Source organism: Virgisporangium aurantiacum (genome assembly GCF_016863635.1).
GTDB classification, from domain to species: domain Bacteria; phylum Actinomycetota; class Actinomycetes; order Mycobacteriales; family Micromonosporaceae; genus Virgisporangium; species Virgisporangium aurantiacum.
Genome location: NZ_BOPG01000023.1, coordinates 113,347 through 171,017, shown reverse-complemented (window position 1 = coordinate 171,017; position 57,671 = coordinate 113,347). Strand labels below are relative to the sequence as shown.

Genomic DNA, 57,671 nt, shown 5'->3' with positions numbered 1-57,671 from the left:
ACGACGAACGGCCAGAACGGGCTGTTGAACGCGACGCGCACCTCGGACTGTCGCTGAGCGTCGGCGACGTCGTTGGCCCGGCCGCCGTACCGGACGGCGAAGCGACCCGGCAGTTTGATCGGATTTTCTGGATCCAACGGATCGAAGGCCTCATGCTGCGCGGGGCGCATGGTGAGCGCGTCGTGGACCGTCGCGGCGACCTGGAGCAGGGTCTCGTCGGTGAGCGGCAGGTCGGACATCGAACTCTGGACGTTGTGGACGTGCTCGTCCATGACTGCCTGGAGGCCGCCGGCGGCGCAATAGCGGAGTACCGCCTGCCAGTATGGGATGTCCGGATAGAGCTGGTCGAGCAGGAGCATCGCCTTGTCACGGTTGAAGGTGCTGCGCAGGCCGCTCGCGATGACGGCGGCGGCCCGCCAGTGTCCCTCGGCGGTCACGGTGTTCGGCCCGCCGAGGATTCGCCCCAACGACCGCCAGGCGACGTTGCCCGGTCCATGGGCCGCGATCGTGACGACGTCGTTAAGCACCTCCTCGGGAACAACATGGTCCTGGCTGCCGTCGATCGCGTGCGCGACGTGCCGTTCGAGACCCGTAGCCGCTTCGCTCTCCTCCTTGGCGACTTTTCCGAGCGCTGAACCGGCCGAAGCGGTTGTGAGGCCGTCCGGGACAGCGCCCGGCCATCCGAACACCGACTCCCACGCCTGTGCCTCGCCACCGCGGTCACCGCGGGGAGCGCCGAGTCGGACCCGTTGAGCGAACGCCGCTTCCACCGCCGAGAGGTTGGGAACCTGGTCCGGCTGCCAGCGAGCGGCCTCCAACGGGTCGCACAGCTCAGCGAGCCCCGGGTGGGGCCAGAACAACGCGAGAGTGCTCATCGCCGCAGGCCGGTCGCCGTCGATCCGGTAGTCGAGACGGGCGCGTCGCCGGCGGTTCTCGACCGCGTCGGTGTGGGAAAGCTTCTTGCGAACGATTCGGCGGTCGGCCTCATAGCTCAGTAGTGCCGCCACGGCGGTCGGAGTGGCGTTCCACGACGAGAACAGAAGACGCTTCGTCATACCTACGCGGGCGACGGCCGCGAACGGCTCGCCGAGTTCGTAGTAGGGCATCGACGGCGGCATCCACAGTAGTTGCCACCATCCACGCTCGACGGTGTCGGCGGCGAGCTGCCGCAGCCGCCCGTTGCCGAGGTCGATCTCGGCGTCACGCTCGACGGCGCGCCGGCTGATGAGCTGCGTCGAGCGGACGAGTTCGAGCCGCTCGTCTGCGGAGAGGCCTTCCACCTCGGCGCGCACCTTCTCGCCGAGACGGTAGCCGTCGACGAAGTTCAGGAAGTAGGGCGCGGACTTCCAGTATTCGACGGTCATCGGCGCGTCGAGTCGCTTCGCGAGACGACGCAGCGCCGCGTAGCCGATCATGTCGCGCTCGCGGATCTCCGTGGCCTGCGGGGCGAACTCGCGCAGCATGTCGTTCTGTGCCGGCGCCGGCCGTTCGGTCCGGCACATGACCCGCAGAAGCAATTGGCGCAGGGTATCGCGGACGTCGCCGCACGGCCGACCGGCGATGAGCGCCTCCCGGTAAACGCGGAACGCAGTCGCTACCTTGTCATGCCAGTAGCTGTCCGGGGTGAGGAACCGGAGCATCCGTTGGAAGTCGGCGTAATGGTCCTCGCCGGCGGCGGACTCCTCGGCGAAGGTGAACGGCTTGTACGGAGTCGCCGAGAGGAGCAGCACCCGGGCGTCGGGGTACGAGAACAGCTGCTGCGCGAGCTCAGCTCCCTCGGTCGGCTGTTCAGGATCGAGTAGGTAGCGGAACCGCTGGAACTCGTCGAGGACGATGAGGCTGGGCCGCAACGCGTGGACACCGGCCAGGGCGAGCGCGGTACGCAGGTCCCCGATAAGTTCCCTCGCCTCAGGCTTGAGCTCCTCGGGCAAAGTTTGCCGTCGTCCGATGCCGTCGAGTAGGGCTTCGAACCGGGCCAGGAGGCCGTCCTTTCGGGCACGCTCGAGGAAATCGCTGCTGATGGACTCGTTGACCTGCTTTCCAAGCCGATTCCACAGATTCCAGCAGACCTCCGCGAACCGGTCCGGATCGCCGACGCCGCCTTGCAGCCCGCGGTGAGCGGCGCGTAGGCGCCACCCGTCCCATGAGTTGGCGCTGTCCAGCATGAGGAGGAGCATGGCCCGTTCCTCCGCCTTGCCGGTCCGCAGGCCCTTGTCGAAGGACGTTCCGGGGGTGAACGCCACGAGGTTGAGCGGCTTGCCCCCAGCAGGTTCGGCGGCGGTGAGCTTGTCGATGTCGGCGGCGAGCATGGTGAGGCGGCTCGTCAGAGGGATGACGTTCTCGCCGGACGTCACCAACAACCGTCGCGCGTTCTGCTTGGCGATGTCCTGGTTGGAGCACACGTAGACGACGTCGATCCGTTCCACCAGGTCGTCGTCCTGAAGACGCTCCAGCATCTGCGCGATCACCCCGCGCGCGACGACGCTCTTGCCCAGCCCGGTCTCGTCGGCGACAAGGAACCGGTTACCCGGGTCCGCCCCGAAGTACCGGTCCATGACGTGGGCGACGGTCGCACGCTGGAAGTCCTTCAGACCGGCCATGATCGGCGCCGAGTCATACCGTGTCATGCCAGCACCCTTCGCCGTGCCTCCTTGACGGTGGCCCACAGCTCAGGGAAGCCTGGCGGCATCAGGCTTCGGCCCTGTTCGGTGGCCTGGAGCCGTTCGATCAGCCGACCGAGGTCATCGATCTGCGCCGGCCGATCGGCGAGAGCGGTGAGAAGCAGTTCCAGAACACCTGATCCGGACCGGGCGAGCCACATTCCGGCACCACCGCCCTTCTCCGCACCCATTGCGGCGACCGGATCGTCGCCGAGGCCAAGCAGCAGCATGAGGAACCGCATGAACTTCTCGGGAGTGTCGATCTGATGGGCGAGGACGTGGTCGAGCCGATCGGCCGGATCGCCGATCATTCGGGCGAGGACCACCGTCTTCTGCCGATTGCCCTTCGCGTCGTCGGCGGTGATAACGACGAACGGCGTGACGTCGAGCAGCGGGAGTCCCCCGAACTGGGCGTCGACCGGCTGGCCGCCGGTCAGGGTCAATGCGACGCCGCGACGCGTGTACAACTGCGCGGTGACGCGTACACCGTCGAGTACCGGCATCGGATCGCTTGACGTGACGTGCTCCACGTAGGAACCGCTGACGGCGGCGGTCAGCGGTATCGCCGCGATGTCCCGCAGCAGGTCGGTCAGAGCCTGATCGGCGTCGTTGTCCAAGGGCTCCCGACGTTCGTACGGTTCGAGAAGCGTCTTGAACGGCGCCGCGTCACCGACCATCGTGTCGATTCCGAGCCGATTACGGGAACCGGCCAACTCGACCAGCAGCTCGACGTTGCCGCCATACGCTGCGTCAGTCGCATTGGCCGAGCCGACAAACACGCGGGCCTGCTGCGCGTAGTCGACGATGTAAAGCTTCGCGTGAAGACCGGTGAGCAGATCGCCCCCGTCCTCAGTGGACAGCCCGGCCAACTCGTCCATCACCATGACATCCATGCCGTCGAGCGCGCCATCGGGAAGCCGGTCAAGCTCCTCCTGGCGTCCGACCACAGTGGTCTTCTGGCCGGGAGCGCACTGCTTGAGCCCGCCTTCGGTACAGAATGGGGAGACCACCAGGTGCCGGGTACCGGAGAAGTCGGGAACCGTGGAGCGGGAGAGCCCCATCGCGTGGAAGGCCACGTCGGTGACGTCTTCGGGGTACTCCCACTCCGCGCGGTGGACGTCCTCGCACAGGGCGTCGATCGCCGCCCGGCGACTCGGGTCGATGGGGTTGGTGGCCAGGCCGGCGGCCTGCTGAATCAGGTCGAACAGCGGCCGGTTCGCGGCGATCGGCCTGCTGCCGATCACACCATCGAGACGCAGGCAGGTGTCCCAGCTACGGTCGGCGGTCAGGTTGCGGCTGAGTACGAGCAGGCGGAGCGACGCGGTGCCCGTCTCGGCGTCGTCGAACCGCAGCAGCCACAGCTTCGGGTGGAACAGCCGACCCGGACGGGGCCGGCCGACCGGGTGAACCATCCGCTCAACGAACGCGACGAGGCTGGACCGTATGGACGGGACGGTCATGTGGCCGGCCTGGCAGAAGACGTCGATCCGGTCGGCGCAGCGACGAACGCTGTCCAGCACAGCGATCGGATCCGCAGAGTCGCGGGCGGCGTGCGCGGCGAATGCGAGCGGCGCGATCAGCAGGCTCTCGAGGTCGAGCGTGAAAGTAGTCGCGACCGCTCGCGACAACGTCGAGCCCGCCGGCGGACGCAACGCCTCCAGCAACAGCGACCGGGCGTCAGGCGGCAACATCGGCCACCTCCAGTCCGGCCCGGATGTCGACGATCTCCCGCCGCACCTGCGGCCACCGGTAGATCAAGGGTGCGCTCCCCGACGCGCCATTCCATACCCGCAGCAGCTTCTCGTTGACCAGCCGCGACTGCCCACGCTTCACCAGCCGCTCCCGGTCGCCAACAAGCAACTGCAATCCTTGGTCGTCTGCCGTGACACCCGCCTGAACCGCGTCGAGCCACGCGTCAACGAACCGCCGCATCAGCGTGTTGCCGGTGATCCGAGGGCTCTGCTCGATCACTCGACTCCACATGTCGCCCCGATCCCACCGGGAGAGGTCCGGTTCGGTGGCGACGCCCGCCGCCCACTCGGCCAACCGGTCCTCGTACCGCGACACCGGCTCCTCGACCTCGCTGAGGCCCGCCTTCTCGTATCGCTGGGCGATAAGGAGGTTGTAGAGCAGCGCGGCACCGTGCATGCACCTGGAGAAGAGCCGCGCGTGACGCAGAACAGTCGCCGTCTGCTCGGGTGCTCCAGCAGCTGCGGCGTCCTCCCACGGAGCTCCGCTGTCCGGGCTCGGATCGTCGTCGGTGGTCAACAGGTGCGTCAGGAGCGTGCCGGGGGCCGCCGTCAGGATCCGTTCGCGGATCCAGGACGCTTCAGCCAGGGTCAACACGAATCCACCGTCGACGCTCGACGGAAAGCCGTCCGGAGCCTTCGGCAACGTCGGATGCCACGCCGACGCGGTGCGGTGTGTCAGCTCAGGGACGTCGAGGAGCTCGTCGGCGACCGTGCCGACACCGTCACCGGTGCGTACGCCGAAACGCGCGAGCGCCGTCCCGTAGATGACCGACGGCAGCGTCTTCACCGCCGGTCCTGCACGGCGGCCGATCAGCCCGTCGGCGTCAGCGGAGTTGCGCAACGCCTTGATGACCTTGCGCTCGTTGTCGGCGACCCGGGCGGTCAAGCGGTCTCCGCGCAGGCCGCGCCGCTCGCCGTCGACGTGGCACCAGGGAACGATCAGCAGGTACCGGGCCCGCGTGTGCAGCACAGACGTGCCAGGGAAGAGGAGATCGCTGAACGCGTCCCGGATCTGCCCGATGCCGAGCTCGTCTCGGCTCTCCTGCTCGCTGAACATCTTCAGCATCTCGCGCATGCGCTGCTGGTCCGCCCGAGAGCTGTCCAGCCATGCCAATCCCGATGCCATGTTCAGCTGACCTCGTCGTCTTCGCGCTGGCGACGCGTTCGCGAGGTGATCCGGCCGACCGCCGATCGGGCCTTCCTACCCGCCTGCCTGGCCGCGTCGACACCGACCTGCCCCGTCTCGACCGCCCGGTTCTTCACCTCCGCCGCCGCCTCTACCCACCGCCTCGCCTCCAACGAATGCCGATCGCGCTCGATCCCGAGCCGCCCGTGAAACTCGACCACGGCGACCGAGACCTGGTTGCTCGACTGCACCAGCGCCGGGGAGGCGGCCGGGTTCAGCAGCACCTTCGCGTTTGCCGTGCCGGCGGCGGCGTCCATGCGGGTCAGCAGACGACCTGTGGTCCGTGAGATGAGTTCCAGCCGCTTCTGCCGTGCGGCCCGGATCGAGAGGCGATGCTGGTCCAGCTCCTCGGGCGAAGCGTCGAGCACCCGGTCGAGCTCCAGAACGGCGATCGCGTCCTGCAACTGGAAGCAGCGAGCCAGCACGGCGAGCCACTCCTGAACGGTCGACCTGGCGTCCTCGGAGGTCTTGGCGAGTTCACCGATCTTGGACTTGCGCTCCATCTTCTCAGCGAGCCCGTCGAGTTGGCCCAACGCGTATGCCTGAGTGCGCGCGATCGTCGTCGGCATCGCCTGCACCTTCGACCAGGTGATCTCGGAGACCCGGCCGACGTGCTCTCGAGTGGTCATGGCCTCCTCGATCATGAGGCTGACTCCGATCATGTCCGCCAACACGGCGTCCGTCTGCGCGCGGAGCACGTCGTCGACCTTTTCGTCGATCACGGCGAGGTAGTCGGTGATCTCGTCCATGGTCTGCTGCATCGCGAGCTGCGCCATGAGACCGGCGGCACCGGCCAGCGCGGCTGGGTTGCCGAGAAGCGATCCGCGGGTCAGCTCCAAGAGTCCTTTGATCTTGCCATTCTCGGTCAGCACGGCTCGACTGAGACCCGCCTGCGAGCCCGTCATCAGCTTGTATTTCTTCATCGCTTGAGCGGACTTCTCCGTCAACTTCACCCAGCGACCCGAGTTGGCGGCAATCTCCGAAGCCGCCTGAGCGGCTGCGGACCCGGTGCTGAGAAGCCGTTTCAGCCCAAGATCCTTCGACAGCAGCCCCTCTGAAGCGAGGAACCGATCGACAACCACCGGATCTCCGATGACCGCCAGCCCATCGCCGTCACTGATCAGCTCGATCTCATCGTCCATCGTCAGCTCCTGAGGGGCGTTCCGCGGGACAGCGGATTGCGGCGGGCGTGATCGATCCGGTCGCGCGCCACTGCCAGCTCGTCTTCGGTGAACAACGAGCCGTACCTCGAATCGAGAACGAGGGCCTCGACTGTGAGATCGATGCGGTCCCGCTCCCAGAGGGCGGTGAAGCCCTCGGACACGTGGCCGGCGCGGAGAAGTTGGCGGGCGGTGCCGAGGCCGCCGTGTTCGGCCAGCATTCGCCGGAAGACGGTGGCGTTGTACCCGGCCTCATCCCGCGCGCGCTCGTAGACGCGCGTCATCGCCCGGTTGAACTGCGCGATCACGTCGGGGGCGGGAGTCTCTGCGCGCTGCGCGGGTGCTGACCGGCCCGCCGTGCACCGCAGCAAACGGGTGACGCTTCGGCCGCGCAAGGCGTACGGGCTCGCCGCCGGGAAGTACTGCACGAGCCCAGCCAGGGTGCCAGACCGATCGGCGACGGGAATGTCCCGTCTTAGTTGAGCGGCGCGGACGAGCGCCCGAGCTTCCGGTTGCCGTAGCCAACAGACGATCCGGGCGCCTCTGGGCCCGGCCCGTTCGATGACGACGTTCGCCCGGTAACGCTTCGCCTCCTCCGAGGCACTGTCCCGGTAGCGGGCCCAGCCGGTGATCTTCCCCTCGTGCCGGATCGGGGTGTCTTTCAGCGCCTCGTACGCGTCGAGGGCGGCGAGTGCCTCGTGCGGCCGGACCCAGCCGGCGCTTCGGTATCCGGCCGGGACCGAGGGCAGGCCATCGTCGGTGGTTGCGGTTTGTGGCTCGACGACCGGCTCAGTGGCCGACGCCTCAGGAACCGGCTCTTCGACCACCGGCTCCTCCGGAGCGGGCCGCACCGGCACAGCGTGCGGCTCAGCAACCACCGCCTCAGCGACAACAGGCTCAACAACAACCGGCTCGTCTTCGACAACATGCCAGACGCCTCTGGACGTGAACTTGATCTCTCTGCCGTCTGCGGCAGCCGCCAACAGCGCACGCTGGTCTGCCTCCGACACACTGTCCCAGTCGACATCGGCCGCGACGCGTGGCCAGCCGGTGTTCCTCACTCGCGGGGCCTGGCGCGGCCGCGCCGGCTCGGGAACAGCCAGAACGGGCTCGACGTAGGTACCGATCCGCAACTCGTCGATACGGGTCCACAGTGGAGCCAGCGCCGCCTCCGGGTCGCGGCTGAACGCGCTCCCACGAATACGGACGAACACGCAGTTGCCGACGCGTTCGAGCATCGCCTGCCGGCGCATGTCGCTCTCCCACTGGTCCGGCCCGTGGTACGCGTCGCCGTCGCATTCGATGGCCAGCCGGCGCCCGTCGGGGGCGGGCAGCATGAAGTCGATGCGGTACCGGCCGATCGCGAACTGTGGCAGCGGCCGGTACCCGCGAGCGAGAATCCGGCGCAGGACGTCGCGTTCGAAGTCGCTGTCGCAGCGTCGTTCCAGATCGCTGTACGTCTCCTCGGCGACGGTGACGTTCTGGCAGTACTCGATGAGCTTCGCGCGGGCGTCGTCGGCGACGAGGTCAGCGGTCTGGATGGAGTGGTAGAGCCAGAGCTGGTCGCGAGCGCGGGAGGCGGCGACGTTGATCCGTCGGTGGTAGTCGCGCTTCGTGAACGCGCCGGGCCGTCGTGGGTCGTTCGCGGAGACGACCATCGACAGCAGGACGATGTCACGTTCGTCGCCCTGGAATGTGTACGGGTCACCGACCCGCAGCCTGCGACGGTGCATCTCCTCCGCGCCGATCCGGTCGCGGATCCGGTCGAGCATGTACATGGCCTGGCCGCTGCTGCTGAGCAGGCTGACCACGCCGATGCTGCGCGCGGCGTGCGCCGGGTCGTCGACGATCAGCCCGACCCGTTCCACCAGCGCGTCGGCCTCGGCGACGTTGACCTCCCCGAAGGGAGGGACGTGCTGCCGCACACCCTCACCGACATGAACCGCGACGACCGGTGTGTCGACCCCGGCCGGCTTGTCCGCACGCAGTGGCTGGATCTTTCCGTCGTAGTAGGCGTGGCTGGAGAAGTCGATGATCGCGGGCACGCACCGGAAGTGTTCGGTGAGCAGGATGCGTTGCGATCGCCGGACCGCGTGGTCGTAGAGGCTGCCCTCGGCGTCGAAGTGTTCAGCCGACGGCAGATCGTTCAGGTGCGCGGCGATGAGCCCACTGACGTCACCGAGGAAGGGCAGTTGCGGGCCGATCTGCTGATCGTCGCCGACCACCACCGCCCGGTCGGCGAGACTCAGCACAGGAAGAGCGAACATGTCCGCCTGCGACGCCTCGTCGACGATGACCACGTCGAACCGGGCACCCTCGGTGAACTGTTCGATGGCGCGGTCGATCGACATCACCCAGACCGGAACGGCGTCGACGGCGGCGGTCATCGCCCGCTGCGCGTGCTGCTGCCAGTGGGCCGCGCTGCGGCCCGTCCCCTTGCCGATCTTGCGCAATGCCGTCGTCCAGTCGGCCAGGGCGGCGCGGCGCCGGTCGTCCAACGACCGCGCGACCTGCAGCCAGGCCGCGGCGGACACCAGCTCACCGGTCAGCCGGCGGATCCGCTCCCGCGCACGATCGACGCGCCGGCCGAGCTCCGCCGGGTCGGCACCCGCGATGGTCTGGTCGAACCAGGTCTGCGCGCGTCGCCATTCCCAACGCCGTTCGCAGTCCGCGCCGAGTCCGGACAGCACCCGCGCGGTCCCGGCGTCGATTTCGGCCGCCCAGCCCGGCGCGACGGCCGCCAGGCGGCCGTGCAAACTCCGGTAGGTATCGGCGTCGGCGCGGAGCGCCGCCAGCCGGGTCGCCTCGGCGCACAGCGCGTCCCACCGCGGCAGGTCGGCGTCCTGCCAACTCAGATCGAGGACCCGCCACAGCGGACTCGCATCAGGCCCGGATTGCCCGCTCCGCAACAGGTCGGTGATCTGTTGTTCGGCGTCGACGAGCGCGTCGAGTTCGAACACAACGTCGGCCCTCGTCAGGATGTCCTGGACTACGCCGAGGTTGGCTGCGGAGACCGGGGTCGGCGTGGGAACACCCAGCGGCCGAAGGACCTGGCACAGCGCGGGCCACCGCCGCCGGTCCCAGTCCAACGCCGTTGCGGCGTCGGAGAACAACCGACCGGCCCACAGCTCCGGCTCCCCCAGCGGTTCGGGCAGGGTCAGCCCCACCCTGGGCGCCCACTCCGCCCAGCGCCGGCCCAGCTCCTGCCGCAGCTGATACCGCCGGAGGAAGGCCAGAATCAGGTCGACGTCGGCGGCCGAGCGCAGCGGCTCACCGTCGACGAGACAACCCGCGGCGACCCTGGCCAGCGCCGATTGGAAGACCTTGCTCACGCCCTTACCCGCAGTGAACCGCTCCCGCAGCTCCGTCAGCATTCCCGACAGGCGACGCTGCTCGGCGGCGAGTTCCGGCGACACCCTGACGTCGTGTCCGGCCAAAGCGCGGGCCACGGCGGCCAGTTCCTGCATCGCCCGATCGCACGCCGCTGCATGGTCGTCCCACAGCTGCTGCCAGTGCCGGTCAGCTAGCAGGTCGCCGAGCCGACCCGTCCACCCGCCTTCGCGCCCACCGAGCACGCGCTGAGCGTCCCGAAGATCGCCGACCAGCGCACGCAGCGCGACCTGCCCGAGCCCGCGGATCTTGTTCAGGTCGACGCCGGCCGCGCTCAGGCGGTCGGCCTCCGTCGTGGCGGCGTGGCGTCGCCGGCGGCGGCTTGTCAGTTCGGACGCGCTGGGCAGGTCGTCTGTCGTCGGGAGGACGTGTAGTGCCTGGACCCGGTCGGCTGCCGGGACGCGGTTGGCAAGTTTCAGCAACACCGTGAACTCAGCCACCGACAGAGGCGCTGAGCGGTTGATCGCGTCGGGGATCTCAGCGAGGTCGCCCTGCCGTTCCCGCAGCCAGGTGCCGACCTCGCTGATCGACAGCGTGGCGCCGTCGATGTCGTAACAGGCGGATTCCTTCTCCGCGATGTTGCGCAGGTTGTTCAAGGCCCGGGCGAGGTCGCGCTCCGCGTCCTGGAGACCCTGGGAGAGCCGGTCGACCTCCGCCTGGCCGGCCCTGTGGTCCATCGTCGCGGCTCGGTCCGACAGCTCGCGGGCGGCGAGTTGAAGCTGGATGAGCTGGTCGGTCGACCGGCCCAGAACAGCGATGCACAGCGGCTGGATGTCGGCCGGCAGTCCGTCGCGGAGGACCGTCAGCGGGTCGTTCTTCTGCGCCAACACCAAAACCCGCTTTCCGTGCGCCATCAGATGGCAGATCAGGTTGCGGATGGTGTGGGTCTTGCCCGTCCCCGGCGGCCCCTGCACAGCCACCGTGCGGCTGCCGGCGAGACGGTAGGCGATCGACTCCTGCGCTTCATTCGTCGACAGCGGCATCAGGAGCCGCTCGCCGACCGGGGCCCAGGTGTCCGGTCGGTCGCCGGGCATACGCAGGGCGCTGGGTTCGTGGGCGAGGATGGCGGCGAGGCTGCCGATGCTGTCGAGGTCGCCGGCGAGCAGCCGGTCGCGCAATTTCTGCAGGAACCGGCGCAGCATCCGCTGCCGTGGACGGGCGAACAGAACCCCTGTGTCGTGAATGTGTTGGCCGGTGGGAGCCGGCGAGCTGGCTTCGCGGATCACCGGGTCGACACCGAGCCTGCGGAGCACTCCTTCGAACAGTTCCCTTCGCTCCACGTCGTCCCATAGATCGGTGGTGACCTGTCCACCGGCCCCGCAGAACTCGACCAGCTGTCGGAGCCTCCGCTCGTCGATTCCCGTGATCGGGTCGGTCTGGAGCCGCGTGAAGCCCTGCGGTGACACGAACACAGTGGGGCCATCGGGGTCGTACTCGATCGCGACCGGGGTCGCGAACAACGGGTAGGAGACTCGTGCTCCGTCTACCCGGAGTTCGCCGATACCGTGACCCCAGACCAGCTCCTCCGTGGCGGCGTTCATGTCGAGCCGGTACTTCAGGTCAAACAGCCGCAGGTGAAGCGATCGGACCGCCTCGGTCTCCGCGGCCCGCCGCGCCCACGGCCGCCACTCCCGATCCCGCCACGCCTCGAACGCAGCGAGCACGTCGGAGTCGACCTCCGGCAGCAACCGCGGCTCGCGATCATGGGTTACGCCGCTGAGCACGAGGTTGCGGAACTGAACCGGAACGACGATCGGCTTCTCCGCGACGGGCAGGCCCACTCGGAGCCAGGCGTCGCTACCGCTCGAAGGCCCAACCGCCAGTTCCGGGTGCCGGGGGAACCCGTTCTGCCAGAAGGCGTCGGCCGTCGAAACAGTCCGCACCGGCCGTTCCACCTGCGCCCGGACGGCGAGCAGGTAGTCGGTCAAGGCGACAGCGCGATCACGGATGACGAGTGGCGTTTCGGCCATGGACGGTGGAACCTCCCAATGTGCCCCTGGGCCGCCGGTCATGACCGGCTATGTGCATGCGTGTCTATCCTGCTGGGATTCACGTGCCAGCACGCGACCCGCCGTCCGTTCGGACGCCAAGTCCACCAATTCGTGTAGGCGGGCTGGCAATCCGGCGGCGGGTCGACGACGAGCAGGCGAGCGTTCTTCGCGAAGGGGCTGTTGACCGGACCCGTCACACCTTGTACTTGCGGATGAGGTTCAAGAAGTTCCGTAGCTTCTCCACGTCGTGCGGATTCACCGGGTCAGGATTGAAATGCATCACTGCATTTCGCACTTTACGAAGCTCATTCAGTCGTTCGACGAACAGCTTGCGGCTCAGTCTCCAGCCCAGCTTGGCCCAGCACGCCGGGTTGTCCAGCACGGCCTGATATTGACCGATCGTCAGTTCGTCCTTGGACCGGAACGACAGGCCGGCCTTCTTGCACGCGTCTCGCATCTCATCGACCGTGAACGCCGAGTGGATCACCTGACGCAGTTCTTGATCCACCTCACCGATCAGGAAGAACGGCGTGGCCGTCTCGTCGTACTTCCCGACGACGTCCGATCCGGTGATGATGCCTATGATCGTCCGGTCGTAGTCCCGTACGAAGAGGAAGCCGTCTTCCCGGAGGACTTTGAGGACGTCGAGCAGCCGCGTGTCGTAGTCGAACACCTGGGCCGTCCGGTCGATCGCATCGGCGAGTACTGCATCCGGGTCGAGGTGCTTCGCCTCGGCAATCGACTTCCACGAGACCGTGCCGTGTAGGGTCCGCGGATTGACCAGAACGGGAAGCTGAGAGAAGTCGTTCAGCTGCATCGCGGTGACAGCCTCTTCGAAAGACGCCCCGGGAGAGACGCTCACCAGCACTCGACGGGCGGGAAGCAGATTGCCCAGGGTGAGCCCGATCTCGGTCTCCACGTCCTGATCAGCGTCGACGACCGGGCGGGCCGGATCTTCGTGGGTGAAAAGCGACTCTGATGGATCACGTGGCGACTGCTCCAACGTGACCATGCGAACAACCCGGTCCAGGCTGACAGCACGAAAGTCCGGCTCCGTGGTCAAGCCGTGGTTGGCCAGGTCAGCGTCGATCTGTGTGGTGACTTCCCGGTCCCGGTCATCGGCACCCCACAGCCGGAGCATGTCCCTGACCGTCAACGACTTCGGCTGCCCGGCCTCAGCGCGTCGCCTCGCCTCGCTCAGCTCGGTGAACCGATCACGAGCGGCGGCCACACCGGTCTCGTTGTCTTTGACGGAAGACACGGCGGCGGTCTCTTTGGCGACGTCGGTGAGGAGCTGAACCCGAAGATCATGGAGCGTCGGTCCCCCACCGGCAAGTGACCAAGCGATCCATCCGGCGACCGCCGTGACCTCGGCGGCGGCAACGGCGGCAGCCGACGGCGTATCGAACTCCCGTCCATCGTCGAGTCTGAGCCGACCCCGGTTGGTGACGACCGATCGATGGGTGCGTCGAGCGGACTGCCGGTACAGCAGCTCCTGCCCCGGTTTCAGAAGACCGGCCTCGACCAAATCGGTCAGCCGAACGCGGCGACCATTGATGAGCAGCTCACGACGTGTCCGGACCTTGTCCTCGGACATATCAGAATGATCCCCTCGACGAAACCAGCTTGATCAATCACGCCGAGATGACCAGGTTCCGAAAGTGATCTTTCTTCGCTTTGCCCTCAGCCGAACAACGCTAGTGGTCGAGGAGGTAATAGACAAGCATTGGCGCCCCGCGTTCGATGCGCACTGGCGATCTTGGCTTACGCCTTGCTGCCCGACCGCCGGGGCCCGCTTCGCCAACGGAGTTGACCAGCTGGCCATCAGATCCATCAACATTCGATTGAGTGATACGGAGCCTGCCCACTTGTAGCGCCTCCCTGGATATAGTCCTATCGATTGATGAGGGATGTTAAGCGCGGCGGCGAAATCAGTGCCCTCTTGATCAGCATCTTCTTCGGGTTCGCCATCAATATCCTTACCGCCGAGACGGACGGCTGGTCAGGTCCGCTGAAGCCGGTGATGCGGTATCCGTACGTGTGGGTGCCAGCCGCTGTTGTCGGGTGGGTCGGCTGGCTGTTGTGGCGGCGCTGGCGGCACCGGATCACTTGGACCAGCGGCGAGAATCCTTATCCGGGCCTGGCCCCGTTCGCAGAGGACAGGTCCTCAGTCTTCTTCGGCCGGGACGACGAGATCAGGCAGACACTGACCCGGCTTGAGCGTTCAGGCCTCTCTCCTGCGCAGCGCGTCGTGTCTCTCGTTGGCCCATCGGGGGTAGGAAAGTCGTCCATCATCCAGGCGGGAGTCTTGCCTCGCCTGCATCGACGATGGAAGCTGCTTGGTCCACTACGCCCGGCCGCGAACCCCTTCCTCTCGCTCGCCCAGGCGCTCGGAGCCCCAGACGCAGACACCAACGACGTCGCGCGACGACTCCGCGATGAAGCGAGTCGCCTGCCCGATCCGGCATTGACGAGCGCAGTCGAAGCTGTCCCCGACGTGTTTATAGGTCTTCTTGCCGTTGGACAGCATCCGGTCCTGCTCGTTGTAGATCAATTGGAAGATCTCAGCACGCTTACCAGCGAGGAGGATCGGCGTTTGTTTCTGCGGCTGCTCGCCGCGGCGTTGGCAGCGCAGCCAGCATTGCGACTGCTGCTAGCGATGCGACCCGAGCTCCTGGCAACTGCTACCGAGGTGCAGCCGCGCCTCATCGCGCATCCGATCCCCATCGGACCGCTAGGGCCGAATCGCATTCGCGACGCCATCGTGCTGCCGGCCAACGCGGCGGGTGTCCGGTTCGAGAACGGCCTGCTCGAGGTGATGGTGGCCGAAGCCACGGTCGGTGACGCGCTGCCGCTGCTGGGCCTCCTCCTTGAACGGCTCTTCGAGGAAGCCGCTGACGGAGTCGTCACGAACGCTCAATACGACCGTGCCGGCCGAGTCGGTGGCGCGATCGCGTCGCATGCAGATGGCGTATATCGGGCGTTAATAGACGAACATCCGCAGGATGCCGTGGAGGGGACCTTACTTCGTTGCGTCGCTATCGAGGGTAACGAGCCTGTGCGGACCCCGGTGTTCCGCAGTTCATTGGACGAGATCAGCAGCCGAGTCATGGCCGAACTACGAGCCTCGCGTCTCGTGGTCGACGTCAACGACGGTGCGGCGTTCGAACTCGCTCATGATGCCCTGTTCCGACAGTGGACCACGTTGGCAGACCTCGTAACGCGCAACGCGCAGCGGCTGCGCCAGTTCACATTGCTGGAACACCGCGCGACTGCTTGGGCCGCGAATCCGGTCGCTGACGAACTACTACGCGGACAAGCGCTGGACCGGGCCGCGCAGGTGATTACCAACATGCTCCCGTCACCATCACTGGCCGCCTTCTTCGCCGCGTCTCGCTCAGCTGACAGCGCAGACCTATCACGACGCGCCGATCACGCCGCGTCGTGGGCGCAACAGGTACGAGAACGGGACCACGATTTGGCGGTGGCGATTGTCATGGCGGCGGTCCGGGAACTGACTGCGTCGCCCGCGGCGAAGCTGACACTTTGGGGCCTGACCGCCACCGGCGACACTTGGCGGTTGCCAGTCGGGCATACAGCCACCGTCACGAGCATAGTGTGGTTGCCAGCGTCGGGCGGGTTGCGCTCAGTCGACGGGTCCGGCGTGGTGTGTACCTGGCGCGAGGACGGCGAGCTGGAGCGCATCCACCGGATAGGCGGCGCGCGTATCGGCGGCGAAGCGCGATTGAATGACGACGGCACCTATGCACTCGTTGCCGAAGGGCACGACGCGGTTGGTTTGTGGCGCGTATCTGACGAGAGGTATCTCGGCAATCGCGGCGGCTTCGGGGTGTCGATCGACACGTTTTCGTGGTCCTCTGATGGTCGTTTCGCCGGGCAGTACGACTTTCGCGAGATCGATGTGTACTCGGTGCAGAGCACTCCGGTCCAACATATTTGCCGCATTCCGGTTGAACATGTGCGCGCGACGTCTTGGTCGCCGCAGGGCGACATGCTCGCCATCGCGACCGGAGACTCGCTCAAGGTCTTCACCACAGGCTCAGTGCAGCGATCCGTCTTGAGCGTTCAGACCGTATGGTCCACGCCGTCGATCGCATGGTCTCCCGACGGGTCTCGGCTCGCGGTGACAGCGCAGACAAAGTCAACCCAGTCCGAGGACAGCATCTTCTCAAGCAGGCGCCTGCTACGCATCTATCACGTCGGAACCAATCGGTTGGAAGGCGAATGGGAGCTTGTCGCGGGCAAAGCAATGGCATGGGCGCCGGAGGGGGAGGAGATCGCGTACGTGCCGAAACGCGGCCGACACTCTTATGTCGGCGTCCGCGATGTCTCCACCGGCGCCGTGCTTCGTCGACGACGTCGCCGTGACGAACCCAAAACGCTGAGCTGGTCGGTCAATGGCGCTCGGCTGGCTTTCGCAGACAGCTTTCACGGTGCCGAGATCTGGGACCTTGCCGCGAACACGCTGTGTCACCTTCCCTGTGGCAAGGTGGACGGCGTGTCGTGGTCGCCGGACGGTATGCGCGCCGTCGTCGGTAATTCCCGTATCCCGCCCCGAATCGTCGGATCAGACGCTTCATCCACAGCCCTGTTGCACGACGGGAGAGCCTGGCGATTCCGGTGGTCCCCGTGTGGAAGACTAATTGCCGGGGCCAATCGCACGATGGTCCACCTGTGGGATGCGGAGTCCGGCGTCAGGGTCGGCACGCTCGGCCCCGAGACGGCGGTGCGTCGACGACGGCAGCGACGATCAGACTCTGACCTTTCGATGGGCTCGTTCGAGTGGTCACCCGACGGCATCAGAATCACCGTGTCAATTTCTGACTTCTTCGGCCACGTTCCCACCACCGTCCGGGTCTGGGACGCGACGACCCGGCAGGTGCTGTCCACTATGACCGGCGACGGGCCACTCGGTGGGCCGCTCACCTGGTCGTCGGACGCCGAGTTGCTGGCTGGCTCAATCGGCGGTGGCGACATTGCCGTATGGCGGGCCGACACGGGCGTGTTAGAGCTCAGGTTGCGCACGGGTCACGACCGGGCGAATAGGCTCCGGTGGTCACCCGCGACGGAACGTCTCGCGGCGGTGTTCGCCGATCAGGTGGAGATCTGGAACCCCGTCGCTGGCCAACTCCTCGCCCGGTGTGTCGGACATGCGAGCAGCATCGACACGGTGTGCTGGTCGCCGGACGGGCACCGACTCGCAACCATCGCTGGTCATACGCTCTACCTCTGGCAGTCGGACGACGGCAAACCGCTGGCCACGCTAGACCTGCCCCGTCTGGCAACAGTGCGCGACCTACGCTGGACCGGTTCGCTGACCGCCACTTTCGACGACGGCATGGTCACAACCTGGGATGTGCCCAGCGAGTCTGAGCCGCCGGCTCTTCCAGCAAGCGACGGCGGCCGGTCACTCACGGAGGAGGAACGTCGCCGGTTCGGGCTGCCCACGACCGTTCCCTAATTGCTGGCGTCTGGCCGTAAGGCTCTCCCGGCGATAGCTCTCGCTGGCCGGCCAAGGTTGGCTCGTCGATCTCGATCGTAACGTCCAGCACCGCCCCGTCGGCCGTCCGGGCGATGCGAGGCTGTGCTACCGTCCGTCTACAACCGGGCGCGGAGGCTCGGACGGGCAGGAATCGGGAACCCGGAGTTCGAGTTTCTGCCGTAGAGGGTGTGGGGCACCTCTCCGCAGCGAACGGACGTATTGGACGCGTGACAGCAGGCTTGCCGGGAAGCGGGAGTAGTCACGTATGCCTAATTCTCGTCGCCGTCAGACGGCTGCAATCCGTTCCCAATTCACGGGTGAATCGAGTTTCTTCGCTGCACGCGGCATCCCGCGCGATCGGTCGATCGGGCTTGACCAGTGCACGCAAGTTCAACAACGACTCCGCGCTTATCTGGCTCTCTACCTGTTCAACAGCGGAAAGCGAGCCGCGCTGCCAGATACAGACTTGACGGCAGCGATCACCATGTACTCCCTCGTGGTATCGGCGCACCGCGACAAGCTGATTCTTATTACAAATGCCCCGGCAAACGTCGCCGCTCGAATCTGCTGCGAAGCTGACTCGATACATGATCGTGGCGTTCCAGGGATGCGATTGGCAGGCGTCGCCGGCGTCTTCGACTCGTACTATTTGCATCATCTTCCTACCGGCGGCACCCTCGTTGTCACTCAACCTCAAGGCCATCTCGATCCGCCCGTACCTGCGGATACTGCTGCCGCACGCCGCACGTCTAACTGGGCCCTGCTGGGCCAGCCGATGAGTCGTGCGGAGGAGAATCGACATGCGGCGTGGCCGGCGATGAGTCCGTCAATGACGCCGCTACTTGCCGGATTGGTCACTCGACTCAACCTGTCCGACCCTGGCGGGAGCTGGGCGACAGGCACGTGGTTCTGGGACCCGCTGCAACAGAGCCGAAGCCGGCCGGACATCTCGACCCTTGGGCTGTGTGCCCGTCGGCTCTGGGGAAGCGGCGACGACTGGGCGCTGTCTTGGGAGGGTTACCCTTTCGCTGCGGACTTGATCTGCGCGATGACCGATCCTGTAGCAGGGGTCGCTGGACTGACCGTACTGCGCCATGAACAGCGCACGGTCCTTTGCCTTGGTTCCGCGCGTTTGACAGTGATCCACACCCCAAAACGATCGCGCTCGACGGAAGGTAGAGTTGGCCGACGGGCCGCTGCTCTGAACGCCGAGGGCGGCGTCTGATGCGCCGCCTTTCAACGCCGGTCACGGCCATTGCCGGCACGGTATCGGCGGTCCTGGCAATTGGACGCGCCGGTGCGATTGTGATTTTGGCGGCCTTCTTGGCCTTCGCCATGATTGTCGGAGCACTTTGCTGGGTCGTCGCCGACGCCAAGCGCCCCGCCCGACTCGCGATGTTGGTCAGAACCTACAGAACGAGTGCCTTGCTGGGATCCGCAGATCCCGGCAAGTCGACCAGGTCGAAGTCACCGCGTCGTGGTGTGAACAGGGCACCTGTCGAGACCCCGACCAGGCAAAGACGCGGGCCCTGAGGCCGATATCAAGGAGCGATCAAGCTCATCGAGCGCGCAAAACGCAGACTCTGCCCTCAGTAGACCACAAGGATTCGAATGTAGGGCTTATCGATGACAAAGTGATCGGGGATCCAGTCGTCCGGCGAATTCGTTAAGTACGCCTTCACGGCCGGTAAGTGGTCACGGTTCCGACCCCAGACGCGGATCTGGTCGCAAAGCCGTTCGGCGAGTTGCTCACCGTCGTCGCCGTGACCGTTGGCGCCGAGCTCCCACTGCCGCTGGTCGCCAACGCCTTCGAGCTGGCGCAACGTGAAGTAGGCAAGCGACGCACCTTCGACGATGGCTGGGCTACGCGCGGGAGTGGCCGGCGTACAGAGACCGGAGTCGACAGCCGCTCGTTCAGCGGCGATACGGCAGGTTCCAGGCTCGGTCGCGGTAAGGCGAAGCCAAACGCCATCGAAGGGCTTGTTGGGGCCGAGCGTCACGCCTGACCAGACGTCATGCCTGGGCTGGTCGAGAACTCCGTGCAGCGTTGCAGGGTCGATCGGTTGATCGTCGTCCCAGTAGAGGGCGACCTGGCCCTCGGCGTCGATGGTGGCGGTATGTTCGCCGTCCTGGCCGATCATAGGAACAAAGCCGCACAGCTCGACCCAGGCGGAGACCCAGTGTGTTTCGGAACGGACGAACGCGACCGCGCGGGTCTGGCCGCGCCAGCGCAGCGGGACGACGAGCCGGCCGCCGGGTTTGAGCTGGTCGAACCAGGCAGTGGGGATGTCCCAGGCGCCGACGGTGACGATGATCCGGTCATACGGGGCGTGCTCGGCTGCGCCAAGGGCGCCATCTCGGGTAATGACGTCGACATCGCTGTAGCCGGTGGCGTCGAGGGCGTGGCGAGCGCCGGTGGTGACGTCGGAGTCGATATCGACAGTGGTGACGTAGCCGCCCGGTCCGGCGAGGTGGGCGAGGAGGGCGGCGTTGTAGCCGGTCCCAGCGCCGATTTCGAGGATGCGGTGACCGGGTTGGACGTCGAGGTTGTCAAGCATGACGGCGACGAGGCTGGGGACAGAGGCGCAGGACAGGTGAGTACCGTCGGCGGCGCTCTTGGTGATGACCGCGACGTCGTCGTACGCCTGCTCGACCGGCGCTGCAGGGACAAACTCGTGGCGCGGGATGGCGCGCATCGCGTCCTCGACCCGTGCCGAGGTGGCACGGGCGGTGACGATGGCGTCGACCATCCGGGCGCGCAGCTCGTCCGGTGAGGTACCGGTAGCGGTGCTCATCAATCGTCCTTTCGTAGAGTGCGCAGGTGGCGGCGTTAGGCCAGAAGTAGGCAGGCTTCCCATCGCGGCGCCACGGATCTGAACTCGACGGATTCCTTCACAAGGTGGACGCCAGCGGTGCCTTCCAGCAGTCCGTCGTGATCAGGAAGACCCCGTTGCAGAAGGACCTTCCGCGTTCTGCGTTCCAGGCTGGGAAGGAGATCGTAGAGCTGGCCGGTCATAGCTTCCGCCGCGACTCGGCGGGTGGCGTGAAGAAGCCCGGCCCAGCCGTGGCACAAGGATGCGTCGTTGAGAAGGTCGAGCTCGTTGGTGAGGCAGCCAGCCAGAGCACCTTCGGCCTCCTTCTGGCGGTCGGTGTCGCCGAGTGCGATGCCTGCCAGCTGCTGGGCGCGGGCCAGTCCGGGGGTGCCGTAGCACCAGGACGGTCGCTGCGGTAGGTGGTCGGTGATCTGACCGGTCCGTCTTACGATTCCGGGCCATCGCGGGTGCGGGTCGGTGAGGCGCCATCGGTCCAGCCAGGTGCAGATCCGGATGATGGCGTCGCGGTGGCCGAGGACGGTGATGCGGCGGTTCATCGCGGTCGACAGTAGTGCGAGCGGTCCGGCGATGCCGTGGGCCATGCCGAGGTTGGCGTGACCGCCCGGCCAATCGGGTGACGGTCGGTCGTCGGGGCCGTTGCTCGTCCACCAGCCCGGTAGGGTCTCGCCCTCGTGGTCGAGCGATTCGGTCAGCCGGACGAGGTAGGACAGCACCTCGCGAAGGAGTCCGTCGTCGGGGCGGTGCAGTAGGTATGTGCCGATACCCGTTAGTCCGCTGATCAAGTCGAACTCGCGTAGCGCCGGGAGTTGCCCGCTGGTGATCCGGTCGTGCGCCCGATCGAGACGGCGCCGGGTCAGGACGTCGATGTGGGCGTCGAGGGCGTCGATTGCGTCTGCGTAGGCGGGGTGGTCGGCGGTGCGCAGGGCGAAGGCGATGGCTGGGGCGCCGGCGTAAAGGCTGGCGTTCGCGTTGGCGTTGACGGCGTCCCGGGTCATGATGCGAGCCCACCTATGAGCCGTGGCCCATGGTCCCGCGCCGGCTTGGGCTCGGTGGATGTGCAGCAACGCGATCCCTGCAGCACCCCTTCCCAGCGACTGCCCCCAACCGGGAGACGATGGGCCAATGATCATGAGGCCCGGCTCGAGTCTTGGACGCGCCAGGCGAGCGCGGCCTGGCGGGCGAGCCGGCGACAGGTCGCCTCGCTTTCGGGGTCGATACCGAGGATTCGGTTGTGGTGCAGGTGCAGCAGCGACCCGAGGACGGTGTTGGTATCGGTGCTGGGAGCGAGGGCCTCGCGATAGGTGGCCAGCGCCGCGGCGCGGTCGCGCATCGCGTCGACAAGGGCGGTCGGCAACTCGGCTCGGCCGGGAAGGACGCTGTCGACTGCCCATCGGACGGCCTGTTCGGCGGTCGTCCGGTCCGGGCTGGTGGCGGTGATCGGACGGTTGACGAGCCAGCTGACGGCTTCGGCACGGTTGCCGAGGAAGCCGTGGACGATGTCGAGCATGCCGATGGCGGTCAGGGCAAGTCGGTCGATTGCCATCGTGGGAAGTTGCTGCAGCGCCGTCACTGCCGCGCGCGAGTCGGCGGCGAATACCGCCTCGGCGGAGTCCATAGCTGTTCCGGCTCCGTAGCGCCCGGTCTCCGGGAAATAGCTGTCGAGGACGACATCGGCGATCACGCTGTCGTCGCGGAGGTTCTGCGCCCAGTCACCGACGTTTCTCATACAGGCGCCATAACCTCGATCCGAGGTGGACAAGCGGAGCCGGAGATGATCCCTCTCGTGTGGGCCGCGGTAGCGGATGAACCAGTACGTCGGCTGGCCGTCGAGCGATGCAAGCAGCGTTGGCAGGTACCGAGCGATCAACTCGTCGAGACGCTCAGGGTGGGTGAAGAGTTTTGCGGAGAGCCACCTCCCAGAGCCGGGTAGGTGTCCGTGCCGGTTGGTGATCGTAGGAGCGGTGCGAACTTCCGGTGACGGTGCCGGAGATCCAGTTCGGACGAGCGGTATGGCGATCTCGTGGGCATGACCGCCGATCCAGCCGAAGTCATCTGAGGATGCGGCTTCCGTGAAAGCCGCTTCGCCGTCGCGATCGATCCGGGTGCGCAAGATCGTCAGATGTGCCTGCTCGGCGAGGTCCATCCGTAGGGTGCGGTCGGCTGCGCGCAGTTCGACGATGTCGGGGCAGCGCCAGCGTTGTCGCCAACGGTCGAGTGCCTGGTGCCACGCTTGGTTGCCGGCTGTAGCGGGCGGGAGGTCGTTGCTCGTGAGGCGCCACCGAGCCGGGGACAGGACGGTGCGGCCGTGGCGGATGCGGGGCAGGTAGGGCAGTCGGTGGAAGTGCGGTCCCCAGTCGAACTCGTGCCAGCTGGCGGAGAAGGCGCGGGACAGGTGAGCGAGGAAGCGGGCCAGCGGTGGCGGCTGCTTCTCCAGCGACAGTGCGTGGAACACCTGTGGTTCCACGAGCCGTCGCCGGGACAGCGAGACGAGGTATAGCCGGTTCAGGTCGGCGGAGATGGCGAGGTCGTCAAGGGTGATGACACCGTCGCCGGTGCTGCGGTGCTCGCCGAGCGTCATGACCTGGGGCAGGTAGGCGGGTATCCGGCAGACGTTCTCGGCATGCGGGAACTGCGGAGGAAACGACATCTGAACCGGCAGCGCGCCGTCGATGGCGAGTGGTACTGCTTTGTAGACCTCGTCCAGTCCAGTACCGGTCGCGGTGACTGTGAACCGGGACGTCAGTGTGCCGGCGGATCGGGCCGGGGCAACGGTCAGCGTGTAGTCGCCGTCGTTCAGCGCCGTGGTCGACGAGGCATGGATACGGGCGGCCAGTTCGACGTGCGGCGGGATATAACGGGGGTCGAAACCCTCTTCGGTGAGTGCCTGGGTGGTCGTCTCGGACAGCACGATCTCGTGACTGTCGTCGGCGATTGCCTGCCATGCGAGGGCGAGCAGCACCTCGTCCCGCTCCGACGCAGCGAGCGGTCGTCGGGTGTGAACGCTGCCGGGATAGCCGGCCGGGTAGCCGAGCCCGGCGTCCGCGTCGACGACGTCGGTGACAGGGACGAGCGTTCCCGTGCCGTATCGGGCGCAGAACTCCGCGTGGTAGTTGTGCCAGACCGGCTCGCCGGTGGCCCGACGAGTCAGCCGGAGAAGCACGCTGGCGGCCTGCTCCAATTCCTTGATGACGTGGCGCGGGATCTCGACCTCACAGTCCAGGCGTAGATCGACCGCGAGAGGTGTACGGCCCGCCGAGGACAGGCGCCGGATCGGCTGGGCGACCTGTGCCCGTATGGCGGCTCTGCCTCCGGCGACGCCTGGTTCATTGTGGCCGCGGAGTTGCCGGTACACCGTCGCCAGGTCCGCGATCAGCGGAGCCACGCTCGGTATCGCGGCGGCTTCCACGGCACGCAGTCGCTGCATCAGGTACGCGAGCGGGTCCACGACGGTCAGTGGCGCTCGGAGGCAGCTGATCAAGAAGCCTTGCCGGATCAGATCAGTCAGCATTCGCCGCGCGCTCGTCGCACCGGCGCCGGGGAATGCGTCCACGAGCTTGTCCGTCAAGACGGTGAATCTGACCGGCGATCCTGCCGCGGCGTGAGCCTCGGCGACGGCACGGGTGTAGCGCACGTTGGCCCGATGCGGACCACGTGGTACTTCCCATCGGGCGCCACGGTGCACCGCGAGGTCGTTGCACACGACGTCCAGGCGCTCCAGCAGTTCCGGCACCGCTTCCAGCCGGTCGATGACGTCGGTCAGCCACTGCGTGTCCACGCGGGCGACCGCCCGATGGCGAGAACCCCACCGCACGAGGGCGGATGGCCCGACGGACACCGGCGCTACCCCAGCGAACAGGCCGAACGGGGTCGGCCGTCCGACGGCCCGCAGCAGGTACCGCAAGGTCGCGGCGGCGGCGCGAAGCACCACCTTCGGCTCGAAGGTGCCGCCAGCGTTGATCGCTTCAACCCGGCTGCTCAGGGCCGGACTGGCTTGCCCAACTGCGTCGGCGAAGTCCCACACCGCCCACACTCGTTTCAGCCAGGTCCGGCAGGATGCGACGTTGTTGAGGTCAGGCCACTCGTCCGGGGTCGCGTTCAGCGATACGGCTGCAGCCCGCAGCAGTGCGCCGCCGCCATGCCGGTACAGCGGTTCGTTTTCGGATGCGCTCATCACACGTCCCTTCGACGGAGCGCTGCGTGGAGATGCGCGGTGAGGTCAAGACGGCCTTGACCCCACCGCATTCATTGGGCTCTGATTACGAGTTGCTCACGCAGGACGAGGCGCACGTGGCGGCGCAGCCGTCGCTGGTGTCGCAGCCGCGTCCGGTGTCGCCGACGTTGGCGTCGGTGACGATCCGGACGTCGAGGGTGAAGATGTCTTCGGTGTCGGTCATGTCGAGCGTTGTTGGCATGGGCTTGCCTCCATCTCGGATTGGTTGTTGGAACCTCGGGACCTCGTCATGCCGGCAGTGTCCGAGGGATCCCCGACCCGCCGCCGCGCCTCGATGGCAGCGACGGCGGGTGGCGCAGTCGACAAGCGGTTCGGTGGCCGCCTCGCCGGATGAGTGTGCATGTCACCCTCCGCTCGGCCCCGATCGATGCGCTTGCTTGTCGCACGTCCACCATCGCGGACAGTCCAGGCGGCGGGAACGCCGACTACCGGGGCGACTGGTGGGGAGACATACCGGGAGACTTGACCGGCGTTCTTGCCCCTGAGCTGGGACTACTCGCCAACCAGCATCGTCGGCCGTGTTCCATGGATGCGGCTTCGTCGCTACTCTCGCCGACACAACGGTCCATGAGGGTGGACCGACCACCGCCGACTACCGAGGTGCGTCCCGTGATCAGCCCGTACGTCCGCCGACGAAGGTTGGCGGCCGAGCTCATCCGGCTGCGGGAGGAGCACGGATACTCGGCCGACCGGCTGGCTAAAGCGATCGGCGTTGCGCGGCAGCGGATCAGCCGGGTCGAGAACGGCCACGTGCGCCCCGACCTCGACGAGGTCATGCGCATCCTCGACGTGCTCGGCGTCGGTGAGAAGCGGTGGGCCCAGATCATGACGATCGCCCGCGAAGCGCAGGAACGCGGCTGGTGGGAGAAGTTCGCTGACGAGATGGGACCGCGCCAGGCTCTGTACGCGAACCTGGAAGCTGGCGCTGCACGCATCTGCGAGTACCAGATGACGCTGTTGCCCGGTCTGCTCCAGGTGCCCGATTACACCGCCGAGCGCATCCGTATCGACAAGGCCGACTGGTCAGAGCAGTTCGACCCGGCCCGCGCATTGGAAGCCCGGGCAGGCCGCCAGCGCCTACTCGTACGACCTGGTGGCCCCTGCTACGAGGTCATCATCGACGAACTGGCCGTGCGTCGCCCGGCCGCGCCGCCGTCCGTCGTCGGCGCGCAACTTCGACACCTCGTCGACGTCGGTGGGCAACGGGCGAAGACGACCATCCGCGTGCTGCCGTTGACCGCTTCGATCTCCGGGCATGCGGTTCCGAAATCGGCGTTCTACATCTACCGCTACCCCGACCCGGGCGATCCCGTCGTCGTCGCGGTCGACACCGTCACGTCCGACCTGGTCCTCACCGAACCGGCCGACGTTACCCACTACCTCAACCTGTACGAACGCCTGCAGGACGCCGCACTCAGCGCGACCGACAGCCTCACCTTCCTCGCCACGGTGGCGAAGGAACTTCTCACCGAGACGGGACAACAGATTTGAACCTGTTCACCAACTGGCGCAAGTCCAGCCGCAGCAGCGGAGGCGGCAACTGTGTCGAAGTCGCGACCGCATCGGACGGCACGATCGGCGTGCGCGACTCCAAGAACCCTGAGGGAGGGGTTCTCGCCTTCCACCCCATCGTGTGGAGCGCGTTCACCGGCGCCGTCTGCGACGGCGAAATCCTGCCGGCCGGTTGCGGCTTGAACGTGACGTGACCACGCTGGCATGCTCACCGTAAATGCACCTGCTCTACCCAGCCTCGCGCTACTGCGTGGCTCGGCAACTACAAGGTTCGTCTTCGGAGGTTTGGCGGTCGTGAGCCGACGTCACAAGCTCCCGCCGAACAAGCTCCTGCGCGACGCACGACTGCGCATCACGTCCCCGTCCGGATCTGGCCGGCCCATGTCGCGTCAGGAACTCGCGGACGCCGTCAACACAGAGCTTTCGCGCACCGACCCGCGAGAAGCGAACCTCGACGCCAACCACATCGGCAAACTCGAACGCGGCGCACACCGGTGGCCCAACGATCTCCGCCGCACCGCGTTCAGACGCGTCCTGCAGGTAGCGAGCGATCGTGACCTGGGCTTTTACATCATCCGTGGCCTCTCGACCGGGCCGGCCGATAAAGTCGGCTCATGGCCGTCACCTGCGGTAGGAGGTGTGGTGGACCGGCGAGCGCTGCTCATTAAATCTGCTGCGCTCGGCGTGGGTGCCGGACTGACCGCGCAGGCGATGATCCGCCAGGCCGCCCACGACTCCACCGCGATCAGCACCGCTGCGGCAGACGTGATCGCCCCGGCGACTGTTGACGAGATACGGAACGATCTCCGGCGGCTGACGACTGACTACATCACCACCTCCGACCTGCCGAAGATCCTTCCGGACGCGTTGAGCCTGCGGGGACGGCTGGCTACCCTCCTCGACGACTTGAAGACCCGTCCCAAGGACAACGAAGAACTGCATCTCATGATGGGAGCGACCTGCCTGCTGCTGGCGTCGATCTCGCACGACGCCGGCGAATCCCAGGCCGGAATGGCTCAGGCCGAGGCCGCCGAGACGTTCGCTGAACTCGCCCAGCACGCTGGCCTGCTCGGTTGGGTGCTGTGCGCGAAGGCGATGATCGACCTGTGGCGCCACCGGCCCACGGCCGTCCTGGAACACGCCGAACGAGGCGCGGCCGTGGCAACCTCGACCAGCGCTTCTCTTCGCTTGCAAGGCCTGCACGCGCGGGCACTCGCCCAGCTCGGCCGCACCCGCGAGGCCACAGCGATCCTCAACCGGACAGAGAGCATGAAGTCGGCAAGCGGTGCGGATCCGATTGCCGAGTACGGGTCGCTGTTCTCGTTCCCAGAGAGCCGCCAGCGGTACTACACGGCCGTCACTAGCGCCCACCTCGGCAACTGCGCCGCCGTCGAACGTGCGGTGGCCGAACTCGGTCACGGCGACCAGCCACCCTCGACCGGCGCGTGGCCCGTGAGTTGGGCGCTGAGCCGCAGCTATCTCGCCCTCGCCCGGCTCGACAATCGCGGCTCAGGTGGAGGACCCGAAGCAGCGACCGCCGCGCTCGCACCGGTACTGACCGTTCCCCCGTTCCAGCGGATCAACCAGCTCGACCAGGTCATCTCCACCGTTAGCAGCCGACTCACCGCACCTGCGTACCACGACGACCGCGCTGCGCGGGCGCTCGCAGATGCGATCCGCGACTTCCGTCGTTCTCCCCGATCGTTGGTGGTGCCATCGTGAGCTTCCAACCCGGCCCGGTGGCAAAGGCGCATCGGCTACTCGCTCCACGGATCGCTTACCTGATCGGAACGCGGTCTCCCGAGGGCGAGCCGAACCTGATCCCTATCTCGAACATCACCTCGGTATCGACCGATCCGCAGCTGGTGCTGCTCGCGGTCCTCAAGAAGTGGCAGACCTGCCACAACCTGATTCACGGCAACGGATTCACCCTCTCCGTACCGACAGTCGGCCATCTCGACGGCGTCTGGAAGCTTGGCGCCCGCTACTCCCGCTACACCTATTCCGACCGCCGCGCCAAGCTCCGAGACTGCGGACTGCACACCACCGACAGCCCTGAGCTACCTGGGCCGATTCTCGAGAACGGGGTCGGCTGGCTGTCATGCGAGATTGTGAACCGACCCGACGTCAATGGCGACCACGGACTCTTCATCGGTGAAGTTGCTGGCGTCCAGTTCAATCCGGAGTTGTTGACGGCCGACGGAACACCGGTTGGAACCGTCCGACCGCTTATGCAGATCACCGGCAATCTGTTCACCACCGCGGGAGACGCCACGAGCGTCCCCTACGGTCCGGACTGATCACCGTCCACTCGCGGAAAATCCAGGAACACCCTCGCCGGCTCGGCCTGAAGGTCATCTTCGTTCGCAACTGTTGTCGCCAACGCATCGATGTCTGAGATGGACCGAACGACTTCGACGACGCGTAGGGCGAGATCCGCAGCTGCCCGTTGATCTGTCAGCCACGTGTACAGGTTGATGACGAAGAACGACGGCTCCTCCCGTGTCAGAAATCCAATGGTTGGCAACGTTTCACGCTCGGCTGTAGTCAAGTGCCCTCGCTCGTCGTTCTCGCTGACATGTTACGTGCGCCCCAGGTAGAGGCGCAGCACGTGCGGGCTCAGCTCGGCGATCTGGCCGACGGCGAACTGATCCAACGTTGATCAGCATCGGCGTATAGATGGGTCGGCGCAAAGGTTCATTTTGAAAAGTCGCATTGGTGGTCTGTTTCATTCAGGCTTTCTTGCGAAATCACTACGCCCAACCCGGAGGACAAGGATGCCACTGCAAGGTTCGACTGTCGTACGCCGCCAACTGGGGCGGCGGCTGCGGCGACTCCGCAATGCGGTGGGCAAAACCGAGGTGGACGTCGAGGAGGCATGCCTCGCATCGCGAACGAAGTTGTGGCGCATCGAGACCGGCAAGGGTCCCGTCAAAGTCAGCGATGTCCGCGGTCTGTGCTGGCTCTACGGCGTAGATGCCAAAACCACCAACGCGCTGGCAGCGCTGGCACTGGCGACGAAAGAACAGGGTTGGTGGGAAGACTACGAGGCGGACTTCCCCAGCTGGTTCAGTTTCTACATCGGCTTAGAGTCAGCCGCAGACGAGATCCGAATCTACGACCCTGAGTTGGTACACGGGCTACTGCAGACACCGGACTACGTCCGGGCACTGCGCCAATCGGTCAACCCGCACGACTCCGAGGAAGGCGTCCAGGGGCAGATCAACTTACGAATGGAACGACAGCGGACTCTTCATGACCGGACGCTACCCCTACGGCTCGTCGCGATCCTCGGCGCGGGCGTCCTCGCGCGTCCCGTCGGCGGGCCGGACGTGATGGCCGACCAGGTCGCTCGGCTGCATGAACTCAACCGCCGCGAGCACGTCGACATTCGAGTCCTGCCATGGGAGGTCGGAGCCCACCCGGCCATGCACGTCGGGGCCTTCACCATCCTGGACTTTCATAACGACGACGATCCCGCCGTGGTGTACCTGGAGTCCCAGACCGGCGCGCGCTACTTGGAGAAGCCCGAAGAGCTGAACGAGTACCGCCGCATGTTCGACCGGATCTACGACAAGACCATCTCCATTGAGGTCCATGATCGCTGATCTCAACCGACCGCGACGCTCGACGGGGCCGCCGCGCCCGCTCCTCCGCGATGCAGGATGAAAGGTAGTAACCGACCGACGCCAGGCCGCCGCGGTGACCCGCCGAGGACGCCTAGCGCTGGTCCAGGCCGACCCGCGTCGAGGAGCAGCAGCATGGTCACAACGCCTTGGATCAAGGCCAGCAAATCCGGCGGCAACGGCGGGCAGTGCGTCGAGGTCCGCCGGCACGACGACATGATTGAGATCCGGGACTCTAAGGACGGGGGCGTCGGACCCGTTCTACGTTTCACGCGTGCCGAATTCGACGCGTTCCTCGACGGCGCCCAGCGCGAGGAGTTCCACTATCTGGTCGACTGAGGTGCGCCGAGTCTGAGCCCGGTCGTCCTCAGTTCGCCTCGTCCGACACAGGTTCTGGCCGAGCCAGTATGCAGTCCTGGGCCGACGTGGTGACGATGACGCCGGCCTCTCGCAACTCCGTCAAGGCTTGACGGGCAGTTCCGCGAGACACGCCATAGTCGCTCTGGATCTCGCTCTCCGTCGGAAGCGGCATTCTCGGATCTCGGCCCGGGGCGATCGCGCGGCGAACGATCTCAGCCGCGATCTGGCTGTGAACGGGCAGGGGTCCAGCGTTGTCGGTCACGGCGGAGATCGTAAGCGTCACGTCTTGTCTTGTCTATATACGTCTGGCCGGACGTGCGCGCTCCCTCAACGCCGACGATGCGAGCCGCGGCGATGATCAGCCCCAACAGCCTCGGGATGACCGAGTCGGGTGTTCCGGTTCTGCCCGGCCCGACCGATGCGACTGTCCTCAGCGATGAAAAGCGATACCGAAGCGCGTAGCCGTCTGGCCGCCTCGCGGGCCACACGGGCTTGGTTGAGGCGGGCCTGCGCCTGGCGAAGTTCGGCGAGCGCATCGGCGAGCCCAGCGAGCGCACGGATGAGGTGCAGCATCATCACGGTGTCCCGGTCGCGGGACAACCGGCCCATGACAGCGATCAGACGGGACATGGCACCCAGCCCTCCCGCTGCCGGAACCGGCCGCGCCGGAACATGGGCGCGAGCTTCGTATGCCGCCCGATCGAAGTGATCAGCGGCGTCGGTGAGAGGTCCGCCGCCTCGTCCTTCCCAGGCACGGGCCGCGGTGAACAGCAGGTCCGCGGCGGCGCCGGCGATCGTCGCCGCCGCGGCGAAGTCGCGGGTGGACCGCATCGCGGTGACGGCGTCCCGGACCACCGAGGCCATTCGCTCGGCCAGATCTACCGGGATTGTCCCCTGGGCCGCGATCTGCGCCGCCGTCAGACGTGCACGCGGCGTGTCCTGACCGCTGGTCCCGGTCCACCGCGACCGGAGACGCGGCAGCGTGAGATCAGGCGCGAGGCGGCCGCCGCCGTACCAGACTGTGCCACCAGCCGCCGTCGTATGCCCCGGCAACCCGACCGAGTAGCCGGTCACCGCAGACGGGTCGACCGTGCTGTGCCGTAGCCGCACCAGAACCCCATCCCGGCCGAGCCGCTCAAAGAAGTCCGTCTCATCGAACGCCGCGACGGCGGCCGCCCGGACCGCGCGGCGCAACTGGTCCCGCGGTGTTGTTCGGCTCGCTCGGCCGGCGGCCGCCAGCCTTGCCGTCTTGTTCAACTCGGCGGGCCCCGGCCAACGGCGGGAGCCGTGCCCGGCCGGCGCCACCCGGTAGAGGCCGAGTTCTTCCTCCAACCGGCGGCATGCCGCCTGGGCCTTACGTTTGTCGTACGACGTCCACGCGGTGCGCCGGTCCTGCCGAACCCGCGTCGCCACCAGATGGATGTGATCCTCGGCGTGCCGCACGGCGACCCACCGCACCGCCCGGGTGTCGCCGTGCGGCGCCAGGCCGACAGCGGCCATGACCTCGGTGGCGATGTGCGCCCACTGGGCGTCAGTCAGCACGGGGTCGGTGGGATGGGTCCGGATCGAGCAGTGCCACACGGGCCGGCTCGGCGGCTTCCACCCGACCTTGACCGGCTGCTCCAGCAACTCGGCCAACCGGCGCACATCGCGGCTGCCGTCAGGAGCAACCGGCGGCTCCAACGCCGCCAGATCGCCGGCGCTCCCCCACGCAGCGACCAGATGCGCATCGACGTGCTCCTCCCGACGGCCGGGGCCAAACAGGTACCGCAGCAGGCGACCGACGTTGACGCCGCGCGGGTGCACCGCCGGGATCACGGCAGTCGCCGGTGCACGCTCGAGATCAGCTCGTCCGCTGCGGCGAGGGTTCGGGTGCACATCGCCACGACGGTGCGCAGCCACGTGGGCGGTTCACCCGTGCTGTGGAAGGCGGTCACCGCCTGGTTCAGATTGGTCCCGACGCGGTTGACGGCCGACCGCAGATCGAACAACTCGACCTGCACCTGCGCGAGCGACTCCTCCTGGACCGACTGCGGGCTTCCAATCGTCATTTCGCCGCGGGCGGCGGCGAGGGCCGCGACGGCGCAGAACCCGGTCGGCGTCAGTCCCACCCGACGCGCTGCCGCGGCCAGTTCCTCCCGCTCAGCCACCGTGAAGGACGGGTTGATCCGCGCGGTGCGCGCCGTCGACTCCCGGCGCCGTACCCGACCCGAACGTGGAGCCGAGAGCCGTCCGTCCACCGTCGCCTCCTACCGACCGCGAGCTTGGCGGTCGGCCGAAGCGTGACCGACGGGGGTTGACGGAACCGTTAGCGGCGGCGCTACCGCGCGGATGCTGGCCGCGTTAGCGGCCCTGGTAACACGTGTGCTGACCGCGCCCGGTCGGCACACGTGTTACATAACAAGGCAACTTGCTCCCCGCCCAGCCGCGGTGGGCGGGGACGGTGGCGTGCAGCCAGGCGGCCACGTCGGCCGCGCCGTGGGCCGGTGACCGGGACAGCGCCGCCCCGACGGCGTACAGCTGTGGGGACGGCAACAGGACCCGTTCCCCCGTGGTGAGCGGCAGCCGCACCGTCCGGTCCGCGCCGTTGATCACCAACTCGGGCATCGTCCGGTCGGCCAGGCGGCCCATATGCCGACCGGTCGCGGGCCAGTCAGCGCATGGCGGGTCGGGCGCAGGGTCGTCATCTACGGCCGCGAGCAGGTCCAGTCCGAGCTGGCCTGCTCGGCCGACCACTGGTCCACGTCGACCCGGACGGCATCGGCACCATCACCTTCGACCGCACCCCGATCCTGAGCAACGCACGATGGGACCGAGGTCGCGGCGGGCCCCGCTTGGCCGGCGCGCCCTACCTGTACCGGATCGCGGAACCGGAAAGGCGGCCAATCTGATCTTCGCAGCCCAGGAGAAGATCCCCGCTGACTCGGACCGCGGGTCAGCTCTCCGCCGGAGCCCACTCGACGCACGTTGGTCGCTTGCCGGTGGCCGCGTACTCGAGGAACGCCGCGCGCGCGGTGGCAGCACTGACCCGGGCTCGCGTGCCGGTAACGACGAGCGCCGCCGCGTCGACCGATTCGATGACCGTGAGCGACGGGCCTGGCTCCAGCTCAATCGCAACGCTGCCGTCCGGCTGCCAGGTCAACGCGGCCCGGTCGAGATCGACGTCGATGTCGATGCGCAGGTCCATCTTGGCCAGGTTCAGGCCGTAGCGGCTCGGATCGTCGGCGGCACCGGCGGGACCGACCCACAGCGACTGTCCCGACCCGCCGTGTCTGAGAATCGCCGTGACGGTGTCATCGAAGAGCACCGCGGCGTCGGCGGCGTCGAGCAACGGCTCCTGCGAGGCCATATAGTCGATCAACACGTAGGTCATCGTCGGATCAGCGTACCGGTGCCGATGATGGTCTTGCGATGGAACGTCCGGCCGCCGTCGACGGTGACCCACACGGTCATGCGCGAGTTGACCGGCATCGCCCCCGGTAGGTAATTCTCGCAGGTCAAGGCGTCGTCCCGGTCGAAGCCTCGGCTGCCGCACATGGTGTTGTCGACGACGATCTCCGCATCGGTAAGGTTCCTCTTCCGCATTGTCGCGGCCACCCGCATCTCGGGATGGACGACGAAATGGTCCGGCACGTGCGGGTACGGGCGTCCATCGGGGCGAAGGATCCGCCCGGAGTCAAGGTCATCGGCCATAGTCTGGTACTGGCGCCGGCCGCCGGAGACGTGCTTGTCTCCGTCGTAGATGACCACGGTCTCGCGGGGGTCCTTGTCGAACCGGGGCTTGAAGTCCGCGGCCGCATCCCGAACGTGAGACGGCGTGTCCTTCGCGTCGACCCTGGTCCAGCCCTCGGTCACCGGCAGCATCGGCCGGATGCGGGTCTGTTCGTCGGCGGTGAGGTCGGCCGTCGCCCTTCCTGCTGCGAAGCCGCCGCCCGGGTCACCGAGGCTGGTGGCTTGCGCTACGGCGGCGGTCACGTCCTGCCTGGTCCGGTTCACGATGCCGACCGTGGTGGTCAGTGTCGCCCTGACGGCGTCGAGGGCGGCCAGCATCGGGCCTGGTCGGCCGCCCCGGAGGACGGTGATCGCCGCTTGGCGGGCCTTGGATAGCTCGCCCAGAATCGCACCCAGGTTGCCATGGAGCGCGGCAAGTGAGGCGTCCAGTGCCGACAGGGCGGCGACCGTCTGCGGCGGTGTCGTTTTCGACGGCACGCCGGCCGCGGACGTTACGACATTGCTCGCTTCATCAGTGGCCGCATTGATGTCAGCGCGGACCTGCTCGGTCACCTGGTACACGTGGGCCATGTTCTGAGCTATTCCGGCGAGGCCCGCATGGGCCGCGCGGGTGGCTATCGACCGGGCGGTCTCGTCGGCCCTGCCGGCTTCCTGAAGCGCCTTCGTCAGCCCGGTGATGATCCTCGCCATGTCAGCGCCGATCGACTCCAACGTCGGCAGACAACACCTCCAGCGAAGGATCTCTATCCGCGACACATCGACACTCGCCGACGTGAGGCTTCGATCCTATGCGCCCCCGGGCGTTGCGGGCGGGCAGTCCGAACTCCAGGAAAGATGATCGCGGAGTCCTCGGGTTGGCAGAAGCCGTCGTCGACCGCTTCGACGGGGTGGTCGATCTTGTCGAATCCGATCACGACTCCGTCGCCCGGTCGGTGGATGGCGTTGGAGAGTCGCAGGTTCGGGTTCGACGCCGATTCCGCCTTCGTGGCCGAGCCAATGAATAGAAGAGCGTTCGGGGGTGCCCGACGCCAGTTGTCGCGGCCCCACAATCAGTAACAGCGCGGCGCTACGGTAGCGCCTCGGCGCCGCGCAGCAACGCATCCGTCAACGGGTCGGTGCTATATGCGAATGCCGGATACGTCGCGGAATGCTATGCGTTGTCGGGCGCCCACTCGACACTGGCTGGTTTCGCTCCTGTGGTGATGTACTCGGTAACGGCGCCGTGGGCGGTGTCAGCACTTACGCGGGCGAGCTCCGCGGGGATCGTCACAACGTCGTAGTCCGACGATTCCATCACCACGATCGGCCCCACCTGGTCGAACTCCTCGGCATGTGTCCCGTCAGGAAGCCACCGCAGGGCCGCACGTCCGTTGTCGTAGTCGATGTCTAGGCGAAGGACGTCGTCGGCGCCGACCGGCGCGAACCAGTAGGCGTTGGCCCGTCCACCGTGGGGTGCGAACGCCTCGCGCCGCTGGTCGAAGAACTCCCGTACCGCGTCGCCGTCCGGCAGTTCTCCCTTGCACATGTCGAAGTGAACGCGGAAGGTCATGGTCTGATTCTCTCACCGTACCCACGCAGGTCTTCGCCCCTTCCACCTCGACGTCAGCGTGATGGCGCAGTAGACCATGATTGCTGAGCATGGGAGCGGAACCGCGTCGTGCGAGCGAGTGGACCATCCACGGCGAGCGGATCATCGATGACAGCCGCCGCACTGTTCTCAGCGTGGCTGACGTCGAACTACCGGACGGCGTGCGGTTCGAGCAGTACGTCCTTCGCGTTCCCGCAGCAGCGATGGTGGTCGTCCTCGACGACAGGGACCGAGTCCTGATGATGTGGCGGCATCGGTTCATCATCGACCGGTGGGTGTGGGAGCTGCCCGGTGGCTACCTCGACCCCGGCGAGGAACCGGCCGCGTGCGCCGCGCGGGAGGTCGAAGAGGAGACGGGCTGGCGGCCCGGCCCTATGACGCGGCTACTCGCGTTCCAGCCGATGGTAGGCACCATCGACCAGCCGAACGTCGTCTACCTCGCCCGCGGAGCGGAGCGAACCGGACTTGCCCCAGACGTGAATGAGGCCGAGCGGATCGGTTGGATCCCGCTCGGTGAGGTGCAGCAGCACATCCTCAACGGCGAGATCGTGGGCGCCGGATCGGTTGCCGGTCTGCTCGCAGTGCTACTGGCCCGGACGGCGGGCCAGTTGTAGCGGCCGAGGATGCCACAACAGCGGCGGCGACGCCCCGGAGCGGAGCCGCTACGGTAGCGGCTCTGCACCGCGCAGCAACGCTTCCGTCAACGGGTGTGTGGTATACGCGTACCCGAGCGCAAACGGAGACGTACGAACGTGCCAACTTTCATCGAACGATGTGTTCATCCGTACCGTGTAGTGCCGGCTGGTGCTGAATGCTTTGCACCGCAACGGTTCCGCCCACGGTCCGTCAACCCTGGCGAGTCATGCTGTCGGGATGGGGAACCGTCGTGTGCCGACGTCGGACGAGATCCGGGCGTGGCCAGTAACCGTTGATGTTCCGACCGCGGGCCGTGCCTTCGGCCTTGGGCGGGACGAGTCGTACCGCCTCGCCCGGGCAGAGATGTTCCCAGTACCCGTGCTGCGTCTCGGGCGCTTCCTCCGAGTCACCCGTGGTGCATTGCTGAAAGCACTGGAAATAGGAGACGAAGCCCAGCCATACTCCACTGTGGACCCATCAACGAAGGGAGATCCGTGAACCGAAGATCCGCCAAGTACGGCAAAGGCATCTACCAACGATGCGACGCAACCTGTCCGCCGCAGGGCAAGACGTGCCGGGTGCACATGTGGTCGTACTACGTCGAGCTTCCCAACGGGCCGAACGGGCAACGGCGGCAGTGGACGAAGAGTGGCTTCGTCACCGCGAAGGAGGTCGCAGACGCACGAAACCACACGATCGTGTCAGACCAGTCCGGCCTGCTTCCCAGCAACGGCAAGCAGACCGTCGAAGACTGGCTCACCGGGTGGCTCGAGGGCAAGACCGGCTCCGAGTCGATCCGGTCGACGACGGCGTTCGCGTACCGGATGCACGTCGACAAGTACCTCATCCCGTACCTCGGTCACATGCGGCTGATCGATCTGAGGCCACGTCACGTCACCGACATGCTCATTGCCATCAGGAAGGAGCATGAGGAGAAACGCAGCAAAGCGTTGACAGCTAACGCAATCTTTGACACCGAAGCCGAAGAGCTCAATCGAGCAACACCGAGGAGGAGGAAGAACCAGGCCAGAATCAAGGCCAAGCACATTCCCGTACCGAGACCGTTCGGCCCGGCAACGGCCCACAGGCTCAGGGCAACGCTCCGAAGCGCCCTCAACGCGGCAGTCAGAGCAGGCGAGGTCCCGCGCAACGTCGCCTCCCTCGCGGACGTCGCGAAGGCGAGCAGAGCCAAGGTGAAAGTCTGGGAACCCGAGCAGCTGGGCGAGTTCCTCGACGCCATCGCGGAAGAAAGCGACCGTCTCCACCCGCTCTTCCACCTCGCGGCGTTCGCAGGGCTGAGGAGAGGCGAACTCTGCGGACTCAGATGGCAGGACGTAGACCTCGAAAAGCGAATCATCGACGTCACCTGGCAGCGGACCACCGCCGGACACCGGGTCGTCGAGTCCACCCCGAAGACGGACTGCGCCGAGTCCAGAGTGGACATCGACGAACGAACCACGAAGCTGCTGCAGAGGCACCGGAAGAACCAGATCGAGGAGCGGCTGAGATGGGGACCGGCCTGGCACGACACCGGCCTCGTCTTCACTCGGGAGAACGGCGCAGGGCTCCACCCGGACTTCGTCAGCTACCGCTTCGAGAAGCTCGTCGAGCGCCACGGCCTACCGCGAATCACGCTCCACAAGCTCAGGCACCTCGCCGCCAGCCTTCAGATCGCGGCCGGCGTCGACATCGCCATCGTCAGCAAGCGCCTACGGCACAGCTCGATCAAGATCACGAACGACACCTACGGCCACATGATCGGAACGATCGGCCGCCAAGCGGCCGAAGCGGCAGCCGCGTTGGTGCCGCTGAAGAACACCGGGGAAGCGTCGGGCAAGAAGCCCGCCTAACATGATCCCTAGCAAACCCCTAGCAACGAGGCTCCAAGATCATCTAGGGCGATCATCAACCGAGTAAAACCGCAGGTCAACTGCCGTGGGGCGGGCGGGGTTCGAACCCGCGACCGAGGGATTATGAGTCCCCTGCTCTAACCGGCTGAGCTACCGCCCCGGCACGCCCGATCTCCGTCCGGAGCCGGGCACGCGGCCTATTCTGCCTCAGCGGACCGGTCTCACCCACCCCTTACTCGCGGAACGTCGCAAACGGGGACGAAACTGACAATCCTAATGGTCGTCGTGGAGTTCGTGGCGGCGGATTTCGGTGAAGGCCGTGGTCAGGTAGCGGTCGATCGGGCGGGGGCCGAGCAGCGACGCGGTGAGCAGCGCGCCGTGGCGGGCCAGTTCCCGCGGTGAGGGGTCGGGAACCTCGGCGTTGTCGGGGTCGTGGACGCCCAGGGCGCTGGCCAGCAGCACGAGCACCGCGTGCGGGTCGACGTCGGCGGCCCAGGTGCTCGCCTGGGTGACGCAGTCGACGAGGGCGGCTCTGACCTCGTCGGCGCCCAGGCCGTCGGAGTTGTCCTCCTCGAGCAGGAGGCGGACGACCGATCCCAGGACCAGACCGGAGCCCTCGGTGGCGGCGAGAGTGGCCGCCGCGGCTTCCAAGGCATCGGCATCGCGGCGGACGGCGGCGTCGACGGCGGTTGCCGCCGCACCGGCGATCGCCCGTGCGGTTGTCGGTAGATCCCTGAGCCCGGTCACGGCTGCACGCTACCCGCCGGCACCGACAACCTCACGGTCCGCGCGCCGCAACCGCGCGCCGGGCAGGAACCGCGCCCCGGGCAAAAGAAGCGCCGCGACCATGCCCACCACCGCGACCCCCGCCGCACCCACAAGGCCCACCCGAAAACCCACCCCGGAACCCACCGACGACCCGGCCGCGAGGACGGCCAGGCCCAGCGCGGTACCGATCTGCGCCGACGCGGTGAGCACCCCCGAACCGACCCCACGATGCTCCGGACGGGCGGCCTCGGTGCCGGCCCTGGTCGAGGCGACCGACGCCGCACCGAGGCCGGCACCGACCACGGCGAACGCCACCGCGATCGCAAACCCGGCCGCCGCACCGAGTCCGGGCGCCGCCGCGCCGGGGCCAGGCGAAGGAGGAGGCGCGGCCCCGGAGAACAGCGCCAGAAGCGCAGCGCCGAACGCGATCAGCGCGAATCCGGCCACGGCTGTCCGCCGGTGCCCGGTGCGGCGTACCGCCCGCGGGCCGACCAGGGATCCGGCGACCACGCCGACGTTGAAGACCGGGAACAGCAAAACCACCTGGAGGTGGAGCATCGCCAGGTACATCGCCGGGGTGGTGGAGGCGGTCAGCAGAGCGGCGGTCAGGTTGGCCCCGGCCACCGTGGGCGAGCGCAGCAGGCGCGGCGGGATCAGCGGGTCCGCGTCCCGCCGGAGGTGCCACGCGAACAGCGCGATGAGCGCGGCCGCAGCCACGAGCGAAGCCCACGACAGCTGGACCAGGAGGCCCAGGGCGATGGTGATCGTCACGGCGCCGAAGACGTCGATGCGGCGGCGGCGAGCGGGAACCCGGGGCAGCACCCGCAGGGCGGACGCGATCGCGACCAGGCCGATCGGCACGTTGATCCAGAAGATGACCGGCCAGCCGAGGTGGTCGGTGACCAGGCCGCCGACGACCCAGCCGCTGCCACCGCCCACGGCCCCGGCCGCCGTCCACAGCCCGACGGCACGCCCACGGTGAGACACGAGGCCCAGCAACGCCAACGCCGCCGGAGCCGACAGCGCCGCCCCCAACCCCTGCACCGCGCGGGCGGCGATCAGCGCCGCCGGGGTCCAGGCCGCCGCGCAGGCCGCCGACGCCGCCGCGAACACGCCGAGACCGGTGACCAGCGCCCGCCTCGGCCCGAGCAGGTCGGCGACCCGGCCGGCGGGCACGAGCAGCGCGCCGAACACGAGCGTGTACGCGGTGACCACCCACGTGAGGCCGGCGTCGCTGAACCCGAGCGACGACCGGATGGCCGGCAGGGCTGTCGTGACGATCGTCGCGTCGAGCACCACCACGAACTGCACCGCACACAACACAAAAAGTGAGGTGTTTCCAGTGAAACGGCTCATGCTGGTAACAACACCATCTTCCCAAACGCGCCGCAACCGGTAAAGTGACCTACGGTGGAAACATTCGAGAAGGTCGTCGCCGCGGAACGGCCGGCCCACATCCGGGAGCTGCCCATCGTCACGGGGCATCTCGCGCTCGACTTCGCCAACACCGTCGACGATCCCGACGGCCCCAACCGCTACGACCACATCGGCAGCTACGCGGGGCTGCTGCACTGGGCCGTGCGGGTCGACATCCTGCCCACGGCACGGGCGCAGGACCTGTACGAGACCGGTCCGCCGTCGCTGCGGGCGGCGCACGCACTGCGTCACGTATTGACGGAGACGTTCGGCGGCATCGCGGCCGGCCAGCCGCAGGCCGACGAGCACTGGGCCGGGCTGCGGCCGTTCGTCACCGACTCCTACCGCCACGCCGACCTGGTCGCCCAGAAGAACAACTACGTGATGACCTGGCCCGACGACCGGCCCGACGCCGTCCTGTGGCCGGTGGCCCGCGCCGCCGCCGACCTGCTCACGGCCCCCGTGCTCGGCCGGCTCAAGCGGTGCGCCGGCTGCCCGTGGGTGTTCCTCGACCGGTCGCGGAACGGCAGCCGCCGCTGGTGCTCGATGGAGGACTGCGGCACCCACGCCAAGATCCAGCGCTACGTCACCAAACGAAAAGCTAACCGGCCTCGTTGACGAGCAGCGCCACCTGCGTCCGGTTCGTCACGCCGAGCTTCAGCATCACCTGCGTCACGTGGCCCTTCACCGTCGGCACGCCCATGAACAGCTCGGCCGCGATCTCGGCGTTGGTCTGCCCGCGCGCGACGGCCAGCGCCACGTCGCGCTCCCGCTCGGTCAGCGTGTCGAGCGCCGCCCGGGCCTTCTCCCGCGCGCCGGCGCCCGCGCTGACCCGGTCGATCAGGCGGCGGGTGATGCCCGGCGACAGCATCGGGTCACCGCCGGCGACCCGCTGCACCGCCTCGACGATCGACGCCGGCGGGCTGTCCTTGAGCAGGAACCCGCTCGCGCCGAGCCGCAGGGCGCGCAGCACGTTCTCGTCGGAGTCGAACGTGGTCAGCACGATCACCTCCGGCGGCCGCGGCCGGCCGCGCAGCCGCGACAGCGCGGTGAGCCCGTCGACGCGCGGCATCCGCAGGTCCAACAGGACCACGTCGGGCGCGTGCGCCGCGATCGCGTCGGGCACCTGGTCGCCGTCGGCGGCCTCGCCGACCACGACGATCCCGGCCGCGCCGTCGAGCATCATCGACAGCCCGGCCCGCACCAGCTCATCGTCGTCGACGATCAGCAGCCGTATCACTCCGGCCACGGTAGCCGCGCCCGCAGGTGGAACGTTCCCCCGGTCGTCTCGTGCTCGAACCGGCCACCGGCCAGGCCGACCCGCTCCGAGAGGCCGATCAAACCCGCGCCGGGCGGCCTGGTCGCGTCGGTTTCGGCCACTTCATTGTCAATGTGGACGCACACCTCAGCGCCCGATCGACCGCTGAGCCGGACGGTGACCGGCTTCCCCGCGGCATGCCGACGGGCGTTCGACAGGCCCTCCTGCACCAGCCGGTACACGGTGCGCCCGACCGCGTCGGGCGGGGTTCCCTCGATCGTGTCGGTGACGGCGACCTGCTGCCCCACCTCGCGCGCCTCCTCGACCAGCCGCGGCACGTCGGCGAACACCGGTGTCGGACGCGGCTCGTCGGCGCCGGTGCGCAGCACCCCGATCACGTCGCGCAGTTCCTCCAGCGCCTGGTGCACCCCGGCCCGCACCACGCCGGCGGCCTTGGCCACCTGGTCGGCCGGCGCGTCGGGCCGGTACTCCAGCGCGCCGGCGTAGGTGGCCACCAGGGTCAGCCGGTGCGCCAGCACGTCGTGCATCTCGTGGGCGATGCGGGTCCGCTCGGCCGCCCGCGCCTCGGCGACCCGCCGGTCGCGCTCCTCCTCGGCCCGGCGGGCCCGGTCGCGCAGCGAGCCGAGCAACGCCCACCGGGCCTGGTTGAGCGCGCCCCAGGCCACCAGGGCGGTGTAGGCGCAGGCGGCGAGCACCGCCCACCACCCGAACGACAGCCCACCGGCCGGCCGCACAAGCCCCTGGGCGAGATGCGCCACCAGCCCGACCACACCCACACCGACCGCGACCGGCAACCGCCGCCGCTGCGCCACCACCAGCGCACTGGCCGTGGCGGCCGGGGTCGCGGCCGGTGACAGCACCACGAGCACGCTCAACGCCAGCGTGCCGTGCACCGGCCACCGTGCCACCACCGGGATGAGGGCGACCGCCGCCACCCCGACGGCAAGGTCGAGCGGCAGATTCCGGTCACCCATCCCACCCACAACGGTGGCGGCGGTCAGCACGGCGACCCCCGTCACCATCGCGATCACCGTGCCACGCCCCGGCTGTTGATCGTCCACACCCAAAGGTTAGAAACCCGGTGGCCCGCGCGGAACCGACCAAGGTATGCGCCCGGATCGGCATTCGTAGCGTGGCGTTATGGTCATCGACATGGCAGGCGCATCGGCACCGGGCCAGGCTTCACGGGTTCTTCGGCAACACCGGGCCGACCCTGTACTTCGTCCCGCTCACCCAGCTCGCCACCGTTCTGGTCTGGGTGCTGTGGGCCTGAACGCCGCGGCGTGGCAGTGGAACGTGCTGAACGTCTTCCGCATGGCCCTCACGGCAACCACGGCGTGGTTCCTGTTCAGCGCCTTCCGGAAGCTTGACCGGAAAAATGGGTGACCAGAGGCGGGAGCAGTTCGTCGCGCGATTCAATGCCGCTTCGTCCCAGGGGGCGGCGGTTCGGGCCGGTGGGTGTTGGCGGACGGTGGCCGGGTTCGCGGTGGCCTCGGCCGTGCTGCCGGTGGTCCGGAGGTCCATTGTGGAGGGACAACCGGGGCGGCCACCGGAGCAGTAAGGTCTGCCGACGTGGCATGCTTGGCCGGTGGGGCAGGTGGTTCGGTTCGCCGCCACGCCGGTCGGGCGGGTGGCATTTTCGGTGACGGGCACCGGGCCGCCGCTGGTGTGCTCGCTCGGCTGGGTGTCGCATCTCGGTCAGCTGTGGGAGAACCCGGAGTACCGGCGGTTCGTCGAGGCGCTGTCGCGGGAGCACACCGTCATCCGGTACGACAAGGTCGGCTGCGGGCTGTCCGATCGGGACCGGGTCGACTTCACGATGGCCGCCGAGCTCGCCGTGCTGCGGGCGCTGGTCGAGCACCTGGGTCTCACGCGGTTCGCACTGCTCGGCTCGTGCGACGGCGGCCAGATCGCGGCGGCGTACGCGCACGCGCATCCCGGCGTCCTCTCGTCGCTGATCCTGTACGGAACCTGCGCCCGTGGTACCGACCTCGCGCCCGACGACGTCCGGCGCTCGGTGCTGGCGCTCGTGCGGTCGCACTGGGGACTGGGTTCGCGGGTGCTCAGCGACATCTGGTTCCCCGACGCCCCGGCCGGGCTGACCGCGACGTTCGCCCGGGTGCAACGGGCGTCGGCCAGCGCCGACACGGCCGCCGCGCTGCTGGAGATGTTCTACCGGTTCGACGTCGCCGAGCTGCTGCCGGCGGTGCGGGTCCCCACGCTCGTGGCGCACCGGCGGGGGAGCCGCGCGGTCGGGTTCGAGCTGGGCCGGGAGCTGGCCGCGCTGATCCCCGGCGCGCAACTCGCCACGCTCGACGGCCGGATGCAACCGATCTACGCCGAGGGCGGCGAGGTCGCGGCCGCGACGGTGCTGTCGTTCCTGCGGGGCGGGAACGGCAACGGCGCGAAGGGATCGCTGACCGCGCGGGAGCTTCAGGTCGCCGACCTGATCGCCGACGGGCTCACCAACGCGAGCATCGCCGAGGCGCTCGGCGTATCGGTCCGCACCGTCGACTCGCACGTCGAACACCTGCGCACCAAGCTCGGCGTCCGGGCCCGGGCGCAGATCGCGGTGTGGGCCCGGCTGACCCCGACTCGGTAGTTTCCCCGGCGGATACGGCGGGAAGCCGACAGCCTCTCGGTATTTCAACGGATTCGGCCGGTGGCCCCGCGTCGCTAGCGTTCTGGTGTGCCAGAACGGGAAATGAGGCGTGGGATCGCGGTCACGCCGATGGAGGTTCGCCGCGACGTCATCCTGCGGGCGGCCAGGCTCGCCGACGCCCTCGGGTACGAGGTCTTCTCGGTCGCCGAAGGGTGGGGCCTGGACTCGTCCGCGCTGCTGGCCGAGCTCGCCGGCGCGACGCGGCGCATCGTGCTCGCCGCCGGGGTGCTGTCGATCTGGGGACGCACGGCGGCGACCATCGCGATGACCGCCGCGACCCTGCACCGGATCTCGGGCGGCCGGTTCATCCTCGGGCTCGGTGCGAGCACCCGCCAGCTCGTGGAGGGCTGGCACGACCTCGGGTACGACCGGCCGGCGGCCCGCCTGCGCGCCGTCACCACGGAGGTCCGCGCGCTGCTCAACGGCGAGCGGGCGGCGCTGTCGGCGGTGCCGGGGGCGCGGGCGCTGCGGCTGGGCCAGCCGCCCGTGCCGGAGCTGCCGATCTGGCTCGCCGCGTCGGGCGAGCGCACGATCCGGGTCACCGCGGAGCTGGCCGACGGCTGGTATCCGTTGTATCTGCGTCGCGACCGGCTCGTCGAGCTCCGCGCCGGCATGCCCGGGCGGGTCACGGTCGCGGCCGGTCCGTTCACGGTCGTCGACGACGACGTGGTGGCGGCGCGGGATGCCGCGGCGGCCTGCACGGCGGCGTACCTGGGGGCGATGGGCGACATCTATCCCCGCGTGGTGGCCGGTCAGGGGCTGGCGGCCGAGGTCGAGCTGGTCCGGTCCGCGAAGACCATCCCCGACGACGCGCAGATCCTGCTCGACGAGTTCACCGCCTACGGCACCGCCGCGACGGTGCGGGACCGGCTCGAACGGTGGGACAAGGTCGCCGACGTCACCATGGTCGGTCTGCCGCCCGGCCTTCCGTGGCCCCGGATCGAGGCCACGATCCGGGCCGCCGCCCCGACCGCGGCGCACACGTGGCCGAGCGGATGATCGCCGACCGCGAACTGCTCCTGGCCCGGCTGCGACGGCTGGCGGCGTCGATCGATTCCCGATCATCGCTCGGCCGTCGGGTCCGGGCCCGGCTGGCGAGCGAACAGGGCGACCACGCGGCGATCCTCGCGGTGGTGCGGGAGGCGACGGCCGCCGGCGATTCCGGGACCCGGGCCGCGGCGCTCCGGCTCGCACACCACCACCTGCTGGGTCCCGGCTGTCCGCGCCGGGCCCAACTGCGCCGAGGACTGTCGACGGAACTGGTCGCCGAGAGCGCCCGGACCGGCCGGGACACGGACCTGTTGCGGGGACTGCTGTGCCAGGCCGTCGACCTGTTCGTCGACGGTGACCACCGGGCCGAGCGCGGTCTCGCCGAACTCCGGACCGTTCTCGACCGGCGGCCGGACCCGGAGATCTCCGGCGCGGTGCGGGCGATCGAGGTCATGCTGTCGATCCGGGCCGGACGGCTCGACCGGGCCGAGGCCGACGCCGGGGACCGGTACGCGCGGGCGACCGCCCTCGGACACGACGACGCCGCGTCGGTCTACTGGGCGCAGGTCGCCGCCGTCCGCTGGTACCAGGGCCGCGTCGCGGAACTGCTGCCGCCGCTCGCCGGGAGCGTGCACGACCCGAGCCTGACGACGGCCGGCATCGGCCCGTACGCGATGCTCGCGCTGGCCGCGGCCGCCGCCGGCGACCGGCTCGCCGCGGAGAGCGCGCTCGCGTCACTGACGAGCCGGGACACACCGCGATCGGGCTGGTGGCTCGCGTCGATGTTCGTCGTCGCCGAGGCCGCGTTCCGGTTGGGGGACGCGGAGACGTGCGCACGCGTCCACGAAATCCTTGCGCCGTACGCGGATCAGCCCGCCCTGGCCGGGCCGGCCGTGGTGTGTTTCGGTTCGACGCGGCACGCGTCGGGTCTCGCCGCGCTGGGTTCGGGAGACGTGGACGGTGCCGCGACCCACCTGCGCCTCGCCGTTCAGGACAACCTCGCGCTGCGGCACTGGCCCGCCCTGATCCGTTCGCGCACGCGGTATGCGCAGGCGTTGGCCCGCCGGTGCCATCCGGACGACGATGCCCTCGCGCAGCGGCAGTTGCTCGCCGCGCGCGAGGAGGCCGCGGTGCTGGCCCTGCCGCTCGATCTCCGCGCCGAGATACCGGCGGGCGACGGGTTTCCGGTCACGTGCCGCCGCGAGGGCCAGCGGTGGCTGTTCCGGTTCGGTGGGCGCGACGTGCGCGTCCCGTCGAGTGCCGGCATGCCGCACCTGGCCGTGCTGCTGGCCGATCCCGCCCGCGACATCGCCGCCGCCGACCTGGCGGCCGGCGTGGACGCCCTGCGCACCGCCGACCGGGACGGCCTCGAACCCGGCGCGCGGGAGCGGGTGCGGCACGCTGTCAGCAAAGCGATCCGGCGCGCCATCGCCTCCATCGCCCGCGTCGACGCGGAGCTCGGCCGGCACCTGACCGCGACGGTGCGAACCGGAACCCACTGCTCGTACCGACCCTGATCACCGGTCGGCAAATCGACAGCGCCAGCGCCGGAAGCCCGACACCCACGGGTGAACCGCCACGTGCGACGCCGGGCCGGGGACCAGCACGGCCGCCGATTCTCCCGACCTCGCCCGACATTGCACCGAATCGCAGGCTAGCCGCACCGCGCAAGCCTTGGCACGCACCGTGTCCCGACGTGTCACCGGATGGAACACCTCCATTCGTGTGAGCGACAGGGAGGGGTGTGGATGCGGTTCTCGGTGCTTGGCCTCGTGAGCCTCAGCGACGGTACGGAGACGGTGATTCTGCCGTCGTCGAAACCGACGTCGTTGCTCGCGGCGCTGCTGTTGCGGCCCAACCAGACCGTGCGGGCGGAATATCTGCAGAACGTGGTGTGGGAGGGTTCGCCGCCCTCGACCGCCAAAGCGACGTTGCAGACCTATGTGCTCCGCCTGCGCCGGCTTTTCCGCAATTTCGGATTCGCGGACAACGTCATTGAAACGGTGCCCGGCGGTTACCGGCTTCCGGCCACCGCGGCCACGCTCGACCTCGTCGAGTTCCGGGAGCTGGTCTCCCGGGCGTCGCTGAGCGGTGACCCGTGGGCCGAACTCGACCTGCTGCGCCGCGCCCTCGCGCTGTGGCAGGGCACGCCGCTGGCGAACATCCGGTCCGGCCTGTTGCAGCGGGACGACCTCCCCGGCCTGACCGAGGAGTGGTTGCGGGCGGCGGAACGCCGGTTCGATCTGGAGCTCGACGTCGGGCCGCACCGCGAGGTGATCGCCGAACTCCGGTCGGCGGTTCGGCAACACCCCGGGTACGAGCGGTTCTGGGAGCAGCTCATCGAGTCGCTGTACCGGTTCGGCCGGCAGGCCGACGCGTTGGCCGAGTACGGCAACGTCAAGCGGCACCTGCGCGACGAGCTCGGAATCGACCCGGGCAGCGGACTGCAACGGCTGGAACTCGCGATCCTGCGCGGCGAGAAGGTCGGTTCCTCAAGCTCTTTAGGAGACAACAGATGAGCGGCAGCTATCAGGCAGTGGTGGAGAGCCGGCCCCGGATCCGGCAGGACGTGCTCTACTCCCAGACACCCGACGGTGTCCTGATCCGGAACGCCGACACCGGCTTCCATCTCAAGTCGAAGTCGGCGTACCGGTTGACGTGCCTTCTCGCGCCGTACCTCAACGGGCGGCACACGGTCGCCCAACTGTGCACGGGGCTCAACGACGGCCAGCGCGGCATGGTCGGCGACATCGTCTCGAAGATGCTCGAACGGGGATTCGCCCGCGACGCGAGCGGCGACACACCACCGGAGACCCCGCTGGCGCCGGAGGTGTCCGCGCGGTTCGCGGCCCAGCTGAACTACATCGACCACTTCACCGACAGCCCCGAGCGCCGGTTCGCGACGCTGCGCGCGGCGCGGATCGCGGTGCTCGGCGACGACCTGGTCGCGCGCTGGTGTGTGGCCGGTCTGGTGCGCAACGGCGCGGCGCACGTCGGCGTCGAGGCGTCGCTGGACCGGCCCGACACCGGGTTCGCCGACGTCGTCGAGGAGGTCGCCGGGCTCGTCCGGAACGGCTGCGACGTCGAGGTGACCCACCTGGCGTCGCCGGATTGGGTCGGCCTCGACGGGTACGACGCCGTGCTGGTGACCGACGCGGGCGCCGCGCCGGGTCTCATCACCGGCCTGCTCGCGGACGGCATCCCCGACGGCGTGGTGCTGCTCTCCGCGACGACCGTCGGCGACAGGGTTCTGGTCGGCCCGGTCATGACGGCCGACCGGGCCGGGTGCTGGGTCTGCGCGACGCTGCGGTTCGGCGCCAACGACGAATCCGGTGCCACGGCAGGTGTGTGGACCCGGGCGGTCGTCCCCGCGGTCGAATCCGCGTCGACGCTCAGCGCCCCGCACGCGGCGATGATCGGGAACCTGCTCGCGTACGAGGTCTTCCGGGTGCTCACCGGCACGATGCCGGACGAGGCCCGCGACGCCGTGATCGTCCAGCGGCTGGACTCGCTCGACGCGGTGGCCGAACGGCTGCTGCCGCACCCGGCGTGCCCGCACTGCGGTGACACGCCCGGCGACCCGCTCACGGACCCGTCGCCGGCCTCGCCGGCCATGACCGCGGCCCGCGACGCGGAGGACACCGACGACGCGCAGCTCCTGCTGCACGAGCTCACGAGCCGGCTCGTGCAGCCGAACCTCGGCGTGTTCGCCGAGTTCGACGACGAGCGGTTCACCCAGATCCCGCTCAAGGTGGCCCGCCTGCGCTTCTCGACCGGTCACCGCGCGCACCGGGAGGTGACGACGTTCGACGTCCACCACCTCGTCGGCGCGCGGTCGTCGGCGCTGCTCGCCGCGGCGGGGGCGTACGTCGACGAGGTGGCGCCGCTGCCCGGCGTCGTCCGCGGGACCGGCGGTCGCCCGGCGGTCGGGCCCGACAGGCTGGACATCGGGCGCGGTACGCGGGCCGCCGCCGGCCGCGTGGCGCAAGGAACGGCGCACGGGACGGCGCACGGGGTGGCGCACTGGGTGCCGGCGACGTCGCTGCTGTCCGGCGCGGAGGTCGTCGTACCGGCGGCGGCGGTCCGCCCGCTCGGCGCGTACAACCGGGCCGGGCTCTGCGTCGCGACCTCGGCCGGAGCGGGCGCCGGCTCGACGGTGGCCGAGGCCCTCGGTGCCGGTCTGGCGTCGGCGCTCGCGTTCCACGCGCTCGACCGGGCCGTCCGCGGCAACGCGGTCGTCGCGCTGGACCGGTCGGCGTTCGCCGCCGATCCGGAACTGGACTTCCTGAACCGGTCGGCGGCGAACCTCGGCCTGGAGTTCGAGGTGCTCGACCTCGGCGGGGACCGGGTGTCCGGCATGCACACGATGCTCGCCCGGGCCCGGGTGGGCGACGAGGCTCCACTGTGGACGATCGGGGCGGACCTCGACCGCCGGCGGGCGGTGGTGCGCGCGCTGCGCGATCTCGTCGGCGTCGTGCAGGTCGCGACCGAGTTCCCGGAGGAGCGGATCAGCACCGGGGACGGGTTCCTGCGCGCGTTCGACCCGTACACGCTGCGGGCCGGCGGCGTCACCGACGAGGTCGCGATCGACCCGGTCGGGTCGTGGTCGGGGGTGCTGGGCCGGCTCCGGGTCGCCGACCGCGACGCGTTCGCCGTGTCGACGACACCCGCGGACCTGCGGGCGGCGGGGATCCACACGGTCCGGGTCCTGCTGGCGGACGGCGCCTGAGCATGCACAGCGACCAACTTCCCTGGGTCGACGCCTGTGCGGCACTGGCCCGGGCGATCGAACGGGAGCTGCCCACCGACGTTCCCGTGGTGGTCACCCCGCTGGGCGTGCGCGACGAACTCGCGGTGACCCGGCCGCCGGACGGCTTCGGCACGCCGGCGGTGCCGGTGCTGCTGACCGGACGGAACGCGGTCGTCGGGCCGTTCCCGTCGAAGGGACGCGCGGGGTGCCAGCGGTGCCTCGCCCGGCGCTGGCAACTGCTGCGTCCCGAGTTCCTCCGCGACGCGCTGGAGTGCGGCGGGCCCGCCATCGCGGCGGCGGGACAGCCGCCCTTGCTGACCGCGTTCACGGTCACGAGGCTGGCCGCGCTCATCGCGTCCGCCCTCGCGGGGGACCCCGACGGCGCGTACCCGTTCGTGTTCGCGGTGGATCTCGCGTCCGGCGCGATGAGCCGGACCCGGCTCGTTCCGGACCCGGACTGCCCGGCCTGCGGTGCTCCGCGCGCCGACACCGCCGAGGCGGCGGCCGTCGACCTCGTTCCGTCGCCGAGGTCGCCCGGTGGCGGGTTCCGGCAGCGCACCCTGGCGGAGCTGAACCTTCCGGTGGACGCGCTGGCCAACCCGGTGTGCGGGCTGGTGGGTGACGGCGCGCTCCCGCTCCTCGCGTTGCCGACCACGGCGTCGGTCAACGGCCGCTTCGCCCTGCGCTCCGGCGCCGCGAACCTCTACGAGGTGCACTGGGGCGGCCACACGAACAGCTACGCGGCGAGTCGCCTGGTGGGCGTCCTGGAAGGGCTGGAGCGCCACGCCGGCGTCCACCCGCGCGGGTTGCGGGCGCCGGTGCGGGCGAGCCTGGACGAGCTGGGCGCGCGGGCGCTCGACCCGCGCGACTGCGGCGTGTACTCCGACGCGTTCTACGCCGCGGAGCCGCTGGTGCGCCGGTTCACCCCGGACCGGCCGATCGACTGGGTGTGGGGCTGGTCGCTGCGCGACGAGAAGCCGATCCTGGTGCCGCTCGTGCTCACGTACTACCACCACGCGCCGAAGTCCGAGCGGTTCGTGCAGGAGTGCTCCAACGGGTGCGCCTCGGGGTCGTCGCTGGTCGAGGCCGTCTACTGTGGACTGTCCGAAGTGGTCGAACGGGACGCGTTCCTGCTGAGCTGGTACGGCCGGATCGCGCTGCCGGAGATCGATCCGGCGACGAGCACCCGGGCCGAGACGCGGATGATGGTCGACCGGCTCCGGATGTACGGCTACCGGCCCCGGTTCTTCGACGCCCGCACCGCGACGACACCGATGCCGGTGGTGGTGGGGGTGGCGGAACGGGTCGACCGGGGGATCGGCGCGCTCTGCTTCGGCGCGGGTGCCGGCCTGGATCCGGAGGACGCGCTCGCGAGCGCCCTCGACGAGATCGCCACCGACTCGCTGCTCCTGCGCGGCCGCACCGAACGGGACCTGCCGCGGCTGCGCGAGTTGGCGGCGGACTTCGACCTCGTGCGGGCGCTGCACGACCACCCGATGCTCTACGGCGTACCGGAGATGCGCCGGCACGCCGAGTTCCTGCTCCACCGGCGGAGCCGGCTCGTGCCGGTGGCCGCCGTGCGACCGCGGATCGCGCCGGGCGCGGACCTCGCCGAGGACGTGCGCCGGTGCGTCACCGCCCTGGCGGGCGAGGGGTTCGACGTGATCGTGGTCGACCAGACCTCCCCCGAGCAGCGGGAAATGGGGCTGCACACGGTGAGCGTGCTCGTGCCCGGGCTGGTGCCGATCGACTTCGGCTGGCGGCGGCAGCGCGTGCTGACCATGCCGCGCCTGCGCGCGGTCGCGGCCGGCGCGGTGAACCCGGCCCCACACCCGTTTCCCTGACAAGGAGTAAGGCATGAGTGTCGCGAGCGACTACCTGGCTGCGATCGTGCGGCGCAGCCGCGAGGATCCGGACGCGGACTACGTCATCGACTGGGCGGACAAGCCCCGGCAGACGAAGTTCTATCCGGACGCCGACGGCTTCGCGTTGCCGGGCCCGGAACCGGTGCTCGGTGACCTGTTGTTCCATTCGTACGCCCAACTCGGGCGCCGGTTGACGATCGACGCCAACGGTCAGGCCCTGACGCCGCGGTACGAGGCCGCGAAGTGGGGACGGGGCACGGCGTCGGGCGGCGGCATCTACCCGGTGAGCGTCTACTGGGCGACGGGCGCGCGGGGATCGGCCGTACCCGGCCTGTACCACTACTTCCCGTTCCATCACTCGATGAAGCAGCTGATCGCCGGCGACGTGACGGCGGAGATCGCGGCCTCCCTGGACGATCCGTCCACAGTGGACCAGTACCTCGTGCTCGGCATCAAGTTCTGGCAGAACTCGTTCAAGTACAACAGTTTCAGCTACCACGCCACCGGCTTCGACGTCGGCACGATCCTGCAGACGTGGCGGACGCTCGGCGCCGCGCACGGTGTGACGCTCACGCCCAGCCTGTGGTTCGACGAGCCGCGCCTCAGCCGGCTGCTGAACATCGAGCCGGAGCGGGAGGGCGTCTTCGCGGTGGTGCCGCTGGGCCAACCGACCGGCGCCGCACCGGAACCCACGACGGCGCGCGTCCGCTACGAGGACCGGGAACGGTCGCGCCGGGTGCGGAGGTTCGACCCGGTGACGCGGATGCACGCGTCCACCGTCACCGGATGCGCCGAGCGGCCCGGCACCGGCGCGGTCAAGGCCGCGCAGGTGACGCCCCGGCCCGACCTGGCCGAGGTGCCGTTGCCGGCGCCCGCACCGCCGACGCGCGACGTGCGCCGGGCGTTGCGGGAGCGGGTCACCTCGTTCGGCCGGTTCGAGGCGTTCCGGACGTTCGACGGCGCCCACCTCGCGGCGGTGCTCTCCGCGGGAGCCGCGGCGGCCCGGTTCGACTGCGACGTGCTCCCCGCCGACGAGGACCTGACGCTGGTGAAGCAGTACGTGTTCGTCAACCACGTGCACGGCGTGGACCCGGGCGTCTACGAGTACGACCCGGCCGCGGGCGCGTTGCGCCGCATCAAGGCGGGCGCGCCCGGCAGGTTCCTGCAGTGGAACTACACGATGAGCAACTACAACCTCGAACAAGCGGCCGCCGTGATCGTGCCGGCCGTGCGGATACCGGCGCTGCTCGACGCCGTGGGCGACCGCGGATACCGGCTCGCGACGGCGGTCACCGGCGCCGTGGCGCAGGCCTGCTACACGACGTCGGCCGCGCTCGGCACGGGCTGCGGTGTGGCGCTCGCGCTCGACACGGTCGGCTACATCGAGGAACTCGGACTGCGGGACGGCGACGAGATCCCGCTGTTCCTCATGATGGTCGGCCACCTGCGGCAGCCGGCCGCGACCTACCGCTTCGACCTCGTCTGACCATCCACTCGGCTACGGAGGCAAATGATGACGGATCCCGTGTCCTGGCGGCTCGGCCGGTGGTACATGCTGCGCGTGGCCGGCCTGCCGGTCGAACGCCTGGAGGGCCTGCGGTTCACCGACAGCGTCGCGTGGGCCGACGCGGTGATCGCGGCGCGCGACCGCCTCGCCGCCGACGGGCAGCGGCTGAGCGACCTGCTGCACGAGTACATCGGCGACCACCTCGACGAAAACAGTCGGCGTCCACTCCTCGCGGCGCGCCGGCAGATCTTCAACAACCGGTTGCCCAAGGACGCGGCCGCCCTGCGCACTGTTCCCGGCGACCTCGGCGCGGAGCTGGCCGCGTGGCTGCACGACCGGGCCGCGCTGGACGCGCTGACCGCCACCGGCACGGAGATCGTGGACGCGGACACGCGGCGGAGCCGGATTCTGCTGCGCGACCTGGCCGGCGAACCGCGGCTGCGCAACGGGCTGCTGCTCGCGTCGTCGTCGCTCGACACGTACCTGGACGGGTACCGCACGAGCGACCGGCCGACGCTCACCAAGCGGGAGCGGCGCATCGAGCGCTCCCTGCTGGAGTACCTGTACCGGATCGCCTACAAGACAAGCCCGTTCAGCACGTTCACCGGGCTGGCCGTCGGCGAGTTCGCCGACCCGGACCGGGCGGACCTGTATCCCGGCCGCGTCGGCGAGCGGTGGCACGGCCACGCGCGGCTGAACGTCGCGGTGCTCGGCCGGCTCAGCGACCTGATCGTGGCCAACGACGACCTGCGCGCCGACCTGCCGGTGCGGCTGACGCCGGGCTGGAAGTCCGAGCTCGACCGGATCCGGTACGTGCGCCAGTCGATGAACTACGGCGACGACGCCGCGACCGTCGGATTCGACATCGCCAAGACCGACGTCTACTACCTCAGCCGCAACGCGAGCCTCGAACGGACCCTGGAGGTGCTGGAGCGCGAGCCGGGGATCCGGTTCCGCGACTTCGTCGACCGCGTGCGGGCCATCGAGAAGGCGTCCGCGGAGGAGGGCGGCCGGTGGGCCCGCGCGCTGAGCCGGCTCGGCCTGGTGCAGGTCGACGCCCCGCGACTGGACATCCACCAGCCCGATCCGGTGCGCGGGTTCGCGGCCGACCTGCGCCGGCTCGGGCAGCCGTGGGCGGCGACGCTCGCCACGCGGCTCGATCTGGTGGCGGCGCGCATCGACCGGTACGCGCACGCGGACGTCCCCGAGCGGCGCGAGATCCTGACCTGGTTGCGCACGGCGCTCACCGCCGCACAGGAGAGCATCGGCGCGCAGGACGCCACACTGCCGCAGGCGCTGCTGTACGAGGACGTGCGGCTGGAGGTCGACCCGCTCGTCACGAGCCGGACCGAATGGATGGACGAGGTCGGCGCCGACCTGCGGGCGATCGGCGCGGTGCAGCCCGTCTTCGACTTCATGCGGCCGCAGCAGTTGCTGCTGAAGGCGTTCTTCCTGATCCGGTACGGCCGCGGCGGCCGCTGCGACGACCTGTTGAAGTTCGTGCACGACTTCCAGGAGGACATCTACGACCAGTACGTCGAGGCCGCCGAGCGGCGGCGGAACGCCGACGGTGACACCCGCCAGTCGGGCCTGAACAACTGGCTCAACAGCCCGGAGATCACGGCGCTGGAACAGGCGAAGGAGCGGTTCACCGACGGGATGCGGGAGGCGTGGGCGGCGCTGCCCGACGGCGCCGCCGAACTGACCCTCGACGAGGACTTCCTGGCGGCGGTGACGAAGGAACTGGCACCGGCGGCCCGCACGTTCGCCCCGATGGCGCACTTCATCCAGTTGGCCCGCACGCCCGACGGCCCGCTGGCGGTGCTGAACCAGTCCTTCGGCAGCCTGTCGTTCCCGTTCTCCCGCTTCACCCACTGCTTCACGGGAGATGGCGGGTTTACCGGCGACGGCGGGGATCTCGCGACGCGCGTGCGCGACGAGAACCGGTTGCGCCAGCCCGACGGCGCCGTGTTCGCCGAACTCGTCGGCGGCGTGCTCACGACGAACCTCAACCTGCACGGCCGGTTGATCGACTACCAGCTGGTGTGCCCGGGCGAGACCGGTTCGGTGCCGACCGGAGAGCAGATCGCCCTGGAGGACCTGTACCTCGAACACGACGAGGCCGCCGACCGGGTCATGCTGCGGTCGCGGCGGCTCGGCCGGGAGGTCATCCCGGTCTACTTCGGTTACCTCGTCCCGATGGCGCTGCCGGCGATCCCGCGCATGCTGACGCTGTTCGCTCCCACATCGGTGGGCACCATGCGGCCGTGGGACGGCGTGCCCGAGGCGGCGAGCGTCGGCGGCGTCACCGGCCGGCCGCGGATCCGCTTCCGCAACACCGTGATCCGCCGGCGGAGCTGGACGGTCGAGGCGGACGCGCTGCCGGCCCGGGACCCCGACGACGCGGCCTGGCTGCTGTCGTGGCGCTCGTGGCAGCGCGAACACGGCCTGCCCGACCGGGTCTTCGCCCGGTTCGGCGGCGGCGCGCGGGCGCGGGCGTGGCGGGACTCGTCGAAGCCGCACCACGTCGACTTCGGCAGCGTCCATTCGCTGGTGGTGCTCGACCACCTGGCCCGCAACTCCGGCGGCGAGGTCGGCTTCGAGGAGATGCTGCCCGCCGGCGACCAGCTCTACGTCACGTCGGATCAGGGCCATCACGTCGCCGAGATGATCGTCGAAATGATCAAGCACGAGAGGGATGCACAGTGAGTTTTGGGGACTGGCACGGCATTCACATCTACTACGCGGGCAACCGCCGACCGATGCTGACCGAGTGCGTCCGGCCGTTGGTCGACGACCTGCGCGGCGACGGGCTGCTGGCCGGCTACTTCTTCATCAACTACTGGCTGGAGGGGCCGCACCTCCGGCTGCGGCTGCGACCGTCCACAGTGGAGGCGACCGGCGAGGTGCTGCGACGCGCCGAGGCGGCGATCCAGACGTTCCTCCGCCAGCGACCGGCCCTCTACGAGCTGAGCGCCGGCGCGTTCTCCGACATGTACGACAAGATGTTCGGTTTCGAGTTCAGCGACGACGAGCGCCTGGAGTACGTCGACGAGCACGGCGTCATGCGGATGGAGAAGAACAACACCTACAAGTACGTGCCGTACGAACCGGAGTTCGGCAAGTACGGCGGCGCGGCCGGTGTCGCGGTCGCCGAGTGGCACTTCGAGTACTCGTCGGACCTCGTCATCGAGGCGACCCGCACGCTTAACCTGCACCTGCGCCGGGCGACGCTGGGGCTCGCCGTGCAACTCATGATGGTGATGACGACGGTGTTCCTGGACGACGAGGACTCCATCACGACGTTCCTCGAGGACTACGCCGAGTACTGGCGCCGCACGTTCGACGGTGTCGTGCCGATCGACGGCACCTCGGTTCACGACAAGGCGTACGAGATGATGGGCGACCGGGTCACCCGCCGGTTTCTCGAACTGCGGACCGTATGCGCCGAGGGCCGGGCGAAGGACCTGCCCGGGCTGCTGGGCGGCTGGCACGCGCACTGCGTCGACCTGCGCGACCGGATCGCCGCCCTGGCCGCGCGGGCCGAACTGCTCCTGCGGGACTGGAACGGCGAGCCGGCGGCGGTCACCGACGTTCCCGACGCGCTGCGCCGGGTGCTGTGGGCCTACCTGCACATGACCAACAACCGGTTGAGCGTGACGCTCGCCGACGAGTCGTACCTGGGTCACGTGCTCACCCGCGCGTTGCGCGACCGGCACCTCGTCGAGGCGCCCCGATGACGTCGGCCCAACTGGAGGACCGGCGCGTCGCCCGCGACCCGGACGTGGTGCTCGGACCGGGTTTCCGGCGCGGACCGGCGGTGGTGCACATGGTGAAGAACCGGGCCACCGGCGACCGCTACGAGATCGGGCCGCGCGAGTACTTCGTTCTGTCCAGATTGGACGGACGGCGCACGCTGGGCGAGATCGGCGACGAGTACGCCGCCGCGTTCCAGCGTCACCTCGGCGACGCCTCCTGGGGACAGCTGCTCGCCCTGCTGGGCGCCCGGAACCTGCTCGCCGGCGCGCCCCGCCGCCCGGCGGCCCGCGTGCACTGCAAGGGCTTCCAGCGGCTCGGACCCCTGCGGGGGAAGTACGTTTTCGGTGACCCGTCGCGGCTGGTGGCCCGCGTGTACCGCCGGATCTCGTGGGTGTACCGCCCGGCGGTGCTCGTTCCGTTGCTCGTCGCGCTGGTCGGCATGGACGTCTACCTGGCCACGCGACTGTCGAGCCTCGCGACGGGTGTGTCGACCGTGCTGCACCAGCCGTCGCTGGCCATGCTGGTCACCGTCCTGTTGTGGGTCGGCGCGGCGGGGCACGAGTTCGCCCACGGGTTGACGTGCCGGCACTACGGCGGCAACGCGTCGGCGATCGGCATCCGGTGGTACGGGCCGGTTGTCGCGGCGTTCTGCTCGGTCGACGACG

The 57,671-nt window shown here is 68.8% G+C and carries 44 protein-coding genes and 1 tRNA gene (2 of these 45 only partly in view); 22 read left to right on the top strand and 23 right to left on the bottom strand.

Annotated features, from left to right (window positions below; translation table 11 throughout):
• From Vau01_RS17975 to Vau01_RS17950, 6 genes are all read right to left on the bottom strand, one after another.
• Nucleotides 1-2,627: the 5' portion of a DEAD/DEAH box helicase gene (locus Vau01_RS17975; RefSeq protein WP_203993840.1), read on the bottom strand. It extends 484 nt beyond the left edge of the window; only the first 2,627 of its 3,111 coding nucleotides appear in the window; it begins with the start codon at nt 2,625-2,627; its stop codon lies beyond the left edge, outside the window.
• Nucleotides 2,624-4,351: a phospholipase D family protein gene (locus tag Vau01_RS17970; RefSeq protein WP_203993837.1), complete on the bottom strand. Its 1,728-nt coding sequence runs from the start codon at nt 4,349-4,351 to the stop codon at nt 2,624-2,626. The genes Vau01_RS17975 and Vau01_RS17970 overlap by 4 nt, the downstream gene beginning before the upstream one ends.
• Nucleotides 4,338-5,537, bottom strand: a complete 1,200-nt coding sequence (locus Vau01_RS17965; protein WP_275423947.1) for a DUF6361 family protein — start codon at nt 5,535-5,537, stop codon at nt 4,338-4,340. Before Vau01_RS17965 ends, Vau01_RS17970 begins: the two co-directional genes overlap by 14 nt.
• 2 nt (nt 5,538-5,539) lie before the next feature.
• Nucleotides 5,540-6,739, bottom strand: coding sequence for a hypothetical protein (locus Vau01_RS17960; protein WP_203993831.1), 1,200 nt, complete (start codon nt 6,737-6,739; stop codon nt 5,540-5,542).
• A 2-nt stretch (nt 6,740-6,741) separates the two neighbouring features.
• Nucleotides 6,742-12,117, bottom strand: a complete 5,376-nt coding sequence (locus Vau01_RS17955; protein ID WP_203993828.1) for a PDDEXK-like endonuclease domain-containing protein — start codon at nt 12,115-12,117, stop codon at nt 6,742-6,744.
• A 214-nt stretch (nt 12,118-12,331) separates the two neighbouring features.
• Nucleotides 12,332-13,735, bottom strand: coding sequence for a CBS domain-containing anti-phage protein (locus Vau01_RS17950; RefSeq protein WP_203993825.1), 1,404 nt, complete (start codon nt 13,733-13,735; stop codon nt 12,332-12,334).
• 306 nt (nt 13,736-14,041) lie between these two features.
• Between Vau01_RS17950 and Vau01_RS17945 the strand changes: the two genes are divergently transcribed.
• The gene (locus tag Vau01_RS17945; RefSeq protein ID WP_203993819.1) at nt 14,042-17,620 is read left to right on the top strand and encodes an NACHT and WD repeat domain-containing protein; all 3,579 of its coding nucleotides are present in this window, start codon (nt 14,042-14,044) and stop codon (nt 17,618-17,620) included.
• Between the two features lie 286 nt (nt 17,621-17,906).
• Nucleotides 17,907-18,866 carry a hypothetical protein gene (locus tag Vau01_RS17940; protein ID WP_203993817.1) on the top strand — a complete coding sequence of 320 codons (960 nt, stop codon included), beginning with the start codon at nt 17,907-17,909 and terminating at the stop codon, nt 18,864-18,866.
• A gap of 364 nt (nt 18,867-19,230) precedes the next feature.
• Here the strand turns inward: Vau01_RS17940 and fxlM are convergent, their stop codons facing one another.
• From fxlM to fxlA, 4 genes are all read right to left on the bottom strand, one after another.
• Nucleotides 19,231-20,436, bottom strand: a complete 1,206-nt coding sequence (gene fxlM / locus Vau01_RS17935; protein WP_203993815.1) for a methyltransferase, FxLD system — start codon at nt 20,434-20,436, stop codon at nt 19,231-19,233.
• Nucleotides 20,437-20,471: 35 nt separating this feature from the next.
• Nucleotides 20,472-21,605: a lanthionine synthetase C family protein gene (locus tag Vau01_RS17930; protein ID WP_203993813.1), complete on the bottom strand. Its 1,134-nt coding sequence runs from the start codon at nt 21,603-21,605 to the stop codon at nt 20,472-20,474.
• A complete protein-coding gene (locus Vau01_RS17925) occupies nt 21,602-24,646 on the bottom strand; it encodes a lantibiotic dehydratase (RefSeq protein ID WP_203993811.1) in 3,045 nt (1,014 codons plus the stop codon). The genes Vau01_RS17930 and Vau01_RS17925 overlap by 4 nt, the downstream gene beginning before the upstream one ends.
• Nucleotides 24,647-24,731: 85 nt before the next feature.
• Nucleotides 24,732-24,887, bottom strand: coding sequence for an FxLD family lanthipeptide (fxlA, locus tag Vau01_RS17920; RefSeq protein WP_239151673.1), 156 nt, complete (start codon nt 24,885-24,887; stop codon nt 24,732-24,734).
• 428 nt (nt 24,888-25,315) lie between these two features.
• Between fxlA and Vau01_RS17915 the strand changes: the two genes are divergently transcribed.
• The 4 genes from Vau01_RS17915 to Vau01_RS17900 all read left to right on the top strand — a co-directional run bounded on the left by Vau01_RS17915 (nt 25,316) and on the right by Vau01_RS17900 (nt 28,518).
• On the top strand, nt 25,316-26,197 hold the full coding sequence (locus tag Vau01_RS17915) for a helix-turn-helix domain-containing protein (RefSeq protein WP_203993809.1): 882 nt from the start codon (nt 25,316-25,318) through the stop codon (nt 26,195-26,197).
• On the top strand, nt 26,194-26,412 hold the full coding sequence (locus Vau01_RS17910) for a DUF397 domain-containing protein (RefSeq protein ID WP_203993806.1): 219 nt from the start codon (nt 26,194-26,196) through the stop codon (nt 26,410-26,412). Before Vau01_RS17915 ends, Vau01_RS17910 begins: the two co-directional genes overlap by 4 nt.
• Nucleotides 26,413-26,512: 100 nt before the next feature.
• Nucleotides 26,513-27,940: an NsdA family TPR-like regulatory protein gene (locus Vau01_RS17905; protein WP_203993803.1), complete on the top strand. Its 1,428-nt coding sequence runs from the start codon at nt 26,513-26,515 to the stop codon at nt 27,938-27,940.
• Complete coding sequence (locus tag Vau01_RS17900) at nt 27,937-28,518, top strand: flavin reductase family protein (RefSeq protein ID WP_203993801.1); 582 nt, start codon at nt 27,937-27,939, stop codon at nt 28,516-28,518. The genes Vau01_RS17905 and Vau01_RS17900 overlap by 4 nt, the downstream gene beginning before the upstream one ends.
• On the opposite strand, the gene Vau01_RS17895 is transcribed toward Vau01_RS17900, so the two are convergent.
• On the bottom strand, nt 28,503-28,769 hold the full coding sequence (locus tag Vau01_RS17895; RefSeq protein WP_203993799.1) for a hypothetical protein: 267 nt from the start codon (nt 28,767-28,769) through the stop codon (nt 28,503-28,505). The genes Vau01_RS17900 and Vau01_RS17895 overlap by 16 nt on opposite strands.
• 226 nt (nt 28,770-28,995) lie before the next feature.
• On the opposite strand from Vau01_RS17895, the gene Vau01_RS17890 reads away from it, so the two are divergent.
• A complete protein-coding gene (locus tag Vau01_RS17890; protein ID WP_203993797.1) occupies nt 28,996-29,826 on the top strand; it encodes a DUF5753 domain-containing protein in 831 nt (276 codons plus the stop codon).
• A gap of 153 nt (nt 29,827-29,979) precedes the next feature.
• The gene (locus Vau01_RS17885; RefSeq protein ID WP_203993795.1) at nt 29,980-30,183 is read left to right on the top strand and encodes a DUF397 domain-containing protein; all 204 of its coding nucleotides are present in this window, start codon (nt 29,980-29,982) and stop codon (nt 30,181-30,183) included.
• Between the two features lie 28 nt (nt 30,184-30,211).
• Here the strand turns inward: Vau01_RS17885 and Vau01_RS65245 are convergent, their stop codons facing one another.
• From Vau01_RS65245 to Vau01_RS17850, 7 genes are all read right to left on the bottom strand, one after another.
• Nucleotides 30,212-30,466: a GntR family transcriptional regulator gene (locus Vau01_RS65245; protein WP_203993793.1), complete on the bottom strand. Its 255-nt coding sequence runs from the start codon at nt 30,464-30,466 to the stop codon at nt 30,212-30,214.
• A gap of 65 nt (nt 30,467-30,531) precedes the next feature.
• Nucleotides 30,532-31,785 (bottom strand): relaxase/mobilization nuclease domain-containing protein, encoded by a 1,254-nt coding sequence (locus Vau01_RS17875; RefSeq protein ID WP_373320269.1) that lies wholly within the window; start codon nt 31,783-31,785, stop codon nt 30,532-30,534.
• A 233-nt stretch (nt 31,786-32,018) separates the two neighbouring features.
• Nucleotides 32,019-32,444, bottom strand: coding sequence for a hypothetical protein (locus Vau01_RS17870; protein WP_203993789.1), 426 nt, complete (start codon nt 32,442-32,444; stop codon nt 32,019-32,021).
• A gap of 103 nt (nt 32,445-32,547) precedes the next feature.
• Nucleotides 32,548-32,811, bottom strand: coding sequence for a hypothetical protein (locus Vau01_RS17865; protein WP_203993787.1), 264 nt, complete (start codon nt 32,809-32,811; stop codon nt 32,548-32,550).
• 328 nt (nt 32,812-33,139) lie between these two features.
• Nucleotides 33,140-33,535, bottom strand: coding sequence for an Imm1 family immunity protein (locus Vau01_RS17860; RefSeq protein ID WP_203993785.1), 396 nt, complete (start codon nt 33,533-33,535; stop codon nt 33,140-33,142).
• Between the two features lie 38 nt (nt 33,536-33,573).
• Nucleotides 33,574-34,626 (bottom strand): DUF6244 family protein, encoded by a 1,053-nt coding sequence (locus Vau01_RS17855; protein WP_203993783.1) that lies wholly within the window; start codon nt 34,624-34,626, stop codon nt 33,574-33,576.
• A gap of 460 nt (nt 34,627-35,086) precedes the next feature.
• Nucleotides 35,087-35,485 (bottom strand): Imm1 family immunity protein, encoded by a 399-nt coding sequence (locus Vau01_RS17850; protein ID WP_203993781.1) that lies wholly within the window; start codon nt 35,483-35,485, stop codon nt 35,087-35,089.
• A gap of 89 nt (nt 35,486-35,574) precedes the next feature.
• On the opposite strand from Vau01_RS17850, the gene Vau01_RS17845 reads away from it, so the two are divergent.
• Together Vau01_RS17845 and Vau01_RS17840 are read left to right on the top strand one after the other, a co-directional pair.
• Nucleotides 35,575-36,138 carry an NUDIX hydrolase gene (locus Vau01_RS17845; RefSeq protein ID WP_203993779.1) on the top strand — a complete coding sequence of 188 codons (564 nt, stop codon included), beginning with the start codon at nt 35,575-35,577 and terminating at the stop codon, nt 36,136-36,138.
• A 516-nt stretch (nt 36,139-36,654) separates the two neighbouring features.
• Nucleotides 36,655-38,010, top strand: a complete 1,356-nt coding sequence (locus Vau01_RS17840) for a site-specific integrase (RefSeq protein ID WP_203993777.1) — start codon at nt 36,655-36,657, stop codon at nt 38,008-38,010.
• An 86-nt stretch (nt 38,011-38,096) separates the two neighbouring features.
• Here Vau01_RS17840 and Vau01_RS17835 read toward each other — a convergent pair.
• The 3 genes from Vau01_RS17835 to Vau01_RS17825 all read right to left on the bottom strand — a co-directional run bounded on the left by Vau01_RS17835 (nt 38,097) and on the right by Vau01_RS17825 (nt 40,089).
• Nucleotides 38,097-38,170 (bottom strand) — tRNA-Ile (locus tag Vau01_RS17835).
• Between the two features lie 113 nt (nt 38,171-38,283).
• Complete coding sequence (locus Vau01_RS17830; protein WP_203993775.1) at nt 38,284-38,757, bottom strand: hypothetical protein; 474 nt, start codon at nt 38,755-38,757, stop codon at nt 38,284-38,286.
• Between the two features lie 9 nt (nt 38,758-38,766).
• Complete coding sequence (locus tag Vau01_RS17825) at nt 38,767-40,089, bottom strand: MFS transporter (RefSeq protein WP_203993772.1); 1,323 nt, start codon at nt 40,087-40,089, stop codon at nt 38,767-38,769.
• A gap of 99 nt (nt 40,090-40,188) precedes the next feature.
• Here Vau01_RS17825 and Vau01_RS17820 point away from each other — a divergent pair, with 99 nt between their 5' ends.
• Nucleotides 40,189-40,812 carry a CGNR zinc finger domain-containing protein gene (locus tag Vau01_RS17820; protein WP_203993752.1) on the top strand — a complete coding sequence of 208 codons (624 nt, stop codon included), beginning with the start codon at nt 40,189-40,191 and terminating at the stop codon, nt 40,810-40,812.
• On the opposite strand, the gene Vau01_RS17815 is transcribed toward Vau01_RS17820, so the two are convergent.
• Nucleotides 40,796-41,443 carry a response regulator transcription factor gene (locus Vau01_RS17815; RefSeq protein ID WP_203993748.1) on the bottom strand — a complete coding sequence of 216 codons (648 nt, stop codon included), beginning with the start codon at nt 41,441-41,443 and terminating at the stop codon, nt 40,796-40,798. The two genes, Vau01_RS17820 and Vau01_RS17815, sit on opposite strands and share 17 nt — an antisense overlap.
• Complete coding sequence (locus tag Vau01_RS17810) at nt 41,431-42,534, bottom strand: sensor histidine kinase (RefSeq protein WP_239151672.1); 1,104 nt, start codon at nt 42,532-42,534, stop codon at nt 41,431-41,433. The genes Vau01_RS17815 and Vau01_RS17810 overlap by 13 nt, the downstream gene beginning before the upstream one ends.
• 71 nt (nt 42,535-42,605) lie before the next feature.
• Between Vau01_RS17810 and Vau01_RS17805 the strand changes: the two genes are divergently transcribed.
• The 11 genes from Vau01_RS17805 to Vau01_RS17755 all read left to right on the top strand — a co-directional run.
• A complete protein-coding gene (locus tag Vau01_RS17805; RefSeq protein WP_203993745.1) occupies nt 42,606-42,746 on the top strand; it encodes a hypothetical protein in 141 nt (46 codons plus the stop codon).
• Nucleotides 42,747-43,061: 315 nt separating this feature from the next.
• The gene (locus Vau01_RS17800) at nt 43,062-44,075 is read left to right on the top strand and encodes an alpha/beta fold hydrolase (protein ID WP_203993743.1); all 1,014 of its coding nucleotides are present in this window, start codon (nt 43,062-43,064) and stop codon (nt 44,073-44,075) included.
• A 102-nt stretch (nt 44,076-44,177) separates the two neighbouring features.
• Complete coding sequence (locus Vau01_RS17795) at nt 44,178-45,134, top strand: LLM class flavin-dependent oxidoreductase (RefSeq protein WP_239151671.1); 957 nt, start codon at nt 44,178-44,180, stop codon at nt 45,132-45,134.
• Nucleotides 45,119-46,642 carry a hypothetical protein gene (locus tag Vau01_RS17790; RefSeq protein WP_203993740.1) on the top strand — a complete coding sequence of 508 codons (1,524 nt, stop codon included), beginning with the start codon at nt 45,119-45,121 and terminating at the stop codon, nt 46,640-46,642. The genes Vau01_RS17795 and Vau01_RS17790 overlap by 16 nt, the downstream gene beginning before the upstream one ends.
• Nucleotides 46,643-46,873: 231 nt before the next feature.
• Nucleotides 46,874-47,644 (top strand): AfsR/SARP family transcriptional regulator, encoded by a 771-nt coding sequence (locus Vau01_RS17785; protein WP_203993739.1) that lies wholly within the window; start codon nt 46,874-46,876, stop codon nt 47,642-47,644.
• Nucleotides 47,641-49,854 carry a TOMM precursor leader peptide-binding protein gene (locus tag Vau01_RS17780; protein WP_203993737.1) on the top strand — a complete coding sequence of 738 codons (2,214 nt, stop codon included), beginning with the start codon at nt 47,641-47,643 and terminating at the stop codon, nt 49,852-49,854. The genes Vau01_RS17785 and Vau01_RS17780 overlap by 4 nt, the downstream gene beginning before the upstream one ends.
• Nucleotides 49,855-49,856: 2 nt before the next feature.
• The gene (locus tag Vau01_RS17775; RefSeq protein WP_203993735.1) at nt 49,857-51,719 is read left to right on the top strand and encodes a TOMM precursor leader peptide-binding protein; all 1,863 of its coding nucleotides are present in this window, start codon (nt 49,857-49,859) and stop codon (nt 51,717-51,719) included.
• A gap of 13 nt (nt 51,720-51,732) precedes the next feature.
• Complete coding sequence (locus tag Vau01_RS17770; RefSeq protein ID WP_203993734.1) at nt 51,733-53,226, top strand: nitroreductase family protein; 1,494 nt, start codon at nt 51,733-51,735, stop codon at nt 53,224-53,226.
• A 27-nt stretch (nt 53,227-53,253) separates the two neighbouring features.
• Entirely contained in the window at nt 53,254-55,956 is a 2,703-nt protein-coding gene (locus Vau01_RS17765) for a lantibiotic dehydratase (protein ID WP_203993732.1), read from the top strand.
• The gene (locus Vau01_RS17760; protein WP_203993731.1) at nt 55,953-56,987 is read left to right on the top strand and encodes a lantibiotic dehydratase C-terminal domain-containing protein; all 1,035 of its coding nucleotides are present in this window, start codon (nt 55,953-55,955) and stop codon (nt 56,985-56,987) included. Before Vau01_RS17765 ends, Vau01_RS17760 begins: the two co-directional genes overlap by 4 nt.
• Nucleotides 56,984-57,671: the 5' portion of a M50 family metallopeptidase gene (locus Vau01_RS17755; protein WP_203993729.1), read on the top strand. Its footprint extends 512 nt past the window's final position; the window shows 688 of its 1,200 coding nt (coding positions 1-688); its start codon is at nt 56,984-56,986; the stop codon falls past the right edge of the window. Before Vau01_RS17760 ends, Vau01_RS17755 begins: the two co-directional genes overlap by 4 nt.

Coding starts and splice junctions, on each gene's coding strand:
- Vau01_RS17960 (WP_203993831.1), bottom strand. CDS start 6,739: ATGGACGATGAGATCGAGCTGATCAGTGACGGCGATGGGCTGGCGGTC.
- fxlA (WP_239151673.1), bottom strand. CDS start 24,887: ATGCCAACAACGCTCGACATGACCGACACCGAAGACATCTTCACCCTC.
- Vau01_RS17865 (WP_203993787.1), bottom strand. CDS start 32,811: ATGCCCGAGTTGGTGATCAACGGCGCGGACCGGACGGTGCGGCTGCCG.
- Vau01_RS17930 (WP_203993813.1), bottom strand. CDS start 21,605: ATGATCATTGGCCCATCGTCTCCCGGTTGGGGGCAGTCGCTGGGAAGG.
- Vau01_RS17780 (WP_203993737.1), top strand. CDS start 47,641: ATGAGCGGCAGCTATCAGGCAGTGGTGGAGAGCCGGCCCCGGATCCGG.
- Vau01_RS17945 (WP_203993819.1), top strand. CDS start 14,042: ATGAGGGATGTTAAGCGCGGCGGCGAAATCAGTGCCCTCTTGATCAGC.
- Vau01_RS17855 (WP_203993783.1), bottom strand. CDS start 34,626: ATGGCGAGGATCATCACCGGGCTGACGAAGGCGCTTCAGGAAGCCGGC.
- Vau01_RS17890 (WP_203993797.1), top strand. CDS start 28,996: ATGCCACTGCAAGGTTCGACTGTCGTACGCCGCCAACTGGGGCGGCGG.
- fxlM (WP_203993815.1), bottom strand. CDS start 20,436: ATGAGCACCGCTACCGGTACCTCACCGGACGAGCTGCGCGCCCGGATG.
- Vau01_RS17850 (WP_203993781.1), bottom strand. CDS start 35,485: ATGACCTTCCGCGTTCACTTCGACATGTGCAAGGGAGAACTGCCGGAC.
- Vau01_RS17925 (WP_203993811.1), bottom strand. CDS start 24,646: ATGAGCGCATCCGAAAACGAACCGCTGTACCGGCATGGCGGCGGCGCA.
- Vau01_RS17765 (WP_203993732.1), top strand. CDS start 53,254: ATGACGGATCCCGTGTCCTGGCGGCTCGGCCGGTGGTACATGCTGCGC.
- Vau01_RS17885 (WP_203993795.1), top strand. CDS start 29,980: ATGGTCACAACGCCTTGGATCAAGGCCAGCAAATCCGGCGGCAACGGC.
- Vau01_RS17785 (WP_203993739.1), top strand. CDS start 46,874: ATGCGGTTCTCGGTGCTTGGCCTCGTGAGCCTCAGCGACGGTACGGAG.
- Vau01_RS17970 (WP_203993837.1), bottom strand. CDS start 4,351: ATGTTGCCGCCTGACGCCCGGTCGCTGTTGCTGGAGGCGTTGCGTCCG.
- Vau01_RS17770 (WP_203993734.1), top strand. CDS start 51,733: ATGAGTGTCGCGAGCGACTACCTGGCTGCGATCGTGCGGCGCAGCCGC.
- Vau01_RS17955 (WP_203993828.1), bottom strand. CDS start 12,117: ATGGCCGAAACGCCACTCGTCATCCGTGATCGCGCTGTCGCCTTGACC.
- Vau01_RS17845 (WP_203993779.1), top strand. CDS start 35,575: ATGGGAGCGGAACCGCGTCGTGCGAGCGAGTGGACCATCCACGGCGAG.
- Vau01_RS17965 (WP_275423947.1), bottom strand. CDS start 5,537: ATGGCATCGGGATTGGCATGGCTGGACAGCTCTCGGGCGGACCAGCAG.
- Vau01_RS17940 (WP_203993817.1), top strand. CDS start 17,907: ATGCCTAATTCTCGTCGCCGTCAGACGGCTGCAATCCGTTCCCAATTC.
- Vau01_RS17795 (WP_239151671.1), top strand. CDS start 44,178: ATGAGGCGTGGGATCGCGGTCACGCCGATGGAGGTTCGCCGCGACGTC.
- Vau01_RS17775 (WP_203993735.1), top strand. CDS start 49,857: ATGCACAGCGACCAACTTCCCTGGGTCGACGCCTGTGCGGCACTGGCC.
- Vau01_RS17950 (WP_203993825.1), bottom strand. CDS start 13,735: ATGTCCGAGGACAAGGTCCGGACACGTCGTGAGCTGCTCATCAATGGT.